The 54,770-nt window shown below is 61.7% G+C and carries 60 protein-coding genes (2 of these 60 only partly in view); 36 read left to right on the top strand and 24 right to left on the bottom strand.

What is annotated here, in order from left to right:
• The 4 genes in view from ccmD to ccmA are tightly spaced (at most 47 nt apart) and all read right to left on the bottom strand, a layout consistent with a single transcriptional unit that may run on beyond the window.
• Positions 1 to 94: the 5' portion of a heme exporter protein CcmD gene (ccmD, locus tag AMC88_RS20755; RefSeq protein ID WP_010013142.1), read on the bottom strand. It extends 74 nt beyond the left edge of the window; only the first 94 of its 168 coding nucleotides appear in the window; it begins with the start codon at positions 92 to 94; the stop codon falls past the left edge of the window.
• A gap of 3 nt (positions 95 to 97) precedes the next feature.
• A complete protein-coding gene (locus tag AMC88_RS20750; RefSeq protein WP_012485531.1) occupies positions 98 to 859 on the bottom strand; it encodes a heme ABC transporter permease in 762 nt (253 codons plus the stop codon).
• A 47-nt stretch (positions 860 to 906) separates the two neighbouring features.
• A complete protein-coding gene (gene ccmB / locus AMC88_RS20745; protein ID WP_012485530.1) occupies positions 907 to 1,566 on the bottom strand; it encodes a heme exporter protein CcmB in 660 nt (219 codons plus the stop codon).
• Positions 1,563 to 2,210 (bottom strand): heme ABC exporter ATP-binding protein CcmA, encoded by a 648-nt coding sequence (gene ccmA, locus AMC88_RS20740; protein ID WP_012485529.1) that lies wholly within the window; start codon positions 2,208 to 2,210, stop codon positions 1,563 to 1,565. The genes ccmB and ccmA overlap by 4 nt, the downstream gene beginning before the upstream one ends.
• 262 nt (positions 2,211 to 2,472) lie before the next feature.
• Between ccmA and acnA the strand changes: the two genes are divergently transcribed.
• The 3 genes from acnA to AMC88_RS20725 all read left to right on the top strand — a co-directional run bounded on the left by acnA (position 2,473) and on the right by AMC88_RS20725 (position 6,830).
• Positions 2,473 to 5,163 carry an aconitate hydratase AcnA gene (gene acnA / locus AMC88_RS20735; RefSeq protein ID WP_012485528.1) on the top strand — a complete coding sequence of 897 codons (2,691 nt, stop codon included), beginning with the start codon at positions 2,473 to 2,475 and terminating at the stop codon, positions 5,161 to 5,163.
• 234 nt (positions 5,164 to 5,397) lie between these two features.
• Positions 5,398 to 6,138, top strand: coding sequence for a DUF1223 domain-containing protein (locus AMC88_RS20730; RefSeq protein ID WP_012485527.1), 741 nt, complete (start codon positions 5,398 to 5,400; stop codon positions 6,136 to 6,138).
• Positions 6,139 to 6,428: 290 nt separating this feature from the next.
• A complete protein-coding gene (locus AMC88_RS20725; RefSeq protein ID WP_010011188.1) occupies positions 6,429 to 6,830 on the top strand; it encodes a DUF2794 domain-containing protein in 402 nt (133 codons plus the stop codon).
• A 6-nt stretch (positions 6,831 to 6,836) separates the two neighbouring features.
• Here the strand turns inward: AMC88_RS20725 and AMC88_RS20720 are convergent, their stop codons facing one another.
• From AMC88_RS20720 to AMC88_RS20705, 4 genes are all read right to left on the bottom strand, one after another.
• The gene (locus AMC88_RS20720; protein ID WP_012485526.1) at positions 6,837 to 7,394 is read right to left on the bottom strand and encodes a GNAT family N-acetyltransferase; all 558 of its coding nucleotides are present in this window, start codon (positions 7,392 to 7,394) and stop codon (positions 6,837 to 6,839) included.
• Between the two features lie 108 nt (positions 7,395 to 7,502).
• Complete coding sequence (locus AMC88_RS20715) at positions 7,503 to 8,231, bottom strand: Bax inhibitor-1/YccA family protein (protein ID WP_004676875.1); 729 nt, start codon at positions 8,229 to 8,231, stop codon at positions 7,503 to 7,505.
• Between the two features lie 179 nt (positions 8,232 to 8,410).
• On the bottom strand, positions 8,411 to 10,954 hold the full coding sequence (locus tag AMC88_RS20710) for an ABC transporter permease (RefSeq protein ID WP_064825731.1): 2,544 nt from the start codon (positions 10,952 to 10,954) through the stop codon (positions 8,411 to 8,413).
• Positions 10,951 to 11,658 (bottom strand): ABC transporter ATP-binding protein, encoded by a 708-nt coding sequence (locus tag AMC88_RS20705; protein WP_012485524.1) that lies wholly within the window; start codon positions 11,656 to 11,658, stop codon positions 10,951 to 10,953. Before AMC88_RS20705 ends, AMC88_RS20710 begins: the two co-directional genes overlap by 4 nt.
• 72 nt (positions 11,659 to 11,730) lie before the next feature.
• Between AMC88_RS20705 and AMC88_RS20700 the strand changes: the two genes are divergently transcribed.
• Both AMC88_RS20700 and thpR read left to right on the top strand, forming a co-directional pair.
• Positions 11,731 to 12,375 (top strand): arylesterase, encoded by a 645-nt coding sequence (locus tag AMC88_RS20700; protein WP_012485523.1) that lies wholly within the window; start codon positions 11,731 to 11,733, stop codon positions 12,373 to 12,375.
• Between the two features lie 68 nt (positions 12,376 to 12,443).
• Positions 12,444 to 13,037, top strand: a complete 594-nt coding sequence (gene thpR, locus AMC88_RS20695; protein ID WP_064825730.1) for an RNA 2',3'-cyclic phosphodiesterase — start codon at positions 12,444 to 12,446, stop codon at positions 13,035 to 13,037.
• Here the strand turns inward: thpR and AMC88_RS32215 are convergent.
• Positions 12,944 to 13,444 (bottom strand): low molecular weight protein-tyrosine-phosphatase, encoded by a 501-nt coding sequence (locus tag AMC88_RS32215; protein WP_012485522.1) that lies wholly within the window; start codon positions 13,442 to 13,444, stop codon positions 12,944 to 12,946. The genes thpR and AMC88_RS32215 overlap by 94 nt on opposite strands.
• Before the next feature lie 35 nt (positions 13,445 to 13,479).
• Between AMC88_RS32215 and AMC88_RS20685 the strand changes: the two genes are divergently transcribed.
• Both AMC88_RS20685 and AMC88_RS20680 read left to right on the top strand, forming a co-directional pair.
• Positions 13,480 to 13,785, top strand: coding sequence for a 4a-hydroxytetrahydrobiopterin dehydratase (locus AMC88_RS20685; protein ID WP_029531881.1), 306 nt, complete (start codon positions 13,480 to 13,482; stop codon positions 13,783 to 13,785).
• Positions 13,786 to 13,878: 93 nt separating this feature from the next.
• A complete protein-coding gene (locus AMC88_RS20680) occupies positions 13,879 to 14,271 on the top strand; it encodes a YkvA family protein (protein WP_010024490.1) in 393 nt (130 codons plus the stop codon).
• A gap of 16 nt (positions 14,272 to 14,287) precedes the next feature.
• Here the strand turns inward: AMC88_RS20680 and AMC88_RS20675 are convergent, their stop codons facing one another.
• Complete coding sequence (locus tag AMC88_RS20675) at positions 14,288 to 14,848, bottom strand: sigma-70 family RNA polymerase sigma factor (protein ID WP_012485520.1); 561 nt, start codon at positions 14,846 to 14,848, stop codon at positions 14,288 to 14,290.
• 336 nt (positions 14,849 to 15,184) lie between these two features.
• Here AMC88_RS20675 and AMC88_RS20670 point away from each other — a divergent pair, with 336 nt between their 5' ends.
• The 5 genes from AMC88_RS20670 (at position 15,185) to AMC88_RS20650 (ending at position 20,013) form a co-directional block, all read left to right on the top strand.
• Complete coding sequence (locus AMC88_RS20670; protein WP_012485519.1) at positions 15,185 to 15,697, top strand: invasion associated locus B family protein; 513 nt, start codon at positions 15,185 to 15,187, stop codon at positions 15,695 to 15,697.
• Between the two features lie 248 nt (positions 15,698 to 15,945).
• Positions 15,946 to 17,175 carry a dual-specificity RNA methyltransferase RlmN gene (gene rlmN, locus AMC88_RS20665; RefSeq protein WP_012485518.1) on the top strand — a complete coding sequence of 410 codons (1,230 nt, stop codon included), beginning with the start codon at positions 15,946 to 15,948 and terminating at the stop codon, positions 17,173 to 17,175.
• A gap of 93 nt (positions 17,176 to 17,268) precedes the next feature.
• Positions 17,269 to 18,222 carry an ABC transporter substrate-binding protein gene (locus tag AMC88_RS20660; protein WP_012485517.1) on the top strand — a complete coding sequence of 318 codons (954 nt, stop codon included), beginning with the start codon at positions 17,269 to 17,271 and terminating at the stop codon, positions 18,220 to 18,222.
• Positions 18,223 to 18,343: 121 nt separating this feature from the next.
• Positions 18,344 to 19,222: an ABC transporter permease gene (locus tag AMC88_RS20655; RefSeq protein ID WP_012485516.1), complete on the top strand. Its 879-nt coding sequence runs from the start codon at positions 18,344 to 18,346 to the stop codon at positions 19,220 to 19,222.
• The gene (locus tag AMC88_RS20650) at positions 19,219 to 20,013 is read left to right on the top strand and encodes an ABC transporter ATP-binding protein (protein ID WP_012485515.1); all 795 of its coding nucleotides are present in this window, start codon (positions 19,219 to 19,221) and stop codon (positions 20,011 to 20,013) included. Before AMC88_RS20655 ends, AMC88_RS20650 begins: the two co-directional genes overlap by 4 nt.
• A 78-nt stretch (positions 20,014 to 20,091) precedes the next feature.
• Here the strand turns inward: AMC88_RS20650 and AMC88_RS20645 are convergent, their stop codons facing one another.
• Positions 20,092 to 20,733 (bottom strand): LysE family translocator, encoded by a 642-nt coding sequence (locus AMC88_RS20645; RefSeq protein ID WP_012485514.1) that lies wholly within the window; start codon positions 20,731 to 20,733, stop codon positions 20,092 to 20,094.
• A 160-nt stretch (positions 20,734 to 20,893) separates the two neighbouring features.
• A complete protein-coding gene (locus tag AMC88_RS20640; RefSeq protein ID WP_041683951.1) occupies positions 20,894 to 21,745 on the bottom strand; it encodes an SDR family NAD(P)-dependent oxidoreductase in 852 nt (283 codons plus the stop codon).
• A 177-nt stretch (positions 21,746 to 21,922) separates the two neighbouring features.
• Here AMC88_RS20640 and AMC88_RS20635 point away from each other — a divergent pair, with 177 nt between their 5' ends.
• Together AMC88_RS20635 and AMC88_RS20630 are read left to right on the top strand one after the other, a co-directional pair.
• Positions 21,923 to 23,146 (top strand): argininosuccinate synthase, encoded by a 1,224-nt coding sequence (locus tag AMC88_RS20635; RefSeq protein ID WP_004679222.1) that lies wholly within the window; start codon positions 21,923 to 21,925, stop codon positions 23,144 to 23,146.
• 342 nt (positions 23,147 to 23,488) lie between these two features.
• Positions 23,489 to 24,787 (top strand): mechanosensitive ion channel family protein, encoded by a 1,299-nt coding sequence (locus AMC88_RS20630; RefSeq protein ID WP_012485512.1) that lies wholly within the window; start codon positions 23,489 to 23,491, stop codon positions 24,785 to 24,787.
• A gap of 55 nt (positions 24,788 to 24,842) precedes the next feature.
• On the opposite strand, the gene AMC88_RS20625 is transcribed toward AMC88_RS20630, so the two are convergent.
• A complete protein-coding gene (locus AMC88_RS20625) occupies positions 24,843 to 26,054 on the bottom strand; it encodes an adenylosuccinate synthetase (RefSeq protein ID WP_012485511.1) in 1,212 nt (403 codons plus the stop codon).
• A gap of 57 nt (positions 26,055 to 26,111) precedes the next feature.
• Positions 26,112 to 27,218 (bottom strand): hypothetical protein, encoded by a 1,107-nt coding sequence (locus tag AMC88_RS20620; RefSeq protein ID WP_225880728.1) that lies wholly within the window; start codon positions 27,216 to 27,218, stop codon positions 26,112 to 26,114.
• On the opposite strand from AMC88_RS20620, the gene AMC88_RS20615 reads away from it, so the two are divergent.
• Positions 27,175 to 27,843 carry an NUDIX hydrolase gene (locus AMC88_RS20615; protein WP_012485509.1) on the top strand — a complete coding sequence of 223 codons (669 nt, stop codon included), beginning with the start codon at positions 27,175 to 27,177 and terminating at the stop codon, positions 27,841 to 27,843. The two genes, AMC88_RS20620 and AMC88_RS20615, sit on opposite strands and share 44 nt — an antisense overlap.
• Before the next feature lie 133 nt (positions 27,844 to 27,976).
• On the top strand, positions 27,977 to 28,618 hold the full coding sequence (locus tag AMC88_RS20610) for a LysE family translocator (RefSeq protein WP_012485508.1): 642 nt from the start codon (positions 27,977 to 27,979) through the stop codon (positions 28,616 to 28,618).
• A 1-nt stretch (position 28,619) separates the two neighbouring features.
• Here AMC88_RS20610 and AMC88_RS20605 read toward each other — a convergent pair whose 3' ends face one another.
• Positions 28,620 to 29,051 (bottom strand): hypothetical protein, encoded by a 432-nt coding sequence (locus tag AMC88_RS20605; RefSeq protein ID WP_010025168.1) that lies wholly within the window; start codon positions 29,049 to 29,051, stop codon positions 28,620 to 28,622.
• Positions 29,052 to 29,279: 228 nt separating this feature from the next.
• Here AMC88_RS20605 and AMC88_RS20600 point away from each other — a divergent pair, with 228 nt between their 5' ends.
• From AMC88_RS20600 to ppa, 4 genes are all read left to right on the top strand, one after another.
• Positions 29,280 to 31,367 (top strand): M3 family metallopeptidase, encoded by a 2,088-nt coding sequence (locus AMC88_RS20600; RefSeq protein ID WP_064825728.1) that lies wholly within the window; start codon positions 29,280 to 29,282, stop codon positions 31,365 to 31,367.
• A 157-nt stretch (positions 31,368 to 31,524) separates the two neighbouring features.
• Positions 31,525 to 33,345 (top strand): translational GTPase TypA, encoded by a 1,821-nt coding sequence (gene typA, locus AMC88_RS20595; RefSeq protein ID WP_012485506.1) that lies wholly within the window; start codon positions 31,525 to 31,527, stop codon positions 33,343 to 33,345.
• 255 nt (positions 33,346 to 33,600) lie between these two features.
• Positions 33,601 to 34,107, top strand: a complete 507-nt coding sequence (locus AMC88_RS20590; RefSeq protein ID WP_010017154.1) for a GNAT family N-acetyltransferase — start codon at positions 33,601 to 33,603, stop codon at positions 34,105 to 34,107.
• Between the two features lie 149 nt (positions 34,108 to 34,256).
• Positions 34,257 to 34,793 (top strand): inorganic diphosphatase, encoded by a 537-nt coding sequence (gene ppa, locus AMC88_RS20585; protein ID WP_012485505.1) that lies wholly within the window; start codon positions 34,257 to 34,259, stop codon positions 34,791 to 34,793.
• Between the two features lie 4 nt (positions 34,794 to 34,797).
• On the opposite strand, the gene AMC88_RS20580 is transcribed toward ppa, so the two are convergent.
• Together AMC88_RS20580 and AMC88_RS20575 are read right to left on the bottom strand one after the other, a co-directional pair.
• Positions 34,798 to 35,109, bottom strand: a complete 312-nt coding sequence (locus AMC88_RS20580; RefSeq protein ID WP_012485504.1) for a DUF167 domain-containing protein — start codon at positions 35,107 to 35,109, stop codon at positions 34,798 to 34,800.
• A complete protein-coding gene (locus AMC88_RS20575) occupies positions 35,106 to 35,396 on the bottom strand; it encodes a YggT family protein (protein WP_029531883.1) in 291 nt (96 codons plus the stop codon). Before AMC88_RS20575 ends, AMC88_RS20580 begins: the two co-directional genes overlap by 4 nt.
• A gap of 139 nt (positions 35,397 to 35,535) precedes the next feature.
• On the opposite strand from AMC88_RS20575, the gene AMC88_RS20570 reads away from it, so the two are divergent.
• Positions 35,536 to 36,768 (top strand): MFS transporter, encoded by a 1,233-nt coding sequence (locus AMC88_RS20570; RefSeq protein WP_012485503.1) that lies wholly within the window; start codon positions 35,536 to 35,538, stop codon positions 36,766 to 36,768.
• Positions 36,769 to 36,906: 138 nt separating this feature from the next.
• Here AMC88_RS20570 and AMC88_RS20565 read toward each other — a convergent pair whose 3' ends face one another.
• The 6 genes from AMC88_RS20565 to hemC form a co-directional block, all read right to left on the bottom strand.
• Entirely contained in the window at positions 36,907 to 37,662 is a 756-nt protein-coding gene (locus tag AMC88_RS20565; RefSeq protein WP_012485502.1) for a glutamine amidotransferase, read from the bottom strand.
• A complete protein-coding gene (locus AMC88_RS20560) occupies positions 37,649 to 38,134 on the bottom strand; it encodes a tellurite resistance TerB family protein (protein WP_010022166.1) in 486 nt (161 codons plus the stop codon). Before AMC88_RS20560 ends, AMC88_RS20565 begins: the two co-directional genes overlap by 14 nt.
• Positions 38,135 to 38,151: 17 nt before the next feature.
• Positions 38,152 to 39,759: a heme biosynthesis protein HemY gene (locus AMC88_RS20555; RefSeq protein ID WP_012485500.1), complete on the bottom strand. Its 1,608-nt coding sequence runs from the start codon at positions 39,757 to 39,759 to the stop codon at positions 38,152 to 38,154.
• Positions 39,760 to 39,763: 4 nt separating this feature from the next.
• Positions 39,764 to 41,035, bottom strand: a complete 1,272-nt coding sequence (locus AMC88_RS20550; RefSeq protein ID WP_170960054.1) for a COG4223 family protein — start codon at positions 41,033 to 41,035, stop codon at positions 39,764 to 39,766.
• 68 nt (positions 41,036 to 41,103) lie between these two features.
• Positions 41,104 to 41,811, bottom strand: coding sequence for a uroporphyrinogen-III synthase (locus tag AMC88_RS20545; protein ID WP_012485498.1), 708 nt, complete (start codon positions 41,809 to 41,811; stop codon positions 41,104 to 41,106).
• 7 nt (positions 41,812 to 41,818) lie between these two features.
• Entirely contained in the window at positions 41,819 to 42,748 is a 930-nt protein-coding gene (gene hemC, locus AMC88_RS20540) for a hydroxymethylbilane synthase (RefSeq protein ID WP_012485497.1), read from the bottom strand.
• A gap of 72 nt (positions 42,749 to 42,820) precedes the next feature.
• Between hemC and tsaD the strand changes: the two genes are divergently transcribed.
• The 5 genes from tsaD to AMC88_RS20515 are packed head-to-tail and all read left to right on the top strand — an operon-like array spanning position 42,821 to position 46,286.
• Positions 42,821 to 43,918 carry a tRNA (adenosine(37)-N6)-threonylcarbamoyltransferase complex transferase subunit TsaD gene (gene tsaD / locus AMC88_RS20535; RefSeq protein WP_012485496.1) on the top strand — a complete coding sequence of 366 codons (1,098 nt, stop codon included), beginning with the start codon at positions 42,821 to 42,823 and terminating at the stop codon, positions 43,916 to 43,918.
• Positions 43,915 to 44,898, top strand: coding sequence for an NAD(P)H-dependent glycerol-3-phosphate dehydrogenase (locus AMC88_RS20530; protein WP_012485495.1), 984 nt, complete (start codon positions 43,915 to 43,917; stop codon positions 44,896 to 44,898). Before tsaD ends, AMC88_RS20530 begins: the two co-directional genes overlap by 4 nt.
• Before the next feature lie 10 nt (positions 44,899 to 44,908).
• The gene (locus AMC88_RS20525; protein WP_012485494.1) at positions 44,909 to 45,202 is read left to right on the top strand and encodes a YciI-like protein; all 294 of its coding nucleotides are present in this window, start codon (positions 44,909 to 44,911) and stop codon (positions 45,200 to 45,202) included.
• Positions 45,203 to 45,204: 2 nt separating this feature from the next.
• On the top strand, positions 45,205 to 45,636 hold the full coding sequence (locus tag AMC88_RS20520; RefSeq protein ID WP_012485493.1) for an EVE domain-containing protein: 432 nt from the start codon (positions 45,205 to 45,207) through the stop codon (positions 45,634 to 45,636).
• Positions 45,633 to 46,286 (top strand): class I SAM-dependent methyltransferase, encoded by a 654-nt coding sequence (locus tag AMC88_RS20515; protein WP_012485492.1) that lies wholly within the window; start codon positions 45,633 to 45,635, stop codon positions 46,284 to 46,286. Before AMC88_RS20520 ends, AMC88_RS20515 begins: the two co-directional genes overlap by 4 nt.
• On the opposite strand, the gene AMC88_RS20510 is transcribed toward AMC88_RS20515, so the two are convergent.
• Entirely contained in the window at positions 46,283 to 46,789 is a 507-nt protein-coding gene (locus AMC88_RS20510; RefSeq protein ID WP_012485491.1) for a hypothetical protein, read from the bottom strand. The two genes, AMC88_RS20515 and AMC88_RS20510, sit on opposite strands and share 4 nt — an antisense overlap.
• 415 nt (positions 46,790 to 47,204) lie before the next feature.
• On the opposite strand from AMC88_RS20510, the gene sdhC reads away from it, so the two are divergent.
• The 10 genes from sdhC to mdh form a co-directional block, all read left to right on the top strand.
• Positions 47,205 to 47,600, top strand: coding sequence for a succinate dehydrogenase, cytochrome b556 subunit (sdhC, locus tag AMC88_RS20505; protein WP_010020710.1), 396 nt, complete (start codon positions 47,205 to 47,207; stop codon positions 47,598 to 47,600).
• Positions 47,601 to 47,610: 10 nt separating this feature from the next.
• Entirely contained in the window at positions 47,611 to 47,991 is a 381-nt protein-coding gene (gene sdhD / locus AMC88_RS20500; protein ID WP_010020712.1) for a succinate dehydrogenase, hydrophobic membrane anchor protein, read from the top strand.
• A 7-nt stretch (positions 47,992 to 47,998) separates the two neighbouring features.
• Complete coding sequence (sdhA, locus tag AMC88_RS20495) at positions 47,999 to 49,840, top strand: succinate dehydrogenase flavoprotein subunit (RefSeq protein WP_012485490.1); 1,842 nt, start codon at positions 47,999 to 48,001, stop codon at positions 49,838 to 49,840.
• 1 nt (position 49,841) lies between these two features.
• The gene (locus tag AMC88_RS20490) at positions 49,842 to 50,183 is read left to right on the top strand and encodes a hypothetical protein (protein WP_041683798.1); all 342 of its coding nucleotides are present in this window, start codon (positions 49,842 to 49,844) and stop codon (positions 50,181 to 50,183) included.
• 9 nt (positions 50,184 to 50,192) lie between these two features.
• A complete protein-coding gene (locus AMC88_RS20485) occupies positions 50,193 to 50,972 on the top strand; it encodes a succinate dehydrogenase iron-sulfur subunit (protein ID WP_012485489.1) in 780 nt (259 codons plus the stop codon).
• Between the two features lie 179 nt (positions 50,973 to 51,151).
• On the top strand, positions 51,152 to 51,454 hold the full coding sequence (locus AMC88_RS34460) for a DNA polymerase beta superfamily protein (protein ID WP_250637507.1): 303 nt from the start codon (positions 51,152 to 51,154) through the stop codon (positions 51,452 to 51,454).
• Positions 51,409 to 51,795 (top strand): DNA polymerase beta superfamily protein, encoded by a 387-nt coding sequence (locus AMC88_RS34455; protein ID WP_250637506.1) that lies wholly within the window; start codon positions 51,409 to 51,411, stop codon positions 51,793 to 51,795. The genes AMC88_RS34460 and AMC88_RS34455 overlap by 46 nt, the downstream gene beginning before the upstream one ends.
• A gap of 136 nt (positions 51,796 to 51,931) precedes the next feature.
• The gene (locus AMC88_RS20470; RefSeq protein WP_012485487.1) at positions 51,932 to 52,447 is read left to right on the top strand and encodes a protease inhibitor Inh/omp19 family protein; all 516 of its coding nucleotides are present in this window, start codon (positions 51,932 to 51,934) and stop codon (positions 52,445 to 52,447) included.
• 65 nt (positions 52,448 to 52,512) lie between these two features.
• Entirely contained in the window at positions 52,513 to 53,676 is a 1,164-nt protein-coding gene (zapE, locus tag AMC88_RS20465) for a cell division protein ZapE (protein ID WP_010025150.1), read from the top strand.
• Positions 53,677 to 53,850: 174 nt separating this feature from the next.
• Positions 53,851 to 54,770: the 5' portion of a malate dehydrogenase gene (mdh, locus tag AMC88_RS20460; protein ID WP_004679265.1), read on the top strand. 43 nt of this gene lie beyond the right edge of the window; 920 of the gene's 963 nt are visible here — the first part of the coding sequence; the start codon lies at positions 53,851 to 53,853; the stop codon falls past the right edge of the window.

Raw genomic sequence — 54,770 nt, 5'->3', positions numbered from 1 at the left:
GCGCCCGGCCGTCGGCCCAGGTCCAGAGCGTGACCGCGATCGTCACGAGCGCCGCAAAGCCGTAGGAGGCGTAGACGTAGAAGGCATGCGTCATGATCTACTCCTCCCGGCTCGCCATCCGGGCGGCGAGACGGCGCTGCGCGGCGATCCGGCGGCGCCAGATCTCGTTCCTCATCGCCATGATGTGCAGGGTGAAGAAGAGGAGGGTGAAGGCGATCGCCATGATGAGCAGCGGGCGCAGGAATTCCGGATCGATCGCCGGACCGCCGATCCTGAGCACGCTCGCCGACTGGTGCAGCGTGTTCCACCATTCGACGGAGAACTTGATGATCGGAATGTTGACGAAGCCGACAAGGGTGAGCACGGCTGAGACCCGCGCCGCCCTCGACGGATCGTCGATGGCGCGGCTCAGCGCAATCAGGCCGAGATACATCAGAAAGAGCACGAAGACCGAGGTCAGGCGCGCATCCCACACCCACCAGGTACCCCACATCGGCTTGCCCCAGAGCGAGCCGGTGACCAGCGCGAGCAAGGTGAAGGCGGCGCCGAGCGGGGCTGCGGCCTTGGCGGAGACGTCGGCCAGCGGGTGGCGCCAGACGAGCGTGCCGATCGCCGAGACGCTCATGATGGTGTAGCACATCATCGAAAGCCAGGCGGCAGGCACGTGGATATACATGATCCGAACGGTCTCGCCCTGTTGGTAATCGCCTTCGGTCGAGAAGCTGAGATAGAGGCCGGCCGCGAAACACAGCGCGGTGATGCAAGCCAGCCAAGGAATGACGCGGGCCGCCAGCGCCAGAAATCGCGTCGGATTGGCGAGATCGCTGAATTTACGGATGGCAAGGCTTATGTCGTTCATGGCCGCTTCCTTATCCCTATCCGGCTGTTCCCGCAATCGAGTGACATTCAATCCGACGTGTTTCGAAGCGCGAGCGCAGCGGCGGCCGGGCCGATCACCGCAAAGAACAGCGTCAGCGCAGTCAGGATGAGGAAGGGCGGCAGGAAAGGGGCGGGATCCTCGACCGCGGCATAGGTGGCGCTGACGCCGAAGATCAGCACCGGGATGGTCAGCGGCAGGACCAGGATCGAAACCAGCAGGCCGCCGCGGGGCAGGGCGACGGCAACGGCAGCGCCGACGGCGCCAATGAAGGTAATGGCCGGCGAGCCGACAAGCAGCGTCAGCATGGTCGCGCCGATCGCTGCCTCGTCCATATTCATGAAGAGGCCGAGCAGCGGCGAGGCGATCACCAGCGGCAGGCTGGTGGCGGCCCAATGGGCGAAGCATTTGACCAGCACGGTCAGGACAAGCGGTGTTTCCTGCATCAGCATCAGGTCGAGCGATCCGTCGTCGCGCTCGGCCTGGAACAGGCGGTCGAGGCCGAGAAGGGCGGCAAGCAGCGCGCCGATCCAGACGATGGCTGGGCCGATGCGCGAAAGCAGCTTGAGATCCGGCCCGACGCCGAAGGGGATGACGGCGACGACGGTCAGGAAGAACAGCACGCCGATCAGCGCACCGCCGCCGGCGCGGATGGAAAGTTTCAGGTCGCGGAGGAAGAGGGCAGTCATCCCCACACTCCCTGATCCACGCCGGCAAAGCCCGTCATTTTCAATTCCTGCATATTCTTCAATCCCAGCGGCTGATGTGTCGCCGCCAGAAGAATGCCACCCTTTGCCAGATGCGCTTCGATCAATCCGGCGAACAGCCGGTCGGCGCTGGCATCGAGCGCCGCTGTGGGCTCGTCGAGGATCCAGACCGGGCGATGGGCGACGAGCAGCTTGGCGAAGGCGAATCGGCGCTGCTGGCCGGCGGAGAGATAGCCGAAGGGAAGGTGGGTTATTCCCGAGAGGCCGACGGCTTCGGCTGCCTCCTCAAGGGACAGGCCGGCAGAAGTTTCCGTTTCGTCGAGAAAGGTGCGCCAGAAATCGAGGTTCTCTGCAACCGTAAGTTCATTCTTCATTGCGTTTCGATGGCCGAGGTAGTGGCTGACCTCGCCGGGATGCCGGCCTTCCCGGCTGCCGTCGCCATGAAAGACGACAGTGCCTTTTTCCGGCCGCAGGAGGCCGGCAACAACACGCAGCAAAGTGGACTTTCCCGATCCATTTCTCCCCGTCAACACAAGCGCCTCGCCGGCCGCCAAGTGAAAGGAAAGATTAACGAAAATCAGATCGTCACCGCGCCTTGCGGCCAGATTTTCGGCGGTGAGATGCATGCATCGGTTCTTTCTTCGTTTTGGCTTCCGGATGGGTCAAAAAATGTCCGATTTTGCTCGTTTCCGGGTATGGCAAGTTTTTAGGAAATTATCTATAAGACCTGCAACCACGCCAGCGGTCGGCGTGAATTTCATCCTTGCGCCGAACTTGGAGCGTCTGCTCCACGTGCGGACAGCGGAAATGGCCGTACCCGCATCCTGATGTGCATTAAGTGCATAGGCGTTCGCACGACTGTGTTGGCTATCAGAAACGGGGTCTCTCGTGTCTAAATCTCTTGACAGTTTCAATTGTCGTTCCACGCTTTCCGTGAACGGGAAGGACTATGTCTATTACAGCCTGCCCAAGGCTGAGGCAAATGGTCTGCCCGGCGTTTCCAAGCTGCCCTATTCGATGAAGGTGCTGCTGGAAAATCTGCTGCGCTTCGAAGATGGCCAGTCGGTCACCAAGGAGCATATCCTGGCCGTTGCCGAGTGGCTGAACAACAAGGGTGCGGTCGAAAACGAAATCGCCTATCGCCCGGCGCGCGTGCTGATGCAGGACTTCACCGGCGTTCCCGCCGTCGTCGACCTTGCCGCGATGCGCGACGCGATGGTGTCGCTCGGCGGCGATCCCGAGAAGATCAACCCGCTCGTTCCCGTCGATCTCGTCATCGACCACTCCGTCATCGTCGATGAATTCGGCACGCCGCAGGCTTTCGCCAAGAACGTCGAGCTGGAATATCAGCGCAACGGCGAGCGTTACCGTTTCCTGAAGTGGGGCCAGCAGGCCTTCAAGAATTTCCGCGTCGTTCCTCCGGGCACCGGCATCTGTCACCAGGTCAATCTCGAATATCTCGGCCAGACCGTCTGGACGAAGGAAGAAGACGGCGAGACGATCGCCTATCCCGATACCTGCGTCGGCACCGACAGCCACACGACGATGATCAACGGTCTCGGCGTTCTCGGCTGGGGCGTGGGCGGTATCGAAGCGGAAGCGGCGATGCTCGGCCAGCCGGTCTCGATGCTGCTGCCCGAAGTCATCGGCTTCAAGCTGACCGGCAAGCTCAAGGAAGGCGTGACCGCGACCGACCTCGTTCTGACCGTCGTGCAGATGCTGCGCAAGAAGGGCGTCGTTTCCAAATTCGTCGAATTCTTCGGCCCCGGCATGGACAACATGCCGCTCGCCGACCGTGCGACGATCGGCAACATGGGTCCGGAATACGGCGCCACCTGCGGCTTCTTCCCGGTTGACGGCGAAACCATCAACTATCTCACCATGTCCGGCCGCACGCATGACCGGATCGCGCTGGTCGAAGCCTATTCGAAGGCCCAGGGCATGTGGCGTGAAGGCGACGGTTCCGATCTGGTCTTCACCGACACCCTGGAACTCGACCTCGGCGACGTCGTGCCGTCGATGGCCGGCCCTAAGCGTCCGGAAGGGCGCATCGCGCTCGAAAACATCGCTTCCGGTTTCGCCGGTTCGATGGATGCCGATTACAAGAAGCCCGGGCAGCTCAGCAACCGCTATGCGGTCGAAGGCACGGATTTCGATCTCGGCCATGGTGACGTCGCGATTGCCGCCATCACCTCGTGCACCAACACCTCCAACCCGTCGGTACTGATCGCTGCCGGCCTTCTCGCCCGCAACGCCGTTGCCAAGGGCCTGAAGACCAAGCCGTGGGTCAAGACCTCGCTGGCGCCGGGATCGCAGGTCGTCGGCGAATATCTCGCCAAGTCCGGCTTGCAGGCCGACCTCGACAAGCTCGGCTTCAACCTCGTCGGCTTCGGCTGCACCACCTGCATCGGCAATTCCGGCCCGCTGCCGGCGCCGATCTCGAAGACGATCAACGACAAGGGCCTGATCGTATCCGGCGTCCTGTCGGGGAACCGCAACTTCGAAGGCCGTATCTCGCCTGACGTCCAGGCGAATTACTTGGCTTCGCCGCCGCTCGTCGTCGCTTACGCGCTCGCCGGCACCGTGCAGAAGGATCTCACCAAGGAACCGATCGGCGAAGACCAGAACGGCAATCCTGTTTATCTCAAGGATATCTGGCCGACCTCGCATGAGGTGCAGGAATTCATCCAGAAATACGTCACCCGCGAGCTCTATGAATCCAAGTACGCCGACGTCTTCAAGGGCGACGTCAACTGGCAGGCCGTTCAGGTTCCGCCGGGCCAGACCTATGCCTGGGACGACAACTCGACCTATGTCCAGAACCCGCCCTACTTCGTCGGCATGGGCAAGAAGGGCACCGGCGTCGCTGATATCAAGGGCGCGCGCGTCCTCGGCTTGTTCGGCGATAAGATCACCACCGACCACATCTCGCCGGCCGGTTCGATCAAGGCGGCTTCGCCGGCAGGCGCCTACCTCATCGGCCACGACGTTGCAGTTGCCGACTTCAACCAGTACGGCACACGCCGCGGCAACCATGAAGTGATGATGCGCGGCACCTTCGCCAACATTCGCATCCGCAACCACATGCTTGGCCCGAACGGCAAGGAAGGTGGCTACACCATCCACTACCCGTCGAAGGAGGAGACCTCGATCTACGACGCCGCCATGCAGTACAAGTCCGAAGGGGTGCCGCTCGTCATCTTCGCCGGTGTCGAATACGGCAACGGCTCGTCGCGCGACTGGGCTGCCAAGGGTACCAACCTGCTCGGCGTCAAGGCGGTGATCGCCCAGTCCTTTGAGCGCATCCATCGCTCGAATCTGGTCGGCATGGGCGTCATCCCCTTTGTCTTCGAAGAGGGCACGACCTGGCAGAGCCTCGGCCTGAAGGGCGACGAACTCGTCACCATCGAGGGCCTGGACAAGATCAAGCCGCGCGAGCGGAAGATCGCCAAGATCACCTATAGCGACGGCACCGTGAAGGACGTTCCGCTGCTGTCGCGCGTCGATACGCTCGACGAGGTAATCTACCTCAACAATGGCGGCATCCTGCAGACGGTGCTGCGCGATCTCGCTGCCTGATCGTTAAGAGCCTGAGATGAGTGTGGCCGCCGGAGAGCGATTTCCGGCGGCTTTTCTTTTGCGGCGGCAGCATTTGAGCAGGCTCACGATGATTTGTTTTCTGCGGCTTCCGGTCGAGCTACGTCTCACCCGTTCGTGACTTTTCGTTTGGACCCGGAAGGATTATTCGTACGTTCATATCTCAGAGCCTCCGGTACCAATCCGCCGTCGGCGCTGAAAAAGAGGTGCAGGTGAATGTCCCCCCGTTTCTTGATCCCGCTGTTCGCCGGTGTTGTTCTCGCAAGCCCGTTGCATGCCGAAGACGGCACCCCGAAAGGCGTCGTCGAGCTGTTCACGGCGCAGGGCTGCTCCTCCTGTCCCCCTGCTGACGCGGCCTTTCGCAAGCTGGTGAACCAAGGCAATGTCATTGCGCTCGCCTATCACGTCGATTACTGGAATTATCTCGGCTGGGCCGATACGCTGAGCTCGAAGGAAAACACCGAGCGGCAGTACGGCTATGCCAGGACGATGGGCCGCAGCAACGTCTACACGCCGCAGGCCATCGTCAATGGGCGCAGTCATCTGGCCGGCTCCGATCTCACCGGCATCAACAGCAAGATCGACATTTACAGCAGCGAAGGCAACGGACTGACCGTTCCCATCAGCGCATCGATGCGCGGCGACGAACTGGAAATCAAGATCGGCGCCGGGCAGGGTAAAGCCAATGTCGTCATGGTCTATTTCGACAAGGAGAAGACGATCGACGTCGAGAAGGGTGAAAACAGCGGCAAGAAGATCTCCTATCTGCACAGCGTCACCAATGTCGAAACCGTTGGCATGTGGGATGGCAAGGCGACCAATCTGACGCTGCCGGCAAGCGTCCTGCAGCGGCCGCAGCTCGAGGGTTGCGCTATCCTGCTGCAGTCGGCGACCGCGGACGGCGATCCGGCCGCGATCCTTGGCGCGACCGTGGTGATGGCGGGCAAAAATATTTGAGATTCATCCGCTTGCGGATGTAGGGTCCGGACGGCCCGGCTGAGCGTATTCGGGGCTGGGGTTAAGGTCGATACGCTCCGCCGGGCCCTTTGGCGCGCTGGCGCCAAACCGGGATGCATAATTCCCCTGCAAATGAGGCGCTGTTTTGACTGAAATGCGGCGCTGCCGAGAAAGCGTCGCCTCTGTCCACAGTCCACTGCGGCCGAATGTGACGGGCCGCACTCTTGCAATTTGTGGCGGCTCGGGCAAACTGTCATTCTCCTGTCACAAGCGGAGGCCTCGGGAGACTGATGACAGATCAGCCGGATTTGCGACACGGCGAAAGCCGCTCCGTCGACAACACTTCCTCAGTCGTCGTCGATCTCAGGGAATACAAGCAAAGCAAAGATCCGCTTCCGGTGACTTTTCATAGGCGCGAACTCGACGCGATCCTCTGGATCTACGGCCGCATGGTCGGCGAGGGCGAATGGCGCGATTACGCCATCGATCACCTGAAAGACAGGGCGGTGTTTTCCGTCTTCAAGCGCTCCGGCGAAATGCCGTTCTTCCGAATCGAAAAGAACCCGAAGCTCGCGGCCAAGCAAGGCGCCTATTCCGTCATCAACGTCAACGGTATGATCCTGAAGCGCGGACACGAGCTCAATCAAGTGCTCAAGGTATTCGACAAGGCCTTGAAGCTGGTCGACAAGTAAGCCTGATCAGCCGGCAAACAACGTCCCGGGATAGGTGGATGGATCCGGATCGGTCGTCGTGCCCGCGCCGAGGCTGCGCTGCATGAGCATCGTATCAAGCCAGCGACCATGCTTGTAGCCTGTGCCCTGCATCAGGCCGACCTCCACGAAACCAGCCTTGAGATGAAGCGCGATCGAGGCAGGGCTCGCACCGCCGATGACGGCCACCATCTGACGAAAACCCAGGGCGGTGCAGCGGTCGATCAATTCGGACATCAGCGCCTTGCCGATGCCTTGACCGCGGGCTTCGGGCGCCAGGTAGATCGAATCCTCCACCATCCAGCGATAGGCCGGGCGGGTGCGGAAAGCCGAGGCGTAGGCGTAGCCGAGGAAGCTTCCGTCGTCATCAATGGCGGCGATATAGGGATATTGCTGGCCGACGATCGCGGTAAAACGCTGCGCCATCTCGGCCTCGGGGGGCGGTGTGATCTCGTAGCTTGCAACGCCGTTCAGGACGGAGTCACGATAGATCCCGGTAATGGCGGAGATATCGGCTTCAGAGGCGTCACGCAGAAGGAAGGACATCGAGCGGTTGGTCCAGCGGCGGGGCAGAACTCCTCTAAAACCATTCCTCCGAAAGCGGCGCAACAAAAAAGGCGGCCGAAGCCGCCTTTTCGATCTTGATGGACCTGCTTATTTACGGTTGCCCATGAACTGCAGCAGGAACATGAAGAGGTTGATGAAGTCGAGATAGAGCGTCAGTGCGCCCATGATCGCCTTGCGGCCGGCAACAGCGACGTCATCAGCTTCGTAGTAGAGCTCCTTGATCCGCTGCGTGTCGTAGGCGGTGAGGCCTGCGAAGATCAGCACGCCGATCACCGAGATGGCGAACTGCATTGCGGACGAAGCCAGGAAGACGTTGACGAGTGAGGCGATGATCAGGCCGAAGAGACCCATGATCAGGAACGAGCCGATTGCCGACAGGTCACGCTTCGTCGTGTAGCCGTACAGCGACAGCGCGCCGAACGAGGCGGCGGTGACGAAGAAGGTCTGAACGACGCTCTGACCGGTATAGATCAGGAAGATCGACGAGAGTGACAGACCGACGAGCGCGGCATAGATCGCGAAGGTCGTCTGGGCGGCGCTCACCGTCATGCTATGGATCCGGAAGCTCAGGAAGAACACCAGAGCCAGCGGCGCCAGAATGACCACCCATTTCAGCGGGCTCAGATAGATCGCCTGGCCGAAAGCGGTGATCTCGCCATTGGAGAACGCGAGTTGGAACGACAAATATGCGGCCACACCGGTGATCGCCAGACCCAGCGCCATCAGGTTGTAGACCTTGAGCATATAAGCGCGCAGGCCTTGATCAATCATCTCGCCGGTCTGAGCGCGGCTTTGATAGTTACGAAGGTCAGCCATAGTTTCCTCTTACAAGCTCCGATGGAGATACGGTGTCGGGGTTTTCGACCCGGGCGCCGCTGCGGAGCTCCAGCATGCCTGCAGACAATATGAGGCCTTCGCCCTTTGCAAACAAGAGGGTTGCAAAGGCCCGGCCGGTTAAATCGCCGTAAGGTGAAGGGTTTGGCGTGTCCCCTCGGTCAAAGTTCGCGCAGAACCGGGGCCGCCTTCTGGCCGAGGATGCGCCAAGTGCCGATCAGGCCGATGCCGACGGTCAGGACGAGCGCCGTCACCAGCGTCAGCCCCGCCACATCGGGCAGAAAGGCCGAGGGCAGGCGCATGATGCGGGCGACGATGAACCAGGCGGCGACGGCGCCGGCGAATAGCGCGAAAATCGCGGTTGCGAGCCCGAGGATCAGATATTCGTAACTGAAGGCGCGGATCAGCATGGCCCGGGTGGCGCCCAGCGTCTTCAGCACTACGGCATCGTGGGTGCGCGCCCGGTTGCCGGCGGCAAGCGCTCCGGCGAGGACGAGGATCGAGGCGATCAGGGCCACCGATGCCGCGGCGCGGATCGCGGTCGCAAGCTGCGCAACGAGCTGATTGACGATGTCGATCGCATCCTTGACGCGCACGCTGGTGATCGTGGGATAGGTGTTGGTGACGGATTTCAAGATCGCCGCATCTTCGGCCGGCGTCGAGGCGGGATCGGTCAGGGTTGCGAGCCAGACATGCGGAGCGCCGCGGAAGGTGTTCGGCGAGAAGACCATGACGAAATTGATCGACAGCGATTCCCACTGGACGCGGCGCAGATTGGCGATCTTGGCCGTGATGTTGCGTCCGAGCACATTGACGGTGATGGTGTCGCCGATCTTCAGGCCAAGTTCGTGCGCTTCTTCCGAGGAGAAGGAGACGAGCGGTTCGCCGCTGTAATCCTTGTCCCACCAGCTGCCTTCGGTCAGCGCCGCGTTTTCCGGCAAGGTGTCGTCGTAGGTGATGCCGCGATCGCCGTTCAGCACCCAGCGGCCAGCGGCCGGCACATTCATCTTGGTGACGTCTTCGCCGTTGAAGGCAACGATGCGGCCGCGCAGCATCGGCACTTCCATGAGCTTGCCATTCGGCGCCTGCGTCTGGACAAGATTGCGGAACGCGTCGACCTCGGCGCTCTGGATATCGACGAAGAAGAAGTTCGGCGCGCCCTCGTTCATGCGGCCGGTCAGCTGCTGGCGCAGGTTTCCGTCGATCAGGGTCAGCGTCACCAACAATGCCAGGCCGAGGCCGAGCGACAGCACCACCGAGGGCGTCAGGGCGCCGGGACGGTGGATGTTGCCGATCGCAAGCCTGAGCGCCGGCGAGTTGACGCGCGGGCTGCGGCGCGCGAGCCAGGCGATCAGGGCGGCGACGAGACGCAGCACGACAAAGGCGAAGACGATCGCACCGACGAAGACAATGGCGATGTAGCGATCATAGGAGGTGAGGACGGCGAGGCCGGCAAGGGTCGCCATGAACAGGGCGGCCAGCAGGATGTAGGGCCAGGACGGCAGGCGGCGGGCCTCGAAGCCCTGCTCGCGGAAGAGGGCCGTCGCCGGCACTTCGCGGGCATGGCCGAGCGGCAGGATGGCGAAGGCGAGCGTCGTCAGGATGCCAAAGAGCGCCGCAAGCAGCAGGGCGCCGGGATAGAGCGCCGGCGCGGTGGATACCGGCAGGAATTGCGCCAGGAACTGGGCGGCGAAGATCTGCGACAGGGCGCCGATGACGAGGCCGATCATGATGCCGCCAAGGGCGATGATGGCGATCTGGAAGAGATAGATCAGAACCACGACCTGGGCCGGTGCGCCGAGGCATTTGAAGCTGGCGATGGTGGTGCGCTTGGAATCGAGAAAGGCCCGCACGGCGTTGGCGACGCCGACGCCGCCAACGATCAGCGCCGTGAGGCCGACCAGCGTCAGGAACTGCGAGAATCGGGTGATGTTTTCGGTAAGCGAGGGAGCGGCGCGGTCGCTGGTGCGGACAGCCCAGCCAGCGGAGGGAAATTCCTTGGCGGCGCGCGCCTGGATGCCCGGCATTGCGCCCTTGTTCTCCAGCCGGATCTTATAGGCATGTTCGACCAGGCTTCCGGTCTGGATCAGGCCCGAGGCCTCGAGCGCCCGGCGGCTGACGAGCAGGCGCGGCGCAAAGCCAAAACCTTCCGAGAGGGCGTCCGGCTCGGTCTTGACGGTGCCGGTAATGCTGAGTTTGACGTTGCCGAGCAGCAATTCGTCACCGACCGCAAGGCCAAGCCGGTCGAGCAGCAGCGGCGCTGCGACCGCGCCGTAGGTGCCGCTTTGGGCCGACAGCAGGGCGGCAAGCGGATAATCCGGCTCGGCCGCGAAGCTGCCATAGAGCGGGTAGGCGTCGTCGACGGCCTTGACTTCGACCAGCGCCTGGTCGGAACCATCAGGCTTGCGGGCCATCGAACGCAGGCCGGTCGACACCGAGACGGTGCCGAGACTTTCGAGGAAGGCCATCTCCTCAGCTGTGGCCTCGCGGTTGTTGAGCTCGAAGCGGACGTCGCCGGCCAAGAGCTCCTGCCCCTGCGAGGCGATCGTGTCGGTGATCGACTGCGAAACCGAATTGACGGCGGCAATCGCGCCTGTACCGAGGGCGATGCAGGCGAGGAAGATGTAGAAGCCGCGAATGCCGCCGCGCAGCTCACGGAGCGCCAGGCGAAAAGCAAGTGCGGTGCGCGGCGCGATCATTCTCATGCGATTGCCGCCTCGCTGCGGCGGGCGGCGCTGTCGCCTTCGATCCGGCCGGAGCGGACGCGGATCTGGCGCGAGCAACGGTTCGCAAGCGAGACGTCGTGGGTGACGAGCAGCAGGGTCATGCCGCGTTCGGCCTGTTTGGAAAACAATAGGTCGGCGATCTGGCGGCCGGTCTCGGTATCGAGATTGCCGGTGGGCTCGTCGGCGATCAGCAGAGCGGGCGAGGGGGCGAGCGCCCTAGCGATCGCGACGCGCTGCTGTTCGCCGCCGGAAAGCTGGCCGGGATAGTGGTTCAACCGTTCGCCGAGGCCGACCGAATTCAGCTCGCGGCGGGCGATTTCGAAGGCGTTGCGGACATTGGCGAGCTCCAGCGGCACGGCGACGTTTTCCAGCGCCGTCATATTGGCAATCAGGTGGAAGGACTGGAAGACGATGCCGATGTTACGGCCGCGGAAGTCGGCGACCTCGTCCTCGCTGAGCGCATGGAGCGGCGTGTCGTTGATGTTGATTTCGCCGCTGTCGAGCTTCTCCAATCCGGCAAGCACCATCAGCAGCGTCGACTTGCCGGAACCGGAAGGGCCGACGATTCCGACGGATTCGCCGGCTGATATATCGAGGTCGATGCCCTTCAGCACATGGACGGAAGCGGCTGCACTGCCAAGGGTCAGATCGGCGCCCTTCAACTCGATGATGGTTTTTGCCAACAGAAATCGCCCTATATAAATCCCTAACCGAATGGCCGCATGACGGCACCTCGCCAATCTAGGGAAGCCAGAATGAGATTTAAAGTTGCCGCCCTTCAATTCACCGTCATTGCCGTCTCGCTGATTTTTACCGGTGCCGCCGCGGCCCGGACGATCAATCTGGTCGGGTTCGGGGACAGCCTGATGGCAGGCTATCAGCTGCCGCCCGGGAACGGCTTTCCGGAGAAGCTGCAGGCCGCTTTGAAGGCGAAGGGGCTCGACGTCGCCATTGCCAATGCTGGCGTCTCGGGCGACACGACGACCGGGGGGCTTGCCCGGATCGACTGGTCGGTGCCCGACGGCACCGACGGCGTCATCCTGGAGCTCGGCGCCAACGATGCGCTGCGCGGCATCCCGCCGGAAGAGAGCGAGAAGAACCTCGACCAGATGATTGGCCGGCTGAAGCAGCGCGGCATCGCCGTGCTGCTCGTCGGCATGATGGCGCCGCCCAATATGGGGGCGGACTATGCCGCACGCTTCAATCCGATTTATCGGAAACTTTCCGAGAAACATGGAGTTCGGCTGTATGATTTCTTCCTAGACGGGGTGGCGCTCGATGCCGGGCTGAAACTCGACGACGGGATGCATCCGAATGCAAGGGGTGTCGACGTCATGGTCGAAAAGATGGAAGCCGATGTCACAAATTTCGTCGGGACGATTTCTAGTGTGAAGAAATAGGGGCTTGCGCGGTCATTGATTGCGTGATTCCGTGTAAGCACCTGCAAAAGATTCGGGGAGTGCTCGTTATGCCGAGACTGTTTACCGCCCTCGAAATTCCGCGCAATGCGGCGATGAGCCTTTCATTGCTGCGCGGTGGCCTCCCCGGAGCACGATGGATCGATGTGGAGAATTACCACATCACCCTGCGCTTCATCGGTGATGTCGACGGCCGCACGGCCGATGAAATCGTCGAACGGCTCGACCGGATCGACCGGCCGGAATTCCAGTTCCGGCTCGAAGGCATTGGTTCCTTCGGCTCGAAGAAACCGCATTCGGTTTGGGCCGGCGTCTCGCAATCGCCGGAGATGTATGCCCTGCAGGGTGAGATCGAGCGCATCTGCCAGCGCATCGGCCTGCCGCCGGATCCGCGCAAATTCACGCCGCATGTGACGCTGGCGCGGCTCAAATCCTCGCGGCTCGACGATGTCGTGCAATATCTGGCCGGGCGCGGCAACTTCCACACATCAACCTTCACGGCGCCGCGTTTCGTGCTGCTGTCGTCGCGCGAATCGGTCGGCGGCGGACCCTACCTGACAGAGGAAGTGTTTCCGCTGCACGAGGCACGTTCGACGCCCAGCGCTTCGAGCAGGCTGCTGCAGCCGGTCAAGAGCCTGGTATAGACCAGCTCGAAACCATCAGGGCCGCCATAATAGGGATCGGGAATATCCTCTCCGGTTCCTAGAGCGGCATCACCGAACAGCCGGATATTCGCCTCAGGCGGCGCGATCTTGCCAAGCGTCGCCAGATTGTCGCGGTCCATGGCGAGAATCATATCGAAACCATTGAAATCAGTTGGCCGGATGCGGCGGGCGCGCTGCCCTGATATGTCGATGCCATGGCGTTGCGCGGTGGCAATCGAACGCCGGTCGGGCGGCTCGCCCTCATGCCAGCCGCCGGTGCCGGCGGAATCGATGATGAAACGGCCGGTGAGGCCAGCCTCCGTGACAAGATGCCGAAAAATTCCCTCGGCAAGCGGAGAACGGCATATATTGCCCATGCAAACGAAAAGGATACTGATAGGCGTCATCGGTGGACCTGTCGGAAGAGCCAGAGGAGCATGGCATGAAATGGGAAAGACTGGAACGGGCAGCGGTCGAGGCGGAACTGGCGGGGCTTGCCGGCTGGGCGCTCAATGACGCGGCCTCTTCGATCTCGAAGACATTCAAGTTTTCGAATTTCATCGAAGCCTTCGGCTTCATGACGGAGGCAGCGATCACGGCCGAGAAGCTCAACCATCATCCCGAATGGTTCAACGTCTATTCCCGGGTGGATGTGACGTTGAATACGCATGACTCCGGCGGACTGACGGAGCTGGATTTCAAGCTCGCCAAGGCGATGGAGAAGGCTGCGGCGCGACGTCTGCGCTGAAGGCGACCCAATTGAAAGGGGCTGATTGAAAGGGGTCGATTGAAAGCCTGGGCGCCATCACCATATGTGCGCAGGGACGAAAGGATGTCAGGGATGGACGAGGTCAAGTTCGGGGAAATCCTGCTGCCGGGCGACGAGGATACACAGAGCCGGCGGGAGAAGACGGTGCGGCAGAAGTTCTGGCCGACGTTTCGCCGGGCCGTGCGGCAGATCCCGTTCTCGCGCGACGTCGTCGCCGGCTTCTACTGCGCGCTCGATCCGCAAACGCCGACCAAGGTGCGCGGTGTGCTGCTCGCAGCACTCGCCTATTTCGTCATGCCGGTCGACATCATCCCGGATATTTTCGCCGTCATCGGCTTTTCTGACGACGTCGCCGTGCTTTCGGCCGCCTTCGCCATGGTGCGCGGCCATATCCGGCCAAGCCATTACGACGCGGCGGACCGCGTCCTCGCCGACCCGCCTGCGGATACGATGAAAACGATCTGAAGGGCCGGCGCGCAGTTCAGCCGCGTTCCTGCTCCAGCACCTTGCGGAGTTTGCCGAAGGCAAGCCGGATCCGTGATTTCACCGTGCCGAGCGGCAGCCCGGTCGCTTCAGCGATCTCGGCGTGCGATTGGCCGAGAAAAAAGGCGGCGCGCAGCATGTCACGCTGTTCCTTCGGCAGCTGGCCGACCGCGGCACGGATTATGGCGTCGCGATCGTCATTGACGATGATTTCTTCTGCGCCAATATCGGCCGGCGGCTGCAGGGCCGGGTCCGTCTCGTCGAAGATGCGGGCGTTAGCGCGGCGCTGCAGGTCGATACGGCGGTTGCGGGCAATGCGAAAGAGCCAGGTCGAGAGCGAGGACCGCGTGGCGTCGTAGAGATCCGCCTTGTGCCAGAGCACGATCATGATCTCCTGAACCAGCTCTTCGGCCTCGCCTGAGGTCATCTTCCGACGCATCAGCCAGCTCTTCAGGCGCGGGGCGAAATAGTCGAACAGGATGGAAAAGGCCTGCTGGTCGCGGTCGTCTGCGACAGCCTTTGCGAGGGCAGCGAAACGCCGTCTTTCCTCGGCATCCATGTCGTCTCACGAGCCCCCTGCGGCGAAAATTTCGTCCCGGATTTCCAAAGTCTTAATGAGGTACAACGGATTTTTGCAAGGTCAAACTCTTGCCTGAATCTTTGTGTCTTAGATTCACCCGAACGGCCGGCCGGTGCCATAGGCGCACCGGCATCGCAGCCGATTTCAGCAAGGGGCAAAAATCGTGGTCGAGCTGAAATGACACAGGCACATACAAATCGCAGCTATTGTTGACCATTTGGTAACCTGAATTAAGTCAAAATAAAGCAGATCGTGATTATGCGCCGCCCGCTATGATCGCTTCGGGCCTTGAATCGCAAGAACCGGCAGGAATCCATGTTTGTAAAAAGTATCGTATCCGCCCTCGCACTCACCCTTGGTATGGCCGGAGTTGCGACAGCGCAGCAGGCCGCGGCGCCAACCCGCATTCAGCAGTTTCAGGCATGGGGCGCTTATTCCTACAAGTCGGGCGCCAGCACCGTCTGCTACGTGCTGTCCGTGCCGACGGCAAAGCAGCCGGCCAGCGTCGACCACGGCGACAATTTCTTCATCGTCTCGCAGCGTCCCGGCCAGAATATCTCCTATGAGCCGCAGGCGATGATGGGCTATACGGTAAAGGAAAATTCGAAGATCAACGTCGTCATCGACAACAAGACCTTCGTGATGTTCACCAAGGACAAGGCCGGCTGGGTCGAGAACGCGGCGCAGGAGCCGGCCCTCGTCGCAGCGATGAAGACCGGTCATTCGATGACGGTCAATGCCGTCTCGCGCAAGGGCACGGGCACGTCCTACAGCTATTCGCTTTCGGGCATCTCGGCTGCGCTGAAGCAGATCGAAAGCTGCAAGTAAGCGGTCTCCCAACCGGAGAGTTTCGACGGGGCCGGCCTTGCGCCGGCCCTTGCCGTTTCTATCTCTAGTGACGCGCGGGTAAAATGATGCTAAAGCCCGCGCTAACAGCGGACAGAGCGCGGTATCCGTCGCCGTTCCGCATTCAATTTCTGTCCATGTGCCGTCATGCGCCTCACCTCTTCCGGCTTGCTCCTGAAGTCTGCGAGGGTTGCGGGGCGGTTACGTGTTCGAATTCGGGATCAGAGACTATGTCCGTCATGGATGCGATTGATGTCACCAAGCCGCAGGCGCCGAAGACCTCTTCCGGCGCCGAAAAGCCGTCCCTGATCGGGCTGTCGCGCCAGGAGATGGCGGCGGCCCTCAGGGAAAAAGGCGTGGCCGAGAAGCAGATCAAGATGCGCGTCGCGCAGCTTTGGAACTGGATCTATGTGCGCGGCGTCTCCGATTTCGATCATATGACGAATGTCGCCAAGGACATGCGTGAAATGCTGAAGCAGCATTTCACCATCGCCCGTCCTGAGATCGTCGAGGAGCAGGTCTCGAACGATGGCACCCGCAAGTGGCTGCTGCGCTTTCCCGCGCGGGGCGCCGGCCGCCCGGTCGAGATCGAAGCCGTCTACATTCCCGAAGAGGGCCGCGGCACGCTCTGCATTTCCAGCCAGGTCGGCTGCACGCTGACCTGTTCCTTCTGTCACACCGGCACGCAGCGGCTGGTGCGCAACCTGACGGCGGAGGAAATCCTGTCGCAGTTGCTGCTCGCCCGCGATCGGCTCGGCGACTTCCCCGATCGCGAAGCGCCGCAAGGCACGATCATGCCGGCCGAAGGCCGCAAGGTCAGCAATATCGTCATGATGGGCATGGGCGAGCCGCTCTATAATTTCGATGCCGTCAAGCAGGCGCTGCTGATCGCCACGGATGGCGACGGCCTGTCGCTGTCCAAACGTCGCGTGACGCTGTCGACCTCAGGCGTCGTACCCGAGATCTTCCGCACCGGCGAGGAGATCGGCGTCATGCTGGCGATCTCGTTGCATGCCGTGCGCGACGACCTGCGCGATATTCTGGTCCCGATCAACAAGAAGTATCCGCTGAAGGAACTGATCGACGCCTGCAAGGCCTATCCCGGCCTTTCCAATGCGCGGCGCATCACCTTCGAATATGTGATGCTGAAGGACGTCAATGACAGCCTGGAAGATGCCAAGGGGCTGATCAAGCTCCTGAAAGGCGTGCCGGCGAAGATCAACCTCATTCCGTTCAATCCCTGGCCCGGCACCAACTACCAGTGTTCGGACTGGGAGCAGATCGAAAAATTCGCCGATTTCATCAATTCGGCCGGTTACGCTTCGCCGATCCGCACGCCGCGCGGCCGCGACATTCTCGCCGCCTGCGGCCAGCTGAAATCGGAATCCGAACGCATGCGCAAGACCGAGCGGCTGGCCTTCGAGGCGATGATGATCGCCAATCACGGTGCCGACGACTGATCAGCAAGTTTGATCTTCGCTACAATTCTCCTGCATTGATTTAAGCATGCGCTTTTCCTAATAGTGCCGCCAAAATCATTCAGGAGGACACTCATGCGCCCGATTTTGCTCGCTCTTGCCGCCACTTTGGCCCTTTCCCTGCCTGCAAAGGCTGAAAACGTGACGGTTGCCGTTACGGCGATCGTCGAGCACCCGGCGCTGGATGCGGCCCGCAAAGGGGTTCTCGATGTGCTGACGGCCGCCGGCTACAAGGAGGGCGAGAACCTGAAATTCGTGTTCGAATCGGCGCAGGGCAATCCGGCGACGGCAGCCCAGATCGCCCGCCAGTTCGCCGGCGACGAACCGAATGTCATCGTCCCGATCTCCACGCCGTCCGCCCAGGCCGTCGTCTCTGCGACGCGCGACATTCCTGTCGTCTTCACCGCCGTGTCGGATCCGCTCGGCGCCCAGCTCGTCAAGAACATGGACAAACCCGGCGGCAATGTGACCGGCCTTTCCGACATGTCGCCGGTCGGCGAGCACCTGGCGCTGATCAAGGAAATCCTCCCGAAGGTGAAGACGATCGGCTATCTCTACAACTCAGGTGAGGCGAATTCGGTTTCGCTGCTCGCCGTGCTGAAGGCCGAAGCCGAAAAGGCCGGCCTGACGGTGGTCGAATCGGCCGCCACCAAATCGGCCGAGGTTCAGGGTGCCGCCCGCGCCCTGGTCGGCCGCGCCGATGCGATCTACATCCCGACCGACAATACGATCATCTCGGCGCTCGAAGGCGCCGTCGCGGTCGCCGAGGAAAGCAAGCTGCCGCTCTTCACCGCCGATACGGATTCGGTGTCGCGCGGCTCGATCGCCGCGCTCGGCTTCAACTATTACGATGTCGGCAAGCAGACGGGCGAAATCGTCGTGCGCGTTCTGAAGGGCGAAAACCCAGGCGATATCGCGGTCAAGACCGCCGCCGGCAGCGACCTCGTCGTCAACAAGGCGGCGGCTGCCAAGATGGGCGCCACTCTGCCCGAGAGCGTGCTCTCGCGCGCCAACAAAGTCATCGAATAATCGGCCCTCGGTCCATCGACCGTTCACATTCAGCCGCTCCCGTTTGCGCGGGGGCGGCTGTAGTATTACAAGGCTCCGGTTTCGCGACGGGCGGAACGGAAACAAAAAGGGGCTGAAAGCCTTGAGCCAAATCGCATTCTGGGGGGCCGTCGAGCTCGGCCTGGTCTATTCCTTCGTCGCTCTCGGCGTCTATCTCGCCTTCCGCGTCCTCGATTTTCCCGACCTGACGGTCGACGGTTCCTTTCCGCTCGGAGCAGCGGTAACCGCTGTGCTGATCATCGCTGGCGTCAATGCCTGGCTTGCGGCGCTGATTGCCATGGCGGCCGGTGCCGCCGCCGGCATGGTGACGGCGCTGCTCAATGTACGCTTCAAGATCCTCAACCTTCTTGCCTCGATCCTGACGATGATCGCGCTGTTTTCCGTCAACCTCAGAGTGATGGGCAAACCCAATGTCGCGCTCATCAATGCCGATACGATGATCAGCCCGTTCTTCGGCCATGGCCTACGCGATTTCTACGTGCGGCCGCTCTTCGTCGGCGTTCTCGTCATCGTCGCGCTCGTCCTGGTCTGGCGGTTCCTCGAAAGCGACGCCGGACTTGCCATGCGCGCAACCGGCGCGAATGCACGCATGGCTCGCGCCCAGGGCGTCGACACCAGCCGGCAGATCTATCTCGGCATGGCGATCTCGAATGCGCTGGTGGCTCTCGGCGGCGCGCTGTTTGCCCAGACCAACGGTTTTGCCGACGTCACCTCGGGTGTCGGCACGATCGTCGTCGGGCTTGCCGCCGTCATCATCGGCGAGACGCTGCTCGGACGCCGCGGCCTGCTGATTGCGCTCATCGGCTGCGTGCTCGGCTCGATCCTCTATCGCATCGCCATCCAGCTGGCCCTGTCGAGCGACGTCATCGGCCTGCAGGCCTCCGACCTCAATTTCGTGACGGCGGTGCTGGTGACCTTCGCGCTCATTCTTCCCCGCCTTCGCAGAGGTGCCGCATCGTGATCAGCGTCAAGGACATCAAGGTCGTCTTCGGACGCGGCACGCCGCTGCAGAAGCAGGCGCTGAATGGCGTCAGCCTGACCATCGAGCAGGGCTCCTTCGTTACCGTCATCGGCTCCAACGGCGCCGGCAAATCGACGCTGCTCGGCGTGCTCGCCGGCGATGTCATTCCGAGCGAGGGACAGGTACTGATCGGCAAGACTGAAGTGACGCGCAAGTCGACGGCGGCGCGTGCCGGCCTGGTGGCGCGCGTCTTCCAGGATCCGCTGACGGGAAGCTGCGGCTCATTGTCGATCGAGGAAAATCTCGCTCTCGCCGCCCGCCGCGGCGAAAGGCGCGGGCTTGCGCCGGCGCTCGCCGGCAAGAGGCGCGATTATTTCAAGGAGCGGATCGCCGAACTCAATCTCGGGCTGGAAGACCGGCTGAAGGACCGCATGGATCTGCTCTCCGGCGGGCAGCGGCAGGCCGTTTCGCTCGTCATGGCCACACTTGCCGGTTCCGAGGTGCTGCTGCTCGACGAACATACCGCAGCGCTCGATCCCGGGATGGCCGAGTTCGTGATGAACCTGACGCAGAAGATCGTCGCCGAGCGCAAGCTGACGACGATGATGGTGACGCATTCCATGCGCCAGGCGCTGGATTACGGCCACCGCACGATCATGCTGCACGGCGGCGAGATCGTTCTCGACGTGGCGGGCGACAACCGAAAGAACCTGCAGGTCGAGGATCTGATCGCCATGTTCCGCAAGATGCGCGGCCAGACGCTCGACGACGATGCTTTGCTGATTGGCTAAGCAACAGCGTGCTGATCGGCTAAACCAACAGCGTGCTGATTGGCTAAGCCAACAGCGAGCTGATCGGCTGAATTCGGCCTATCGAGCCTGCGTGAGCAGGATCTTGGCGGCGAAGATCGAGAACACGCCGGCGAACGTATAGTCCATGCCGCGCAGCACCTTCCTGTTGTTCTGCAGCCAGGAGGCAAGCCAGTCGGCGGCAAGGACCACCGCGACATTGACCGGCATGCCGATCAGGATGAAGCAAAGCCCGAGGAACAGCAGCTTCTGGGTGACGGCGGGATCGCCGGCGCTGACGAATTGCGGCAGGAAGGTCATGAAGAAGATGATGACCTTCGGGTTCAGAAGGTTGACCCAGAAGCCCGATGAGATGTTCGAAAGGGCGGTGCCCTTTTGCTCCTCGACCTTGGCAACGGTCAGCTTCGAACCAAAGCGGATCGCCTGCACGGCGAGCCAGAGCAGATAGCCGGCGCCACCGGTCTTCAGGATCAGGAAGGCGGTCGGCGAGGCGGTGATCAGCGCCGAGATGCCGAAAGCGATCAGCATGGTGTGGACGACGATGCCGAGGCTGGTGCCGACGACAACGAAGAGAGCCGCCTTCTTGCCTTGCGCCAACGAACGGCTGATCGACAGCGTCATGTCGGGACCCGGCGTCGCCGCGAGCAGCAGCGTTGCGGCGGCAAAGGCGAGAAGGGTCGAAAGGCTGGGCAGGAAATCCATGGCACGCTCGGAAAGCCGGACGGAAAGGATAATTTCCTACCCGGCTTTCCAAAAATTACCAATCAAACCTTCTCATGCGCGTCGCATTAAACTTGATTGATGCGAGGCGCATTCGCTGTTGGTTTTATGCATATGGCCTGATGATATGCAGTGCTGCCAATCACTTCTGTTCGAGGAAGGTTTTGAACTTGTCGGCATAGTCCTTGTGCCAGCGCGACAGCGGCGGGCGGTTTTCGATGATATCGCCGGCGGCCCAGGCCATGCGGCGCTCATCGACCGGCCGGGCAACATCATTGTCGGGGCAGAGGATATAGAAATCGCCGCGCTCGAGGCTTTCGACCATGAAGTCGACGGTCTGCTCCGGTGTCCAGGCGGCGGCCGGTTTTTCCGCGCGGTCGCCCTTGGTCAGGCCGGTGAAGACGAAGCCCGGGATGAGCAGATGGGCGGAGATTTTTCCACCTTCGATATTGCGCAGTTCGTGCTCGAGTGCTTCGGTGAAGACTTTCACGCCGGCCTTCGAGATATTGTAGGCGGGATTGCCGGGCGGCGTGGTGATGCCCTGCTTCGAGCCGGTGTTGATGATCAGGCCAGGCTCGCCGTGCGACAGCATCTTCGGGCCGAAGGTGCGCGTGCCGTTGATGACGCCCATCAGGTTGACGGCGAAGATATGATCCCAGTTTGCCTGCGAGCTGAAGATCGAGGTCTCGGGGCCGATACCGGCATTGTTCATCAGCACGTGCACCCGGCCGAAACGCTGGAGCACGGCGCGTTCGAGCGCCTCAAGAGAGTCTCTACTGGCGACATCGGTCTCGACCGCCATCACATCTTCTTCGCCGGCAATGGCCTTGAGTTCGTCGGCGGCAGCGGCCAGCCGATCGCCGCCGAGATCGCCGATGACGACACTCATGCCGCGTCCGGCGAAATATTTCGCTGCCGCCAGGCCGATGCCGGACGCGCCGCCGGTGACGACGGCAACATTGGATTTTCTGAAAATGTCTTGAATATTCGTCACCGGGAGCCCCTCCTCGATCATTGCTAGGACGTTGGCGAATATGGGCTCCGCTTTGCCGCTGTCAAACGCTATCGCCGCCGGTGGCGTTGCACTTGCCCTTGCGTCACGCGCCAATCTCGCTAAAAGTGCCGCGACACCGGGTTTTCGCCGGCCTTTTATGCAACGGACCTCATCATCATGGCATCATACAAAGACGTGAAGAAAGTCGTTCTCGCCTATTCCGGCGGCCTCGACACCTCGATCATCCTGAAGTGGCTGCAGACGGAACTCGGCGCCGAAGTCGTCACCTTCACCGCCGATCTCGGCCAGGGCGAAGAGCTGGAGCCGGCGCGCAAGAAGGCCGAGATGCTCGGCATCAAGGAGATCTACATCGAGGATGTGCGCGAGGAATTCGTGCGCGACTTCGTCTTCCCGATGTTCCGCGCCAATGCCGTCTACGAAGGCGTCTATCTGCTAGGCACCTCGATCGCCCGTCCGCTGATTTCCAAGCACCTGATCGATATCGCGCGCAAGACGGGTGCGGATGCGATCGCCCATGGCGCGACCGGCAAGGGCAATGACCAGGTTCGTTTCGAGCTGTCCGCCTATGCTTTGAACCCCGACATCAAGATCATCGCGCCGTGGCGCGACTGGGCGTTCAAGAGCCGCACCGACCTGCTCGCCTTCGCCGAACAGCATCAGATCCCCGTTGCCAAGGACAAGAAGGGCGAGGCACCCTTCTCCGTCGACGCCAATCTGCTGCATTCCTCCTCCGAGGGCAAGGTTCTCGAGGACCCCGCCCAGGAGGCGCCGGAATATGTGCATATGCGCACCATCTCCCCGGAGGCCGCGCCCGACAAGGCGACGGTGATCAAGGTCGGGTTCCGCAAGGGCGACGCCGTCTCGATCAACGGCGTCGAGATGTCGCCGGCGACGCTGCTGGCCACCCTCAACACCTATGGCCGCGACAACGGCATCGGCCGTCTCGACCTCGTCGAGAACCGCTTTGTCGGCATGAAGTCGCGCGGCGTCTACGAAACGCCCGGCGGCACGATCCTGCTCTCGGCGCATCGCGCCATCGAATCGATCACCCTCGACCGCGGTGCCGCCCATCTCAAGGATGAGATCATGCCGCGCTACGCCGAGCTGATCTATTACGGTTTCTGGTTCTCGCCGGAGCGCGAGATGCTGCAGGCGCTGATCGACAAGAGCCAGGAGCATGTCGAAGGCGAAGTGACGCTGAAGCTCTACAAGGGCAACGTCATGGTCATCGGCCGCGAAAGCGAAAAGTCGCTCTACTCCGACAAGCTCGTCACTTTCGAGGATGACCAGGGCGCCTACGATCAGAAGGACGCAGCCGGCTTCATCAAGCTCAACGCGCTGCGCCTGCGCACGCTCGGCAAGCGCAACCTCGCGAAGTAATCACGCTTCGTTTTCGAACTGGATATGCGCCCGCCGGCTTTGCCGCGCGGGCGTTTTCGTGGGAGCGTAGCAAGCCTCAGTAAACTGTAGCCGCCGGAATGGCGGGTTCCCCATCACGCCACACGCCCCGCTGAATACTGACGAAAGGTCGGTGCTGCACGTCTTGTCGTCGTCCCGCTCTCGTCCTCGAAATCCGCGGCAACGATCTCAAAAATAGTAAATGGCAGCTATCGCCCTTGGCTCCCCCTGCGGTGGAACTTCATCACTGGCTATCGTCGGATAATTGAACAAAAATCGTGTCGACGCCTTTATCTGCCTTGAAGGGCTACAAAGGCCGGGACCATGGACGTCAGGCAGACAATCGACGCGTTCGAACTGTGGTTCCGAACGTTTGTCTTCAGTGAATGGACGCTCTACCAATTCGGGATTATCGCCGTCGGTTACGTCGCAGCGTCGTTCCTGGCATCACGCACGGAACCTGCGTTGGAAGCGAGAGCCAGGCGCATCAAAGGGAATCCGGACCTCCTGCGCGTCATAATTGCCTTCATGCGGCGCTTGAAGTGGCTCTTTCTTGCGGTCTGGCTGTGGCTTGCAAATGTCGCTCTCACGCAAAACACCTGGCCGTCGCAACGGTGGCTCGTCTCGACTGCCCTGACGCTGACGGCGGCGTGGTTCATCATCTCCGTGCTGACCAAAATTATTCATAATCCCACTTTGTCGCGCACGGTCGCAATCGCCAGCTGGAGCTATGTCGCGCTGTACGCGCTCCGGCTTGACGGTCCGGTGCTCTCCGCGCTCGATGGCCTGGCTGTCAATCTGGGGGCTGTGCGCCTGTCACTCTTTCTTGTGCTGAAAGCGGCCGTCTTGGCTGTCGCGCTCATCTGGGTAGCGGTTCTCGTCGGCAATGTCCTGTCTCGTTGGGTGCAGAGGTCGGGCGATCTTTCGCCGTCGATCAAGGTCCTGATCAGCAAGTTCATCAAAATTGGATTGATCATGATCGCCGGCGCGATTGCCTTGTCGGCGACCGGCATCGACCTTACCGCATTGACCATTTTTTCCGGCGCAGTCGGCGTCGGAATAGGCTTCGGCCTTCAGAAAGTCGTATCGAACTTCATCTCGGGCATCATCATCCTGCTCGACAAATCCATCAAGCCGGGCGACACGATCACGCTCGGAGATACCTTTGGTTCGATCCGCGATTTGCGCTCGCGGTTCGTCTCGGTCATCACGCGTGACGGCAAAGAATACCTGATCCCCAACGAGGACTTCATCTCCCAACAGGTCGTCAACTGGTCGTTCTCCAGTGATTACGTCAGGATCGATGTCGACTTCGGCACGGCTTATGACAGCGATCCACATGAAGTCGCCAGAATCGCAATCGCGACTGCCTCGACGGTGGATCGCGTTGCAAATAACTACAGGGCGCCGGTATGCTGGCTTACCTGCTTTGGCGCCTCGTCGCTTGATTTCCGGCTCCGCTTCTGGATCTCCGATCCCGCAAATGGCTTGACGAATGTCCGGGGCCAGGTGCTGATGGCGCTTTGGGATGCGTTCAAGGAAGCCGGCGTGTCGATCCCGTTCCCGCATCGGGAAATCATCATGAGGACGCCTGTCGAGATCAAGCAGTCGCGCCAAGACTGAGCGACAATATCGAGCCCACCGGCAAACCCCAAAGGGGCTTCTATTGGTGCGCGAATTACGCCGCGGCTGCTTCGACATGGAGCCTGACGTCACGGCGACGCGGTCCCCAGCTCTCGGCCCAGAGCGGCAGACCGACGAAATCGGCTATATCAGGCGCGGCCTTGGCAGGATCAAGCCGCAATACTTGCTCCTGATCGGTGACGGCGAAGCCGTCTTCCGTCTGATCGAGACAGGTTACCGCCAGCCCGGCTTTGACGGCAATACCGCCGTGATCCGACGTCAGATCATCTGCGATGGCCTTGCGGAGCATAAAGAGATCGAGTGGGGCGAGCCTGAGGCTACCCTGCCATTCGTTCGGCGCATTGGTCGGGTCGACGACATTGACGCCGGAGAGCGTGGGAACCTCCCTCTTGAGGGGTCCTGCGCCGTGGCGGGTGGTGTAGCAGCGCGTCACATAAAGCGCGTCCAGCTCTGTGACACCGGCCTCGGCGGCAATCGCGCGTATATTTGCCAGCCCGGTATTCGAACGGGTGACGTGCGGAAATGCGCCTCGGTGCTGATCGAGGCAGAGGCCTTGTGCCGCCTCGAAGATGACAGCGCCGCGTTCGCACAGTCGTCGGTCGGGCCAGAGCGTGACGTGGTCGAGATAAGCGGCACAATCTGCTTCGAATCCGGTGATGGTGATGTCGTCGGCCAGTACGGCAGCCAGTTCTTCGGGTAAAGCGCTGATCCCGAGCGCGGCGAGCCGTCCAGGCACCCAGCTGTCGCGGATCGCAACAAGGCGAGCGTGCAGATCGGAGCGGAACAGGTCCTTTGTCGAAAGGACGAATTCCGGGTGCAGGTTACGCTCGATGGTCTCGCCGAAGCCGAGGCCGCAGCTTCCGTGGCGGCCAGCGCCCCGCCTCAGTTCTATGGCCTGGTTGATCAGGACGTCGAAAGGCGTGGTGATCAGGGCGCGCGGGTCGCTGCTGATCTCAGGCTTCGCACCCCGCTCATTGAGAGCAGACAACTCGCCGAGAAACAGCATCGGGTGAGCGACGAAGAAGCGACTGAAGTGGGTGGCAGCTCCGGCAAAGCTGCCGGAGCCGATATGGTGGAAAACGTGGCGGATGCCGGCGGGATCGACCACGGTATGGCCGGCTTGAGCACCGCCATTGCTGCGAACCACCACGGCTCTCGGCGTGGCCGCGGCAAGGCGATCGACCATCAGTCCCTTGCCTTCGTCGCCGTAAAGCGCGCCGATTACGGTCTGTGCTTGAATACTCATCATTCTGCTCCTCGACGGTGCCCGGAACGATCGCGCCGGGGCTTTTAAATATCTCGCTTAGAAGAGGGGCAGAAGGCGTCGATTTTGGCGTTCGCCAATGGCCTTGGCCACCACTGCCGCCGCCGAATCCGGCCAGCTGGCGGCCACCTCGCTGGCATCCCGGCCCTCTGTGATCTCGATGATCGAAACCACCAACTCGGCGATGCGCCTGTGGTCATCGAGCACGAAGGCGCGGCCGGGCAGCAGCGGCTGCCAGCTCCGCAGCACCCGGTCAAGTCCCGTGGCTGCATAGCCCTCGCGGATGACGATGTGGAAGACCTCGTAAGATCTCTGGGCCATCGCGAGGCATTCCCGGGCGCTCAGACCGCGCGGTGGTTCGATGCCGAAGATGCGGGCGATCTGGTCGGCGGACAGGCCGTTGTGAACCGGCTCGTCACCGATGGTGAAGAGATAGCCCTTGCGGCCGCGTCTTTCGAAGGCATCGGTCGAGGTTTTGAGGGCAGCCAGAAGGTGGGCGGCGCTGTAGCTCTCGCCGTTATTGCCACCGCCGTTCCCTTCCAGCCACAAGGCGCGGATCTGGCTCGCAAGCGAAATGTCGGCCTCGAATTGGGTGGCCTGCAGGGGTGCGGCATCGGTGAACGCATCTCCGACCGCTGCCACCATGATGTGCGGATCGGACACCGGCCGACGATCGTAGATCTCCGATGTCAGGGTAATGAGCCCGCCGCGCATCAGTTCGTGGGCGATCATGCCCATCGATCCGGTGACATCCGCGGCCAGAATAATCGGGGTCGATTGCGGGTTGTGAGCGCTGTCGCGGCTCTCTCGAGTGGAAAAGCGCGCCGGGTCGAACCGCGGATCGATGCCGGTAGCGCCGAATATTTCCGACCGGCTGCGGCCGTCCACATGGCGTGCATTGTAGGCCGCCCAGTCGGCGGTGCTGAAACGTCCCATACCCATGGCATCACTCCTTTGCTGCTTGGCAATACGGCTCAGGCGCTCCGCCCGCCGCCGTTGCCAAATATATAGACTTGCAATTTGCATTTTGCAAGTTGCTATTTGCGAATTGTCTTTTTTTCGGTTGGCGGCTATGAGGGCTGAGAGGACGGCAGGGATTGTCATGGCAGAGGCTGAATTCGCACGACCGATCGTGACGGTCGACATCGTCTTGTTGACCCTGCACGAAGGAAAGCTATGCGTGGCGTTGCTTCAGCGTCCTGCCGAGCCGTTTGCCGGCGTTCCGGCGTTGATCGGCGGCTATGTGCACACGGACGAGGATCCAGACGCCGAGGCGGTGGCCCGGCGCATCCTTCGTTCCAAGGCGGGGCTCGAGGGCATATTCTTCGAGCAGCTCCGAACCTTCGCGTCGGCGCGACGAGATCCTCGCGATTGGTCGGTATCGATCGCCTATTTTGCGCTGGTCCCGCGGGGCGCTTTAGAAGGCAGCGCCAGTCTGCTGGAGCTGCGGCCAGTCGAGGCCGCCGGTAAGTTGCCCTTCGACCACAATGAAATTGTGGACGCCGCATTGGAGCGGCTGCGCGGCAAAGGCGCCTATTCGACCATTCCGGCGAGGCTGCTTCCTGCCGTCTTTACGATGTCAGAACTGCAGGCGGTTTATGAAACGGTGATGGGCGAACGGCTGGACCCAAGTGCCTTTCGCCGCAAGATCAACGATCTGGATCTGCTCGAAGTGGTCGAGGGCGAAAAGCGACAGACCGAGCGGGCCCGGCGGCCAACGACGCTCTACCGGCTGAAAACGCCGATTGCCGTATTCGACCGAAGACTTTGAACGGATCGGTCGCCTCCATTTGATCGTGGGAACGAGAATGGTGAAAAATATCGGCTCCTGGCGGGGACGCTGCAGTCCCTTGACCGGCGTCGCGGATGGCTTACTCTGCGATCAATATCCTCCGGAGCATTCCATGACGCAGTCCCTGCTGTTCGGCGCCTTCCTGGCGGCGCTTTTCTACGTGCTCATCCCCGGACCCGCCTTCCTGCAACTGCTCGGTATCGGCGCCGGGCAGGGGCGCAAGGCCGGGGCCTTCTTCATGATGGGGCATCTGGTCGGGGATCTGATCTGGTCGTCGCTGGCGCTGATCGCGATCGTCGGCGCGAAGACGATCGGGACTTTCGTCTTCGACCTGCTCGGCCTCGCCTGCGGTTTCTATCTTGCCTGGATCGGCTGGGGCGCCGTCAATGCCAAGCCGAAAGCGGATGGGCAGGCGCTTGTCATGGTCGAGCGGCCGTTTCGGCGCGGCCTGATCTTCGGCGTCACCAATCCGAAAGGTTATCCGGTAGCGCTCGCCACCTTCACTGCCCTGGTTGCGGGCTCCGCCGGTGCGCTCGATTTCGAGGCGCTGCCGGTGCTTCTCGGCGTGTCCTTCGTCGGTTTCGTGACTGCCGACATCATCCTGATCGGCATTATCGGCGCCGGCGCGGTGCGGCGCTTCTATCGCGCCCATGAACGACTGATCGTGCGCTGCTCCGGCGTTCTCTTCATGGGGTTTGCCGCCCAGGCGCTGTGGCACGCAACCCCCGGCCTCATCGGCTGGCGCAAGGCGTGATTCAGCCGTCCAGGAAGTTGACCACCGATTTCAGCGTTTGAACGTCACTAGGATTGCCGATCGACATGGCGACCTGCAGCTGGTTCTTGTAATAATCGAGGAAATTGAAGCTCGTGCCGTCGGTCACGTTGGAGAGGTCGACCACGTTGCCGAGCGGATCGATCGCATGCATCGGCAACGGCTCGGAGATCGCGGCGTAGGTGTTCTGATCGATCACGCCGCTGTCAAAGCTTTGGCGCGCATAAGAGCGCAGCTCTCCGGGGCTGACCGCGGTAAAATCAGGCCCCTCATCGAGGCTGTCTTCGATCTGGAACGAGACGGAGGCCGGAGCTTTGGTCTCGATGTGAATATCGGCTGTCTTCGAATTTTTTGCGTTATTAGGGTTGTTTTTAAATAGCAAACTCTGAGAAGACCGCAGGGAAAAAATTTCCATGGCGCATGTCCCCTGGCAAGAAGATCACCCGGAAGCTAGCGCTTGCGCCTGATTCGCGTCAATCGTTAATAAATGGTTAATTTTCACGCGTCAGATTTTGTCCGCCAGATTTTACGGATGTCCACCGGATTTGGCAGGCGAGGCAAAAGGCCCTGCCAGCGACATACCAATTCTCCGGTCGCTCTCCTATATTGACGATCCATTCGCATGCCAAAAAGGAATTCTCCGATGTCTTCTCCCCATGATTTCAATCCGGCGCTCACCAACTGGGACGGCCTCCACGGCCTGCCGCGTTTCGACGCCATCGATGACGGCGATTTTGCTGCCGCCTTCGACGCGGCGCTAGCCGCGCATGAACAGGAGATCGACGAGATTGCCGGAAACAGCGATGCGCCGACCTTCGACAATACGGTCACGGCGCTGGAGATCGCCGGCGATGCGCTGTCGCGGGTTTCCGCGCTGTTCTGGAACAAGGCAGGTGCGCATACCAATGACGCGATCCAGCTGCTGGAGCGGGAGATCTCGCCGAAGATGTCGCGCCACTATTCGAAGATCGGCATGAATGCCGCGCTTTTTGCCCGCATCGACACGCTCTGGGAGAAGCGCGAGAGCCTTGGTCTGACGCTGGAACAGACGCGGGTGCTGAAACGCCATTGGAAGGGCTTCGTCAAATCGGGCGCCAAGCTTGACAAGGCCGAGCAGGAGAAGCTCGCCGAAATCAATGAAAGGCTTGCCGGCCTCGGCACGCAATTCGGCCAGAACGTGCTCGCCGACGAAAAGGCCTGGGCCTTGGTGCTTTCCGAGGGATCCGAGCTCGATGGGTTGCCGGAATTCCTGCGCGACGCAATGGCTGCGGCAGCACGCGAGCGCGGCGAGGAGGGCAAATTTGCGGTGACGCTGTCACGTTCGATCATCGAGCCGTTCCTCACCTTCTCAGAGCGCCGGGATTTGCGCGAGCAGGCCTTCAAGGCGTGGGTGGCGCGCGGCGAAAACGGCGGAGAGACGGACAATCGCGCCGTCATTCGGGAAACGCTGGCGCTGCGCCATCAGGTGGCGAGCTTGCTGGGCTACGGCAATTTTGCCGAGCTGAAGCTCGACAACACCATGGCGAAGACGGCGGAAGCGGTGAATGGCCTGCTGAAAGCGGTCTGGGCGCGGGCGGTGAAGCGTGCCGACGAGGAGGAGATCGACATCGCGGCGCTGATCGCCGAGGAGGGTCGGAACCACGAGGTCATGCCCTGGGACTGGCGCCATTACGCCGAAAAGATCCGGGCGCGGAAGTTCGATTTCTCCGAGGCTGAACTGAAGCCCTATCTGCAGCTGGAGAAGATCATCGACGCCTGCTTCGACGTGGCGGAAAGGCTGTTCGGCATCCGCGCGGTGGAAAAGAAAGGCGTGGCGGCCTATCACCCCGATGTCAGGGTTTTCGAAATCAGGGACCGCGACGACAGGCTGGTCGCCCTTTTCCTCGGCGATTATTTCGCCCGCGGTTCGAAACGATCCGGCGCCTGGATGAGCTCGCTGCAGTCGCAGCATAAGCTCAAACTGAAGAACGGCCGTCACGGTGAATTGCCGATCATCTACAACGTCTGCAACTTCGCCAAACCGGCCGAGGGCAAGCCGGCGCTGCTGTCGCTCGACGATGCCCGCACGCTGTTCCACGAATTCGGCCATGCGCTGCATGGCATGCTTTCGAATGTCACCTATCCCTCGGTTTCCGGCACCGGCGTCTCGCGCGATTTCGTCGAACTGCCGTCGCAGCTCTACGAGCACTGGCTGACCGTGCCCGATATCCTGAAGCGCTATGCCGTGCATTTCGAAACCGGCGAACCGATGCCGCAGGCGCTGCTCGACAAGGTGCTGGCGGCCCGCACCTTCAATGCCGGCTTCAACACCGTCGAGTTCACCTCGTCGGCGCTGGTCGACATGGCCTTTCACACGCGCGAGGCGGTAGCCGACCCGATGGCGGTGCAGGCGGAGGTGCTGGCTGAGATCGGCATGCCGAAATCGATCGTCATGCGCCACGCCACACCGCACTTCCAGCACATCTTTTCCGGCGGTTATTCAGCTGGTTATTACTCCTACATGTGGTCGGAGGTGCTCGATGCCGACGCCTTTGCCGCCTTCGAGGAAACGGGTGACGCCTTCAACGGCGAGATGGCGAAAAAGCTCAAGGAAAACATCTATTCCGTCGGCGGCTCGGTCGATCCGGAAGATGCCTATAAGGCCTTCCGCGGCAAGCTGCCGAGCCCGGATGCGATGCTGGTCAAAAAGGGACTTTCGACCTTCGAGGAATTGACAGGCAGCGACGCCTAAGACAATTTGATGACAATCTGTGATGCGGCGGGGCGACGGCCTTGCCGCAGCTTTTGCGCGTTCCCCTCTTTCGCAAACGCAAAAAAAACTGTATGGACGCCCCAAACCAATAGGCGCGTCCTCAAGAGCGTGCGCCGCAGCCTCAGAGATTTCACATATGGCACTTCGCAATATCGCGATCATCGCGCACGTTGACCATGGCAAGACGACCCTGGTGGATGAGCTTCTCAAGCAGTCCGGCTCGTTCCGCGAAAATCAGCGCGTAGCCGAACGCGTTATGGACTCGAACGATCTCGAAAAAGAACGCGGCATCACCATTCTCGCCAAGGCGACCTCGGTCGAGTGGAAGGGTGTCCGCATCAACATCGTCGATACCCCCGGCCACGCCGACTTCGGCGGTGAAGTCGAGCGCATCCTGTCGATGGTGGATGGCGCGATCGTTCTCGTCGATGCGTCCGAAGGCCCGATGCCGCAGACCAAGTTCGTCGTCGGCAAGGCGCTGAAGGTCGGTCTTCGCCCGATCGTCGCGATCAACAAGATCGACCGCCCGGACGGTCGCCATGAAGAAGTCATCAACGAAGTCTTCGACCTCTTTGCCAATCTCGACGCGACCGACGAACAGCTCGACTTCCCGATCCTCTACGGTTCGGGCCGCGACGGCTGGATGAACGTCAATCCTGAGGGACCGAAGGATCAGGGTCTTGCGCCGCTTCTCGACCTGGTGCTCAAGCATGTTCCGGAGCCGACCGTCGAGGAAGGTCCGTTCCGCATGATCGGCACGATCCTCGAAGCTAACCCCTTCCTCGGCCGTATCATCACCGGCCGCATCGCATCGGGCTCGATCAAGCCGAACCAGGCCGTCAAGGTTCTCGGCCAGGACGGCAAGCTGATCGAAACCGGCCGAATCTCCAAGATCCTCGCCTTCCGCGGTATCGAGCGCACGGCAATCGATGAAGCTCATGCGGGCGATATCGTCGCGATCGCCGGCCTCTCCAAGGGTACCGTTGCCGACACCTTCTGCGATCCGGCCGTTTCGGAAGCCATGAAGGCGCAGCCGATTGACCCGCCGACGGTGACCATGTCCTTCATCGTCAACGACAGCCCGCTGGCAGGCACCGAGGGCGACAAGGTGACTTCACGCGTCATCCGCGACCGACTCTTCAAGGAAGCGGAAGGCAACGTCGCCCTGAAGATCGAAGAAGCCGAAGGCAAGGATTCGTTCTACGTCTCCGGCCGCGGCGAACTTCAGCTCGCCGTTCTCATCGAAACCATGCGTCGCGAAGGCTTCGAACTTGCCGTGTCGCGTCCGCGCGTCGTGATGCACAAGGATGAAAGCGGCCAGCTGCTGGAGCCGATCGAGGAAGTCGTCGTCGACGTCGACGAAGAACATTCCGGTGTCGTCGTGCAGAAAATGTCGGAGCGCAAGGCCGAAATGGTCGAGCTGCGTCCGTCGGGCGGCAATCGTCTTCGCCTGCGTTTCTATGCACCGACCCGCGGCCTGATCGGCTACCAGTCGGAGCTGCTGACGGATACCCGCGGCACGGCGATCATGAACCGGCTGTTCCACGACTACCAGCCCTATAAGGGTGCGATCGGCGGCCGCGTCAATGGCGTGCTGCTTGCCAACGCAGCCGGCGAAGCCGTCGCGTATGCGATGTTCAACCTGGAAGATCGCGGCCCAATGATCATCGAACCGGGCGAAAAGGTCTATGCCGGCATGATCATCGGCATCCATTCGCGCGACAACGACCTTGAGGTCAACGTCCTGAAGGGCAAGCAGCTCACCAACATCCGCGCCGCCGGCAAGGATGAAGCGGTGAAGCTGACGCCGCCGATCCGCATGACGCTTGATCGCGCGCTGTCCTGGATCCAGGACGACGAGCTGATGGAAGTGACGCCGAAGAATATTCGTCTGCGCAAGATGTATCTCGACGCAAACGATCGCAAGCGTTTCGAAAAGTCGAAAGCGGCTCTCTGAGAACGCAACGCATGTCGCCCGGAAGTGTGCAGCGGTTCCGGGACGACGACATGTATAATAAAGAGAGACACTCTCTGAAAACCCCGGCCTTCGAGCCGGGGTTTTTTATTGTGCGCTGCGCTGATTCCGACTTGTGACAATCGTTAAAAAAGCGTTAAAATTTATTCGTCGTCCACATATCAAGTCTGTGGGCAATCGAGCCGAATACGTCATCGCGTATGGTTAATTGCTCCCGGCAGGACCAGAGTAAACGTTATGAAGACGTTGTCGATCGATGTCCGGCGGGCTGAACCGCATGATGCCCGAGCCATATCGGAAACCCATAGGCTCGCCTGGCAGCACACTTACGCAGGAATCATTCCGCATCGCGCCTTGACGCAGATGATCGAGCGACGCGGCGAAAACTGGTGGCGCAAGGCAACGCGCGGACCTGCGACATTGCTGGTTCTCGACGTTGCCGGCACGGTCGCCGGTTATGCGACGCTCGGGCTCAACCGCGCCCGCGCTTTGCCGCAGGAAGGCGAGATCTACGAGCTCTACCTTCGTCCCGAATATCAGGGCATCGGTCTCGGCCGTATGCTGTTCGGCGAGGCGCGCCGGCTGTTGAAGTCGCTCGGCTGCAACGGTCTGGTCGTCTGGTGCCTCGAGGAAAACGAGACCGCCAGCCGCTTTTACCGCCATTACGGCGGGATCGATTTCTGCGAAGGCATGGAAAATTTTGACCACAAGCAGTTGAAGAAGATCGGCTTCATCTGGAACTGAGCCGTCCAGCCTGCGGTTCGCTCATCTTCTGCTAGAATTTTGATGTGGTTGGGTGCCGACGCCATCACGCATTGGTGATCTCCAATGTTGCGTTGCCGCATGAAACTGATTATCTGGCTGCGAGCAATTCAACCTCGCAGGAGTTTCGTATGCGCATCGACGCCGTTTCAATCGGTAAGAATCCCCCTGAAGACGTCAACGTAATTGTCGAGGTTCCGGTCGGCGGTCATCCGATCAAGTATGAAATGGACAAGGACGCCGGCACCCTGGTCGTCGATCGTTTCCTCTATACGCCGATGACCTATCCGGGCAATTACGGCTTCGTGCCGCACACGCTGTCCGAAGACGGCGACCCGATCGACGTCCTGATCGCCAGCACCCGCCCGCTGGTTCCGGGCTGCGTCATCAACGTGCGCCCGATCGGCGTCCTGAAGATGGAAGACAATTCGGGCAAGGACGAGAAGATCATCGCCGTGCCGTCGCCGAAGCTGACGCTGCGCTATGAGAAGGTGAAGGACTATACGGACCTTCCCGAGATCACGCTGAAGCAGATCGAGCACTTCTTCGAGCACTACAAGGATCTGGAGCCCGGCAAGTGGGTGAAGATCTTCGGCTGGGGCGATTCCGGCGAAGCCGGCGCCCTTATCCTCGAGGCCATCGAGCGTGCCAAGAAGGCGAAAGGCTGATCGTTCAGCCTGAAAGTGTTTCGAGCTTTTTTGCCAAATCCTCCGGGTCGCCCTCGATCCGGAGGATTTTTTTGCGCGCGGTTTCTCCGGAAACGAGAGTGATGCTGGATTTGGCAACGCCGAGGGATTTGGAAACGAGCGCGATCAGGGCCTTATTGGCCTTTCCCTTTTCCGGAATGGCGGTGACGCGAGCCTTCAGATAAGTCTCGCCTTCGCTGCCCGTCTCAATGCCGTCGAACGCGTCTCGCCCGCCATTCGGCGTCAGCCGAACAGTCAGGCGCAGATGATCAGCGAAGAGCTTCCAGGGAGGGCTCAAGCGACCAGCGGGTAAAGGGTGGTCCAGAGGAAGGTGCGCAGGAAGAAGATGATCACCAGCAGGATGATCGGCGAAATGTCGATGCCGCCGAGGTTCGGCAGCCGACGACGGATCGGCTTCAGCACCGGCTCGGTGACATTATAGAGGAACGTGCCGACCGAATTGACGAACTGGTTGCTGGAATTGATGACGTTGAACGCATAGAGCCAGGAGAAAACGGCACTGGCAATCAGGATCCACGTATAAATATTCAAAACCAAATCAATGGTTTGAAACAAGGCAAACATCGTCGTCTCCAATTGGTTGTTGACAGACATGTAGACATTGGCAACTAAACGAGCAAGTGCCGTGTGGGAACGCAGGGCAAATCATGTTTAACGGGCGGCCTCGCAACCATTCCGGCGCCCGCTTCCTCGGACAAGGCTCATGTCGTTTTCGCCCACCGGAGACCGTTTTGCCGCGTTCCGGCATTCGTCTTACACCCGCTTCTTCTTTGCTCGCTTTCTGCTCTCCTTCTCGCAGCAGATCGTCAGCGTCGCCGTCGGCTGGCAGATGTACGACCAGACGGGCAAGGCGATCTATCTCGGCTTGATCGGCCTAGTGCAGTTCCTGCCGTCGCTGCTGCTCATCCTCGTCACCGGCTCGGTGGCCGACCGGCACAATCGCCGGGTCATCGCAGCGCTGTGTTCGCTGGTGAGCGCGCTCTGCACGCTGGCGCTGCTCATCATGACGGCGACGGATACTTTCGCGCCCTGGCCAGTGTTTGCGGTGCTTCTGATCTTCGGTATCGAACGCGCCTTCATGTCGCCGGCGGTGCAGTCTCTCGCGCCCAACCTCGTGCCGGAGCATGCGCTTTCGAACGCGATCGCCTGGAATTCGTCGTCCTGGCAACTCGCGGCGATCACCGGGCCGGTGATCGGCGGCCTGCTTTATGGTGTCAGCGCGACGACCGCCTATTCGGTGGCGGTGATCTTTTCCATTCTCGGTGCGGGCCTTCTCTTCATGATCCCGAAGCCGGAGCAGAAGACGGTGGGTGAGGCCAAGAGCTGGGCGATGATCCTCGGCGGCTTCAGCTTCATCCGCGCCGAAAAGGTGGTGCTCGGCGCGATTTCGCTCGATCTCTTTGCCGTGCTGCTCGGCGGCGCCACCGCGCTGATGCCGATCTTCGCCCGTGATATTCTGACGCTCGGCCCTTGGGGCCTCGGACTATTGCGCGCGGCACCGGGGCTCGGCGCCATTGTCATGGCGATTTTTCTGGCCGCCTATCCGCTGAAGCACCGTGCCGGCATCTACATGTTCATCGGGGTCGCCCTGTTCGGTCTGGGAACCATCATCTTCGGGATGTCGACCAACACCGAAGTCTCGATCGCAGCACTGGCGCTGATGGGGGCGGCGGACATGGTGTCGGTCTATGTGCGCGAAAGCCTGATCGCGCTGTGGACGCCGGATCAGCTGCGCGGCCGTGTCAATGCGGTCAACATGGTCTTCGTCGGCGCCTCGAACGAGCTCGGGGAATTCAGGGCCGGCACGATGGCCTCGATCTTCGGCGCGGTGCCGGCGGTTGTCATCGGGGGCATCGGCACCCTTGTTGTCGCCGCGATCTGGGCTTCGAGCTTCCCGAAACTGCGCAGGATCGATACGCTCGACGCGCCGGCTTAATGCATGTCGCCCGGAAGTGTACAGCGGTTCCGGGACAAGGATGTGCATCAAAACAAAGGGCTGAAGCGCGTCGCATAAATCAAAATTTGATGCGACGCGCTTTAGCGTGACAAGGTCGCTTCCTGTCGGGTGGCGCTCCTATGCAGGAAGCGTGATCGCGTGCGCCGCTTTTGCGGCCTTTCCCTCGAAGACGAGATCGAGGAATTCCGTCAGCCAGGCTCGTAGTGGCGCGTCGAACAGCATGCGGCCTTCGAGATGTTCGCGGCCCTGCTGGGCGTTCGGCAGGATGAAGCGATGGGCGCCATGCACGACCCAGCGATGCATCATCACCCGGGTGAGCTCGGCGTGGAATTGCAGGCCCCAGGCGTTGCCGTCGTAGCGGAAAGCCTGGTTCGGATAGGCATCGCCTTCGGCCAGAAGGTCGGCGCCGCGCGGCAGCTCGAAACCCTCGCGATGGAAATGATAGACCATCTTCGGCCAGTGCATCAGCAGCCGGCCCTTCTCGGTCGGGTGCAGTGGATACCAGCCGATCTCGGTCGAGCCGTCGGTATTCGCCTGCACCTTGCCGCCAAGATGATGCACCAGCATCTGGGCACCGAGGCAGATACCGAGATAGGGGCGTTTCTCCCGCAGCGGAACCTCGATCCAGTCGATCTCCTTCTTGATGAAGTCATCCGGATCATTGGCGCTCATCGGCCCGCCGAAGACGACGGCGCCGGCATGATCTTCGAGCGTTGCCGGAAGCGGATCGCCGAGCACCGGTCGGCGGATGTCGAGGCGGTAGCCCTTTTCGACGAGCAACTGACCGACGCGGCCGGGGCTCGATCGCTCCTGATGCAGGACGATGAGGATCGGACGCTCGTCGCGGTGCTGAATTCGCTCAGTCGGAATCATCTTGCAAAACCTGGACATCCGTCACCCTGGCGGCGGCCTCCTGCCGTTTCTGGATGCGCTCGCGCGCCGAAACGCCGAGCAGATCGGCGATACGCCAGATCACATGATCTTCCATCTCGCTGCGTTCGCCATCGGCATAGACGATGTCCCAGAGGATGCCGATCAGCTCGAGCCGTTGCTCGGTGTTCAGGTGGCGCTTCAGGTCGGCGGTGAAACGATAATAGTCGACGGCGGTGCTTTCGGCCTCGAGGCCGGCGGCCATCAAAGCATCGAGCTGCTTGCTGTCTAGCGAATATTGCTCCTTCAAGAGCTTGCGCAGCCGCTTCTTTTCGCTGGCCTTGATCTGGCCATCGGCCTCCATGACCTGCATGCAGAGCGCCGCCACTGCGATGCGCGGATCATCCGGAGCAAAACCTTTCTTCGGATGGTCGGCGGTGAGCTTCTGGAAGAATGCCTGAAAGCGTTCGAACATGCGGTTTTCGGTCCATTTCAGAAAAGGCGAAGCCGGGTCTTGGGTTCCGGTTCCGCCCTGGAATCGCGAACGCCGGGATCATCCGGCAGTCCACCAAAGAAGGGCTTTGCTTCGTTCGTTACCGGCGCCTTATTGCCGGCGACCGGTTCGGCGGGCTTCGGCTTTGCCGGCGCCGGCGCGGGGCGCACAGCCTCGGCGATCGTCGCGGCGCGTTCCAACTCGATGATGCGGTGATCGTTTACCGGGCTTTCCGGCCTGACGTCACGCAGCGGCGGCAGGGTCTTCAGGGCCGTTTCGATCGCGGCGGGCGCCGAGCCGTCTTCGAGCGGACCTTCGATCTGGCCGAAGGGCGCCTTCCATTCGAAGGCGTCAATGCGGCCCGTCACCGGCGACACCGGCAGCCATTTGTCGGAGACGAAGCCATCCGCCACCCAGGCGGGATCGCGCGGAGCCTTCAGCGCCTGGGCCAGCCAGTGGCGCACGCGGCCCTGATCGCCGGTCTCGGCCTCCTCGATATCGGCGAGCAGCAGGAAGGCGGCTTCACGCGGCTCGATACGCGCCGCCGCTTCCGCCTTGGCCCGAGCCTTGGCGAATTCCTGCGCGTCGAGCGCGGCCTGGGCGACGACAAGAAGGGATTCGACATTGTTCGGGCGCAGCGCCTCCAGCCGCTCGGCGCGCTTCAGCCGGTCGAGCGTGGAATCGCCGCTGCGGGCTCTGACATAGGTCTGGCCGACTTCGGGATGCGGCGCCGATTTCCATGCCTGTTCGAGGATCGAAGCGGCCTTGCGCAGGCCGCCTTCGCGGAACAAGGCCTTGGCGGCGATGAGGGCGGCCGGGACGAAGTCAGCGGCGAGCTTCAGCGCCTGCAGCGCGTCGTCGCGGGCGCCGGCCGGGTTACCTTCCAGCTTCTCGGCGGCGCGCGCCGTCAGCAGCACGGCGTGCAGGCGGTTGGCTTCGGCCTTCTCGACGACGCGGGCGGCCTTCTGCTGTTCGAGCAGCCGGATCGCATCGTCCCAGTGGCCGGCCTGGCTGCGATATTCGAGCGTCGCCTGGGCGGCCCAGGGCAGGTAAGGCGCGTTGTCGGCGGCCTTTTCGGCATATTGGCGGGCGGCCTCGTTGGCGCCGAGACGGCGGGCTTCAAGATAGAGGCCACGCAGGCCAAGCTCGCGGGTTTCCGGATCGTTGGCCATGGCCTCGAATTTGGCGCGAGCCTCATCATGGCGGCCTTCGATCAGGGCGGCCTGAGCCTCGAGCAGGTTGATCAGCGGCTCCTGGTCGGCGCGGATGAGGCCACGCGAGCGCGCCGCCATCTTGCGGGCAAGGAGCGCATTGCCGGCGCCGGCGGCGATCAGGCCGGTCGACAGCGCCTGATAGCCGCGGTCGCGCTTGCGGGCGCGGAAATAACGCGTCACCGAATGCGGCGAGGTCCAGATCAGGCGAACGAACCACCAGCCGATCATCACGGCGGCGATCAGAGCGATGATCGCGCTCACCGCGACGATCAGCTTCGTCTGGTAAATCTGACCCTCCCAGATCAGCGAGAGATCGCCGGGACGATCGGCGAACCAGGAGAAGCCATAGGCGAGAAGCAATACGAGCAGGGCGAAGACGACGAGTCTGATCATGGTCTTACCCCTCCTTGCCGGCGCCGCTGACCGCTTTCGACAGCGCCCCGCCGACCAGCTCTTCGACGCGGATGCGCGCCTCCAGCGACTGCTTGAAGGCGGCGGATGCCTGCTTTCCGAGAGCCGGCAGAGCATTCCATTCGGCGGAAGCGCCGGGCAGGTCGCCGTTCTTCACCTTGTCCTCCATGCGGGCGGCGATGGCCTCGACGCTTTCGCCCTCGATATTGCCGACGGGACGGATGGTCACCAGCGATTTGGCGCTCGCCATCAGCCGATCCGACCAACTCTGGTTCGGATCCGGCTGGTTGACAGCCTCGACGATGGCGGTCGCAACGTCCGGAATCTGACGCACGAGCTCGGCGCGCGAGGGAATGCCGGTCTCGGCAAAGCTGCGCAGGTCGGCGACGGCTGGATCGTCGGGTGCGACGCCGGCGAAGGTGTCGAGTTCCGCGACGAACGGGCCGCCGCGATCGATTGCCGCCTTGAGGGCGGCTGCCGCGATCGCCCGTGCGACGGCGACATCCTGGCGCGGTTCGTTCAGCTTCTTTTCGGCCTCGTCGAGGCGCTTGGCGATATCGGCTCCGTTACTCGTCTGCTGCTCGGAGGACTGGGCAAGCGTCGAACGCAGCTGCTCGACCTGGCCGCTCAGCTCGGCAATCTTCTGGTTGAGCGCTTCGACATTTGCCGGCTCGCCCGATGGTGCCGCTGCAGGGTTCTTCGCAGCCGTTTCCAGCGCCGTAACGCGCGTCTCAAGCGCGCTGTCACCGGTGCTGGCGGGATTGGCGGCGAGGTTGGCGACGGTCTGTTTCAAACCGTCGATCTCGCTGGAGAGATCGGCGATCTCAGGCGAGGCCGTCTGCGGTGCAGAGGCGCCCGGGAGGTATCCGGCATATTGGATGGCGCCTGCGCCAAGCAGCGCCACAAGACCGCCGAAGATGCCGGCGGCGATCAGACCGGAGGTGCCGGCGCCTTTTGACGCGGGCTGGTCGGTACGAGGGGTGAAAGAAGGCTCGGCGGCTGCCGGCGCCTCCTCGGCTGCCGCCGCTTCGGGCTCGCTTTCCTGCTCGGGCTGCGACACCGCTTCGGTTTCGGGCGGCAGATCCACATCGGCGGTGGTCGTGCTGTCGGTCTCACCGGCATCAGTGTCCACCGGCTTTTCGGTATCGGCTACGGAGGCGAAATCCTGAGAATCGAGGTCGATCGTGACTGGCTCGTCGGCGCTCTTGGAATGGCGTGGCGGGGTTCCCGATACCATGAGGTCCTCTTTATCCTGCATTGCAACGAAACTAGACAGTGATGCCAGTTAAGGGAAGAGGTTAGATCAAATTTGGGCGGCTGGAGCATTCAAAGCAGCGACAAAAGGCTTATCTCATCCGGCATCGACGAAATCGTCACGGTCTCTCTCAGTAGGGTCGGAATGGCCTGCGCTACCGCCTCGCTGAGGCAGAGAAGGCGGATTCTGCCCTGTTCCGACAGGGCCGATCGCAGCTCCGCCACCTGAAAGAAGTCCTCGGCCGTCTGCCGGGAATAGAAAAGAACGGCGTCCGGGTGACGGCCGGAAAAAATCGCCGCGATCTCGGCTGGGCCGGGAGCAACGGGCAGCATGCGATAACATTCGGCGACGGAAAAGCGGATCCCGAGTTCGCGCAATCTGCCTTCGAAGGTTTCGGCGCGCGGCCTGCCGGCGAGGTAAAGCAAGTCCTCCACGCTTTGCGCGCTGACGAGATCAGCGAGATCGCGGCCATTGCCCGAGGATGCGGTGACGGAGCGGAAGCCAAGACGCCGCGCCGCCTGCGCCGTCATCTCGCCGACCGCAAAAATCGGACGGTCAAGGTGTGGATGAAGTGTCTCGCCGAGAGCCGACAGCACCCTGACGGCTTCGCCGCTGGTGACCGCGATCGCGCCGCAGGTGGCTGCAAGCGCACCTGCGGCTGCGGCACCGTCATGTTCTGGCCGACGCAGCGGCAGCAGCAGCGGCTCGTGGCCCATCTCGCGCAGACGTTGAGCGGTTTTCTCGGCCGAATGCGCGGGGCGGGTGACGAGCACGCGCATGGTCGTTTCAGTGCCAGTCGTCGAAGAAGGCGCTGCCGGCCCTTGCGCGCACGTCCTGGCCGGCGCGGGTGCCGAGGGCGGCCGCATCGCGGCGGTGTCCGTCGGTCGTCACCGCATGCTGGCTACGGCCATCGGGCGTGATGATCAGGCCGGAGAAGCGGATGAGGTCGCCCTCGCAGACGGCATAGCCGCCGATCGGCGTGCGGCAGGAACCGTCGAGGGCGGCGAGGAAAGCGCGTTCGCAGGAGACGGTGTCGAAGGTCGCGGCATCGTTGACCGCCGCCAGCAGATCGTCGATCCTCGAATCGCCGATCCGGCTTTCGATGCAGATCGCTCCTTGCGCCGGCGCCGGCGGGAAGGTGTCGGGATCGAGGATATCGGTCAGCACTTCGACCTTGCCGAGGCGCTTGAGGCCGGCGAGCGCCAGCAGCGTCGCATCCACCTGGCCTTCTTCGAGCTTGCGCAGCCGGGTTTCGACCGAACCGCGGAAGATTATGACGTTGATGTCGGGTCGCATACGGCGGATCAACGCCTGGCGTCGCAGCGACGAGGAGCCGACGGTGGCGCCATGCGGCAGGTCGATCAGTTTGGGCGCGGTGCGGCCGATGACGGCGTCGCGGATATCCTCGCGCGGCAAATAAGCAGAGAGATGCAGGCCGTCCGGCAGGTGCGTCGGCATGTCCTTGGCGGAGTGCACGGCGAAATCCAGCTCGCCCGAGACAAGTTTCTGTTCGAGCTCCTCGGTGAAGAGACCTTTGCCGCCGATCTCGGCCAGCGACCGATCGGTGATGCGATCGCCCTTGGTCGACAGCACGACGATCTCGAACATCTCTTCAGGCAGGTGATGCGCCGCCATCAGCCTGTCGCGGGCCTCATGCGCCTGGGCGAGCGCCAGCGGGCTGCCCCGCGTGCCGATCCGGAAAGGTTTTGTTTGCATCCGCTCTGTTCCGTTGTTACCGGAGTTCTCGTAAACGGGTTTCGGCCCCATCGCAATGAACGAACAGGCCTTATGGTTCCCTTTCCGCGCATCCTTGGCATCGAGACGAGCTGCGACGAGACCGCCGCGGCTGTCGTCGAGCGCGATGCGGAGGGCCATTCCAGAATACTCTCCGACGTCGTGCTTTCCCAGCTCGACGAGCACAGCGCCTATGGCGGGGTGGTGCCGGAGATCGCCGCGCGCGCTCATGTCGAGGCGCTGGACGAGCTGATCGAGGAAGCGCTGATGCGCGCCAATGTGTCGCTGGCCGATGTCGACGCTATCGCCGCGACGTCAGGCCCGGGGTTGATCGGCGGGCTGCTGGTGGGATTGATGACCGGCAAGGCTATCGCCAAGGCCGCCGGCAAGCCGCTTTATGCGGTCAACCATCTCGAGGGTCATGCGCTGACGGCGCGGCTGACCGACGGGCTCTCCTTTCCCTATCTGATGCTGCTCGTCTCCGGCGGTCATACGCAGCTAATCCTGGTGCGCGGCGTCGGCGATTACGAGCGCTGGGGCACGACAATCGACGATGCGCTCGGCGAAGCTTTCGACAAGACGGCGAAACTGCTCGGTCTGCCCTATCCTGGCGGCCCGGCGGTGGAACGGATGGCGCGGGATGGCAATGCCGGTCGCTTTGATTTCCCGCGGCCGCTGGTCGGCGAGGCAAGGCTGGATTTCTCCTTCTCCGGCTTGAAGACGGCGGTGCGGCTGGCGGCGCAGGAGATCGCGCCGCTCAGCGACCAGGACGTGGCGGATATCTGCGCTTCGTTCCAGCGGGCGATTTCGCGCACGCTGAAGGACCGCATCGGCCGCGGTCTGCAGCGGTTTAAGAGGGAGTTCCCTTCGATCGGAGAGACGCCGGCGCTTGTTGTTGCCGGCGGTGTCGCCGCCAATCTCGAACTGCGGGCGACGCTGCAGGGGCTTTGCGACAAGAATGGCTTCCGCTTCATTGCGCCGCCGCTCAGCCTCTGCACCGACAATGCGGTGATGATAGCCTGGGCGGGGCTGGAGCGGATGGCCATAGGTGTTGCGCCGGATGCGCTCGACGTGCAGCCGCGCTCGCGCTGGCCGCTCGATGCCAATGCGGAAAGGCTGATCGGCTTTGGAAAGAGAGGAGCCAAGGCATGAGCGAAAGGATTGCCGTTATCGGATCGGGCGCTTTCGGCACTGCGCTTGCCGCCGTCATCGCCCTTGCCGGCCGCAGCCCGGTGATACTCGTCGGACGCAATCCGTCGCTGGTGGCCGATCTGAAGGCCGAGCGTCTGCATGATGCCGTGCTGCCCGGCATTGCCCTGCCGGAATCGCTCGAATTTTCCGCCGAGGCGGAGGCGATCGCCGGCGCCTCCATCGTGCTTTTTGCGATGCCATCGCAGGCGCAGGCCGATGCGGCGCGGCAATATGGCCCTTATCTATCTAAGGATGCCGTTGTCGTCACCTGTGCCAAGGGCATCGAGCGGACAACGGGCAATCTGTTGACCGACATGCTGGAGCGGGAACTGCCGGACCATCCGGTGGCGGTGCTCTCCGGTCCGGGCTTTGCGGCCGATATCGCCAAAGGCTTGCCAACGGCGATGGCGATCGCGGCGGCAGATATGGAGACTGCCGAGCGGCTCGCCCAGGCGATATCAGGCCGGACCTTCCGGCTTTACGCCTCCGATGACCGTATCGGCGTCCAGCTTGGCGGCGCGCTGAAGAATGTGCTGGCAATCGCCTGCGGCATCGTCGAGGGTCGCGGCATCGGCGAATCCGCCCGCGCTGCGCTGATTGCCCGCGGCCTTGCGGAAATGTCGCGTTTCGTCGTCGCCAAAGGCGGCCAGGCGGATACCGTGCGGGGGCTTTCCGGTCTGGGTGATCTGGTGCTGACGGGAACAAGCCATCAATCGCGAAATCTGCGCTTCGGCATTGCGCTCGGGCGCGGCGAGAAGGCTGATCCGCTGCAGGGCGCGCTGGTGGAAGGCGCGCTTGCTGCCTCGGTCGCCTCGCGTCTTGCCGCGGCGCTTTCGATCAGCATGCCAATCACCGACGCCGTTTCCGCCATCATCGATGGCAGGCTCGAAATAGCGGATGCCATCGAGCAGTTGATGACGCGTCCCATCACCACCGAATAGGAGAACAGACATGCTTTTCGCCCTGCTCTGCAAGGACAAGCCGGGACATTTGGACGTGCGCATGGATACGCGGCCGACGCATCTCGAATATCTAAACAGGCTGAATGCCAAGGGCACGCTGAAGATCGCCGGTCCGTTTCTCGATGACGAGGGTAAGGCCTGCGGCAGCCTGATCATCGTGGAAGCGGAATCGAAAGAGGCGGCACGTGCGCTCGCCGATGCCGACCCTTACGCCCAGGCCGGGTTGTTCGAAAGCGTCGAGGTCAGGGCCTACAACTGGGTCTTCAATAAACCGGAAGCGTAATCATGGCGCATTGGCTCTATAAATCCGAACCCGCCTCCTGGTCCTGGGAACAGCAGAAGGCCGCCGGCGACAAGGGCACGGAGTGGACCGGAGTGCGCAACTATCTGGCGCGCAACAATATGCGGGCGATGCAGGTGGGCGACAAAGGCTTCTTCTACCACTCAAATGACGGGCTGGAGATCGTCGGCATTGTCGAAGTTTGCGCCTTGTCACATCCCGATTCCACCGCCAAGGGTGATCCGAAGTGGGATTGCGTCGATATCCGCGCCGTCATGGACATGCCGAAGCCGGTGACCCTGAAGGACATCAAGGCAAACGAGAAGCTGTCCAAGATGTCGCTCGTTACCTCCATGCGCCTTTCCGTGCAGCCGGTGACCGATGACGAATGGGCCGAAGTCTGCCGCATGGGCGGGCTCGACAATCCCCCGCGTTGAAAACCGATCCGGAAACCTTCATCCGCGCCAACACCAGTTTGATGGCGCCGCCGCATGTGCCGGAGATTTCGCTTCATCTCGCCAGCGAGGCGCATGAGCTCTGGCTGAAGACGGAGGAGGAGCTGGAAGCGATCGGCCTGCCGCCGCCCTTCTGGGCTTTCGCCTGGGCGGGCGGACAGGGATTGGCACGCTACATCCTCGATCACCCGGAGATGGTGCGCGGCAAGCGCGTGCTGGATTTTGCCAGCGGCTCCGGCCTCGTCGGCATTGCCGCGATGATGGCCGGTGCGCGTGAGGTGACGGCCGCCGATATCGATCCCTGGGCGGAGACCGCGATCCGGCTGAACGCCAAAGCCAACGGCGTTTTTCTCGGATTTACCGGCGCAGATCTGATCGGACAGGATATTGACGCCGATATCGTGCTTGCCGGCGACGTCTTTTACGACCGTGCCTTCGCCGAAGCGCTCGTTCCCTGGCTGACGAGGCTGACGGGGCAAGGCATACCGGTTCTGGTCGGCGATCCCGGGAGAAGCTATCTGCCACGCGAGCAGCTGGAATTCTGTGCTGCCTATCAGGTGCCGGTGACGCGGGCGCTGGAGGACAGCGAAATCAAGAAGACGACGGTCTGGCGCTTCGGCTTAAGGTCTTAGGGCCGGATCACGCAGACATTGGCCTCGTAGCTGCAGGGATCGTCCTGGACGGCGACGTCGATGACCTTCGCTTTCGGCGCCTGGGGGGCGAGCCGCGCGGCCGGATAATACCCGTAGCCATTGCCGCCGACATAAGTCCCGCCATCGATTTGATAGGCATAGGAGCCGGCATAGGTGTCGCCGCTGTCGCCACCTGGCGGCTGGGGCGCGAAGATGACCAGGCTGCTGCGGCCGACACGATTTGTCGCGGGGGACGAAAACTGTTTCAGGAACGGCATCCGCCCCCTGTCGTGTCGGCGAATAGAGGCATTGTCGAAACGGATGCCGCGATCGCGCCAGCCAAGGCGTTGTCCGAGAAGCAAGCCGTTGTGCAAGGCGTGGCGGTGGCCAAGGAAACGATGATCGCCGAAGCGATGATCGAAACGGCGCTCGCCGGCGGCGGCAGGCAAGGCGACAAGCGCGGCGAGCGCAAGCAGGGCGACTGCAGACAGACTGCGAAACATGGATGCCGGCCTCCGGGATTCCCGATCGTTAATAAATCGTTAATGCCAGATTGCGCCAAAAGCCTTCGCTTGTCCATGCGCCTGGAAAGAACGGCATGAATATTGAGCCGAAAAGACCAGTTTCGATGGCGGGGTCCGCTTTTCGCCGAAGCGCAGAAGCGCTCTAACCTTTTGTTCTTACGCAATTCCGGGCAAAAAACCACTTCGCAGGTTCTCTGGAGCTTCTCCCGTCCGCAAACTTCGCGGTAACCCGAATCGATTAAATTAAAGGCTCACAGCGATTGTGCTTGTCGTCGGGCTTTCCGGTGAGTAAACGTCGCAATTGATGCAACGCACACAGAGAATTTTGCATTCGTGTGGTTGACTGAGCATGCTCCGAAAACCGGGAGCGCAGAGAAGCCGCCGCGAGGTTCTGATGGCGAACGTGACAAATAACCGGCCCCTGTCGCCGCATTTGCAAGTCTACAAACTCATTCCCACCATGGTCATGTCCATCGTCCACCGCATTACCGGCGGTGCGCTCTATGTCGGAACGCTGCTCGTCGCCTGGTGGCTGATCGCGGCGGCAAGCGGCCAAGCGTCGTATGATTGGGCGAATTGGGTACTCGGCAGCCTTCTCGGCAAGCTCGTGCTGCTCGGTTATACCTGGGCATTGCTGCACCACATGCTCGGCGGTTTCCGCCATCTCATGTGGGATCTCGGCTACGGCTTCGAGAAGGAAGTCTCGACCAAGCTCGCCATCGCCAACATCATCGGGTCGCTCTGTCTGACCGTACTGGTCTGGGTGATCGGCTTCCTCATTCGGTTCTGAAGGTCCTCTCATGGATATGCGCACCCCCCTCGGCAAGGTTCGCGGGCTCGGCTCCGCCAAGGAAGGCACCAGCCATTTCTGGCGTCAGCGGCTGACCGCCGTCTCCAACATTCCGTTGATCCTGTTCTTCGTCATCTTCATGATCGCCTATGCCGGCGCGCCCTATGCAGATGTGGTCCGCGCGCTGTCGAACCCGTTCGTCGCCGTGGTCATGGGTCTGATGGTGATCTCGGGCGTCATCCATATGAAGCTCGGCATGCAGGTCATCATCGAGGATTACGTGCATGGCGAGTTCGGCAAGATCGCGCTGCTGATGCTGAACACCTTCTTCGCGATCGTCATCGCCGGCCTCTGTCTCTTCGCCATTCTGAAAATCGCATTCGTAGGATAAGCTCGCTATGGCACCGACTTCACCCGCCCAGAATGGCAAGGCCTACAACTATGTCGATCACTCGTACGACGTGATCGTCGTCGGCGCCGGCGGCGCCGGGCTGCGCGCGACACTCGGCATGGCCGAACAGGGTTTCCGCACCGCCTGCATCACCAAGGTTTTCCCGACCCGTTCGCACACGGTCGCGGCGCAGGGCGGCATCGCCGCCTCGCTGCGCAACATGACGCCCGACAGCTGGCAGTGGCACCTTTACGACACGGTCAAGGGATCCGACTGGCTCGGCGACGTCGACGCCATGCAGTATCTGACCATGGAAGCGCCGAAGGCGGTCTATGAGCTCGAACATTACGGCGTGCCGTTCTCACGCAATGAGGAAGGCAAGATCTACCAGCGTCCGTTCGGCGGCCACATGCAGAATTACGGCGAAGGCCCGCCGGTGCAGCGCACCTGCGCCGTTGCGGACCGCACCGGCCACGCCATCCTGCACACGCTCTACGGCCAGTCGCTGCGCCACAACGCCGAATTCTTCATCGAATATTTCGCGCTCGACCTGATCATGTCGGAAGATGGCAGCCGCTGCACCGGCGTCATCGCCTGGTGCCTCGATGACGGCACGATCCATCGCTTCGCCGCCAAGATGGTGGTGCTGGCAACCGGCGGCTACGGCCGCGCCTATTTCTCGGCAACCTCGGCCCATACCTGCACCGGCGACGGTGGCGGCATGGTGGCGCGCGCGGGCCTGCCGCTGCAGGACATGGAATTCGTGCAGTTCCACCCGACCGGCATTTACGGATCGGGCTGTCTGATCACCGAGGGCGCGCGCGGCGAAGGCGGTTACCTCGTCAACTCCGAGGGCGAACGCTTCATGGAGCGCTACGCGCCTTCGGCCAAGGACCTTGCCTCGCGCGACGTCGTTTCGCGCTGCATGACGCTTGAGATCCGCGAAGGCCGCGGCGTCGGCAAGAACAAGGATCACATCTTCCTGCATCTCGACCATCTCGATCCGGCGGTTCTGCACGAACGGCTGCCGGGGATTTCCGAGAGCGCCAAGATCTTCGCCGGCGTCGACGTCACGCGCGAGCCGATCCCGGTTCTGCCGACCGTCCATTACAATATGGGCGGGATTCCCACCAATTATTGGGGCGAAGTGCTGAACGCCGACGGCGCCAATCCGGAGCGGATCATTCCCGGCCTGATGGCTGTGGGCGAAGCAGGCTGCGCCTCGGTGCACGGCGCCAACCGCCTCGGCTCCAACTCGCTGATCGACCTCGTGGTCTTCGGCCGTGCTGCCGCGATCCGCGCCGGCGAGGTGATCGACCGCGCAGCGCCGGTCCCGCATCTCAACGTTGCGGCCTGCGACAAGATCATGGACCGCTTCGATGGTCTGCGCCACGCCAGCGGCGGCACGCCGACGGCTGAACTGCGCGAGAAGATGCAGCGCGCCATGCAGGAAGACGCCGCCGTCTTCCGCACGCAGGAATCGCTGGAATCCGGTTGCCGGCGCATTTCGGCGATCTGGCAGGAAATGCGCGACATCAAGGTCACAGACCGGTCGATGGTCTGGAACTCGGATCTGGTGGAAACGCTGGAGCTGCAGAACCTGATGGCCAACGCCATCACGACGATCTACGGCGCCGAGGCCCGCAAGGAGAGCCGCGGTTCGCATGCCCGCGAGGATTATACCGAGGGCGCATTCGCCGGCCGCGACGACGTCAACTGGCGCAAGCATACGCTTGCCTGGGTCGACGACGCAGGCGACGTCAAGCTCGATTACCGGCCGGTGCACACCGACCTGATCGCCGAAGGTATTGATCCGCACAAGATCGAGCCGAAGGCGCGTGTCTATTAAGATGAGAAACGCTGTCTTTCTTTCAATTGTCGCGGTTACATTGACGGTGTCGTCCTCTGCCTCGGCGGCTGATCGCTACAAGCTGCGGGCTCCGGGCGGTGTCGGTGCCGCCGTCAGTAACGAAGTCGGAGTGTGGAATTCGGCCAACGCGGCCAAAGCTGCCCATACTTCCCTGGTTGTCGGCAACCAGTTCATGTCCAAGGACCTCGCTTGCATAGTCAAACCCGGGACTAAAGCAGAGGTTTTAGAACGTTCTGGTGCAGTGGCCTTCGTTCGTGCCAGCAACGCTGTGTTCGGCGGTTGCAAGGGTTATGTGAAGACAGAATTCCTGTCGGCAAACTAGGATCTTACTATGGTTGAACTCGCTCTCCCCAAAAACTCGCAGATGCGCGAAGGCAAGGTCTGGCCGAAGCCGGCGGGTGCGACGAACACCCGCGAGTTCCGCGTCTACCGCTGGAGCCCGGATGACGGCCAGAACCCGTCGATCGATACCTTTTACATCGATGTCGACGACTGTGGCCCGATGGTGCTCGATGGCCTGCTCTACATCAAGAACAAGATCGACCCGACGCTGACGCTGCGCCGGTCCTGTCGCGAAGGCATCTGCGGCTCATGCGCGATGAATATCGACGGCACCAACACGCTCGCCTGCACCAAGGGTCTCGACGATATCAAGGGCGCGGTGAAGGTCTATCCGCTGCCGCATATGCCCGTCGTCAAGGATCTTGTGCCCGATCTCAGCAACTTCTACGCCCAGCATCGTTCGATCGAGCCCTGGCTGAAGACGGTGTCGCCGACGCCGGCCCAGGAATGGAAGCAGAGCCATGAGGACAGGCAGAAGCTTGACGGCCTCTATGAATGCATCCTGTGTGCCTGCTGCTCGACATCCTGTCCGAGCTACTGGTGGAACGGCGACCGTTATCTCGGCCCGGCCGTGCTGCTGCAGGCCTATCGCTGGCTCATCGATTCCAGAGACGAGGCGACCGGCGAGCGTCTCGACAACCTCGAGGATCCGTTCCGCCTCTATCGCTGCCACACGATCATGAACTGTGCGCAGACCTGCCCCAAGGGCCTCAACCCGGCCAAGGCAATCGCCGAAATCAAGAAGATGATGGTTGAGCGCCGGGTCTGATCGCGGTGCATGCCGATGGCGCAATAAACGGTTTCGATCCGGAAGCCGTCAGAGAAATCAGGTCGCGGCTTACCGCGGTGCGCGAGCAGGGCATTCGAATCGGTTTTGCGATCGAAAGCGGCAGCCGCGCCTGAGGATTTCCCTCTCCCGACAGCGATTATGACTGCCGCTCCGTCTATATCCGTCCCGTCGAGCATCATCTCGCCCTTACTGCGGCGCGCGATGTCATAGAGTTTCCAATCGTTGGCGATATCGATACGGGCGGTTGGGATCTGCGAAAGGCGTTGCGGCTTGCGCTCAAGGGAAACGTGGTCGTGGTCGAATGGCTGAAATCGCCGATCGCTTATGAAGAGGAAGTCGGCTTTCGTTCGCGTCTCGGCGGGCTGCTTGATCCCATCATGGTGCTGGAAAAGTCGCCGCCCATTATGTCGGGCTCCTGCGGCAGCATTTCCAGAGTGAGGGAGAGGGATCGATCAAGCTGAAGAAGCTCCTTTATGCCGTGCGCCCGGCCATCGCCCTCGAATGGATGCGGCAGCGTTCGTTTCAGGCCCTGCCGCCGATGAATATGCTGGAATGCCTCGAGGCGATCTCGATCGCCTCAGACCTTCGCACGGCGATACTCGATCTCGTACAGGTCAAAAAGCAGATGCGGGAAATGGGAGAGGGGCTGCCGCCGATGCTGGTGCAATCTTTTCTCAGCAACGCGTTCCAGCGTTATTCGGAGATGTCGTGGGAGTTCAGCCGGGACCCCGACGGAGATCGGCGCGCGCAACACCTTGCTGACAAATTCTACGTGCAGGAAGTTTTGTACCGGAGCAGTTGAACTGTATCGTTTTTCGATTAGGTGTTGTCACGGGCAATTTATGCAGTCCGACTTGATTAACCAAAGCGAATTACGGTAATCGAAATTGTCTCACGCCCTTTTCTCTGCGGCGACAGCCGAATTCAGGAGTATGATGATGCAGTTGCGATATGCGATGACAGGTTTGGTAGTGACTCTCGCGCTAGCCGGTTGTCAGCGTACGGCTTATGATTACAGCTCCAACTCTCCCAGTGCCGCGCCGGCGCCACTGACGGCGCAGCCAGTTCCTTCCGTGCAAGGCGGGCAGCTTCCGCCCCCGACCGGCAGCTCGCAGTTCCCGGCCGCGCCGGCGTCGGCTTCGTCGATGCCGGGTGCGCAGCCGGCTGTCGCGGCGAATGCGCTCGACGTCACGAAGGAATCGATGGTCGGAAGCTGGCGCGTCAACGGCAGCTGCGACATGTTCCTGACGCTCACCAATCTCGGCAGCGGTTCGCGCGGCGGCACACGCGGCTGCGTCGGCGAGCTGACGGCGATGGGTTCCTGGGAGGTTGCCGGCAAGCAGGTTCTGCTCAAGGATCGCTCGGGCAACGCGATCGGCAGCGTCTACAAGACGGCCGACAATCGCTTCCAGGGCCAGACGAATACAGGTCAGCCGATCAGCCTCAGCCGGTAAAGGAACCGGAGCGGTAAACGATCCGGCGGCGCCCCGCCGATGACTGACAGGCGGACATGCCCCTCATGCAGCCAATGCCAGATTATGCGCTCAGCGTCTGCGAACAGCTTAAAACGCTGACGCTTTCCGGTGCGTTGCAAGTCGATTCCGCCCAGATGGATGTGGCCAAAAGCCTTGATCGGGTGCTCGCTGGGTTGAAACAGCAACGACCAGCGGCGAAATCGAGCGCGCTCGGTTGGCTGTTTGCCTCAAAGAAGAAAGCCGCAGGCAGGATCAAGGGGCTCTATATCCACGGCAGTGTCGGACGCGGCAAGACCATGCTGATGGACATGTTCTTCTCGATGGCGCCGTGCAAGAAGAAGCGCCGGGCGCATTTCCACGAATTCATGGCGGATGTGCACAACCGCATCGCCGCCCACCGGCTGAAGCTCAAGAACGGTGAGACGAAGCAGGCCGATCCGATGCCGCCGGTGGCCGCAGCGCTTTACGAGGAAGCGGAATTGCTCTGCTTCGATGAATTCACCGTCACCGACATTGCCGATGCAATGATCCTGTCGCGGCTGTTTTCCGAGCTCTTCGCGCGAGGATGCGTGCTTGTCGCAACGTCGAATGTTGAGCCCGACAATCTCTACAGCGACGGCCTCAATCGCGGCCTGTTTCTGCCCTTCGTCGCACTGCTGAAACAGCATGTCGATGTCGTCACACTGGATTCGCCGACCGACTACCGGATGGAGAAGCTGAACAGCCAGCCCGTCTATCTTGTTCCGATCAACGATCATAACGACATGGCGATGGAGGCGTCCTGGACGCAGGCGCTGCATGGGCGCAAGGCGCAGCCGCTCGACATTCCGATGAAGGGGCGATCCATCCATGTGCCGCTTGCCGCCGACCGCATGGCCCGGTTCTCCTTCGCCGATCTTTGCGAGAAGCCGCTTGGAGCGGCCGATTTCCTCGCCATCGCCGAACGCTTCGATACAATCTTTCTCGATCACGTTCCCTTGCTCGGGCCGGAGAAGCGGAACCAGATCAAGCGTTTCATCATTCTGGTCGATACGCTCTACGATCACGCCGTGCGAGTTTATATCTCGGCCGCGGCGATGCCGGAGGAACTGCTCGTCCACCGCCGGGGCACGGAAGGCTTCGAATTTGACCGCACGGCATCGCGCCTGTTCGAAATGCGGAGCACGGAATATCTTGCGCTGCACCATGAGAAACGGGCCGCCGAGTAACAATCCGGTGACAGATTACCTTACGTTTACGTAAGAATTTTAGTATCTAAACGATTGAAAATGCTGCATCAAAATTAATGGATTGCCATTTTTAGGCTTTGGGTCTATGCGATTGCGTCATTGAGCGGTGCCTGAGCGTCGTTCGACGAATTTGATCGCAAAGGAAACAGCGAAATGGCGCGTAACAAGATCGCACTCATTGGTTCTGGCATGATTGGTGGCACGCTGGCGCATCTCGCCGGCCTGAAGGAATTGGGCGACATCGTCCTCTTCGACATTGCCGACGGCATTCCCCAGGGCAAGGGCCTCGATATCGCACAGTCCTCCCCGGTCGAAGGCTTCGATGCCAACCTGACCGGCGCCAGCGACTATTCGGCGATCGAAGGCGCCGATGTCTGCATCGTCACCGCCGGCGTTCCGCGCAAGCCCGGCATGAGCCGCGACGATCTTCTCGGCATCAACCTGAAGGTCATGGAGCAGGTGGGGGCCGGCATCAAGAAGTATGCGCCGAATGCTTTCGTCATCTGCATCACCAATCCGCTCGACGCCATGGTCTGGGCCTTGCAGAAGTTTTCCGGCCTGCCGGCCAACAAGGTCGTCGGCATGGCCGGCGTTCTCGACTCCTCGCGCTTCCGTCTCTTCCTTGCCAAGGAATTCAACGTCTCCGTCCAGGACGTGACGGCCTTCGTTCTCGGCGGTCACGGCGACACGATGGTGCCGCTCGCCCGCTATTCGACGGTCGGCGGCATCCCGCTCACCGATCTCGTCACCATGGGCTGGGTCACCAAGGAGCGCCTGGAAGAGATCATCCAGCGCACCCGTGACGGCGGCGCCGAAATCGTCGGCCTGCTGAAGACCGGCTCGGCCTATTACGCGCCGGCCGCCTCGGCCATCGAGATGGCCGAATCCTACCTGAAGGACAAGAAGCGCGTTCTGCCCTGCGCTGCCCATCTCACCGGTCAGTACGGCGTCAAGGACATGTATGTCGGCGTTCCCACGGTTATCGGCGCCGGCGGCGTTGAGCGCGTCATCGAGATCGACCTCAACAAGACCGAGAAGGAGGCCTTCGATAAGTCGGTGGCTGCCGTCGCCGG

Source organism: Rhizobium phaseoli, from assembly GCF_001664385.1.
Lineage (GTDB): Bacteria > Pseudomonadota > Alphaproteobacteria > Rhizobiales > Rhizobiaceae > Rhizobium > Rhizobium phaseoli.
The sequence above is the reverse complement of the archived record's forward strand: the minus strand, read 5'-3'. Positions and strand labels throughout refer to the sequence as shown.

Coding starts and splice junctions, on each gene's coding strand:
- AMC88_RS20750 (WP_012485531.1), bottom strand. CDS start 859: ATGAACGACATAAGCCTTGCCATCCGTAAATTCAGCGATCTCGCCAAT.
- ccmB (WP_012485530.1), bottom strand. CDS start 1,566: ATGACTGCCCTCTTCCTCCGCGACCTGAAACTTTCCATCCGCGCCGGC.
- ccmA (WP_012485529.1), bottom strand. CDS start 2,210: ATGCATCTCACCGCCGAAAATCTGGCCGCAAGGCGCGGTGACGATCTG.
- AMC88_RS20730 (WP_012485527.1), top strand. CDS start 5,398: ATGTCCCCCCGTTTCTTGATCCCGCTGTTCGCCGGTGTTGTTCTCGCA.
- AMC88_RS20725 (WP_010011188.1), top strand. CDS start 6,429: ATGACAGATCAGCCGGATTTGCGACACGGCGAAAGCCGCTCCGTCGAC.
- AMC88_RS20720 (WP_012485526.1), bottom strand. CDS start 7,394: ATGTCCTTCCTTCTGCGTGACGCCTCTGAAGCCGATATCTCCGCCATT.
- AMC88_RS20715 (WP_004676875.1), bottom strand. CDS start 8,231: ATGGCTGACCTTCGTAACTATCAAAGCCGCGCTCAGACCGGCGAGATG.
- AMC88_RS20710 (WP_064825731.1), bottom strand. CDS start 10,954: ATGAGAATGATCGCGCCGCGCACCGCACTTGCTTTTCGCCTGGCGCTC.
- AMC88_RS20700 (WP_012485523.1), top strand. CDS start 11,731: ATGAGATTTAAAGTTGCCGCCCTTCAATTCACCGTCATTGCCGTCTCG.
- thpR (WP_064825730.1), top strand. CDS start 12,444: ATGCCGAGACTGTTTACCGCCCTCGAAATTCCGCGCAATGCGGCGATG.
- AMC88_RS32215 (WP_012485522.1), bottom strand. CDS start 13,444: ATGACGCCTATCAGTATCCTTTTCGTTTGCATGGGCAATATATGCCGT.
- AMC88_RS20685 (WP_029531881.1), top strand. CDS start 13,480: ATGAAATGGGAAAGACTGGAACGGGCAGCGGTCGAGGCGGAACTGGCG.
- AMC88_RS20680 (WP_010024490.1), top strand. CDS start 13,879: ATGGACGAGGTCAAGTTCGGGGAAATCCTGCTGCCGGGCGACGAGGAT.
- AMC88_RS20675 (WP_012485520.1), bottom strand. CDS start 14,848: ATGGATGCCGAGGAAAGACGGCGTTTCGCTGCCCTCGCAAAGGCTGTC.
- AMC88_RS20670 (WP_012485519.1), top strand. CDS start 15,185: ATGTTTGTAAAAAGTATCGTATCCGCCCTCGCACTCACCCTTGGTATG.
- rlmN (WP_012485518.1), top strand. CDS start 15,946: ATGTCCGTCATGGATGCGATTGATGTCACCAAGCCGCAGGCGCCGAAG.
- AMC88_RS20660 (WP_012485517.1), top strand. CDS start 17,269: ATGCGCCCGATTTTGCTCGCTCTTGCCGCCACTTTGGCCCTTTCCCTG.
- AMC88_RS20645 (WP_012485514.1), bottom strand. CDS start 20,733: ATGGATTTCCTGCCCAGCCTTTCGACCCTTCTCGCCTTTGCCGCCGCA.
- AMC88_RS20635 (WP_004679222.1), top strand. CDS start 21,923: ATGGCATCATACAAAGACGTGAAGAAAGTCGTTCTCGCCTATTCCGGC.
- AMC88_RS20630 (WP_012485512.1), top strand. CDS start 23,489: ATGGACGTCAGGCAGACAATCGACGCGTTCGAACTGTGGTTCCGAACG.
- AMC88_RS20625 (WP_012485511.1), bottom strand. CDS start 26,054: ATGAGTATTCAAGCACAGACCGTAATCGGCGCGCTTTACGGCGACGAA.
- AMC88_RS20615 (WP_012485509.1), top strand. CDS start 27,175: ATGGCAGAGGCTGAATTCGCACGACCGATCGTGACGGTCGACATCGTC.
- AMC88_RS20620 (WP_225880728.1), bottom strand. CDS start 27,218: ATGTCGACCGTCACGATCGGTCGTGCGAATTCAGCCTCTGCCATGACA.
- AMC88_RS20610 (WP_012485508.1), top strand. CDS start 27,977: ATGACGCAGTCCCTGCTGTTCGGCGCCTTCCTGGCGGCGCTTTTCTAC.
- AMC88_RS20605 (WP_010025168.1), bottom strand. CDS start 29,051: ATGGAAATTTTTTCCCTGCGGTCTTCTCAGAGTTTGCTATTTAAAAAC.
- AMC88_RS20600 (WP_064825728.1), top strand. CDS start 29,280: ATGTCTTCTCCCCATGATTTCAATCCGGCGCTCACCAACTGGGACGGC.
- typA (WP_012485506.1), top strand. CDS start 31,525: ATGGCACTTCGCAATATCGCGATCATCGCGCACGTTGACCATGGCAAG.
- AMC88_RS20590 (WP_010017154.1), top strand. CDS start 33,601: ATGAAGACGTTGTCGATCGATGTCCGGCGGGCTGAACCGCATGATGCC.
- ppa (WP_012485505.1), top strand. CDS start 34,257: ATGCGCATCGACGCCGTTTCAATCGGTAAGAATCCCCCTGAAGACGTC.
- AMC88_RS20575 (WP_029531883.1), bottom strand. CDS start 35,396: ATGTTTGCCTTGTTTCAAACCATTGATTTGGTTTTGAATATTTATACG.
- AMC88_RS20570 (WP_012485503.1), top strand. CDS start 35,536: ATGTCGTTTTCGCCCACCGGAGACCGTTTTGCCGCGTTCCGGCATTCG.
- AMC88_RS20565 (WP_012485502.1), bottom strand. CDS start 37,662: ATGATTCCGACTGAGCGAATTCAGCACCGCGACGAGCGTCCGATCCTC.
- AMC88_RS20560 (WP_010022166.1), bottom strand. CDS start 38,134: ATGTTCGAACGCTTTCAGGCATTCTTCCAGAAGCTCACCGCCGACCAT.
- AMC88_RS20555 (WP_012485500.1), bottom strand. CDS start 39,759: ATGATCAGACTCGTCGTCTTCGCCCTGCTCGTATTGCTTCTCGCCTAT.
- AMC88_RS20550 (WP_170960054.1), bottom strand. CDS start 41,035: ATGCAGGATAAAGAGGACCTCATGGTATCGGGAACCCCGCCACGCCAT.
- AMC88_RS20545 (WP_012485498.1), bottom strand. CDS start 41,811: ATGCGCGTGCTCGTCACCCGCCCCGCGCATTCGGCCGAGAAAACCGCT.
- hemC (WP_012485497.1), bottom strand. CDS start 42,748: ATGCAAACAAAACCTTTCCGGATCGGCACGCGGGGCAGCCCGCTGGCG.
- tsaD (WP_012485496.1), top strand. CDS start 42,821: ATGGTTCCCTTTCCGCGCATCCTTGGCATCGAGACGAGCTGCGACGAG.
- AMC88_RS20530 (WP_012485495.1), top strand. CDS start 43,915: ATGAGCGAAAGGATTGCCGTTATCGGATCGGGCGCTTTCGGCACTGCG.
- AMC88_RS20525 (WP_012485494.1), top strand. CDS start 44,909: ATGCTTTTCGCCCTGCTCTGCAAGGACAAGCCGGGACATTTGGACGTG.
- AMC88_RS20520 (WP_012485493.1), top strand. CDS start 45,205: ATGGCGCATTGGCTCTATAAATCCGAACCCGCCTCCTGGTCCTGGGAA.
- AMC88_RS20510 (WP_012485491.1), bottom strand. CDS start 46,789: ATGTTTCGCAGTCTGTCTGCAGTCGCCCTGCTTGCGCTCGCCGCGCTT.
- sdhC (WP_010020710.1), top strand. CDS start 47,205: ATGGCGAACGTGACAAATAACCGGCCCCTGTCGCCGCATTTGCAAGTC.
- sdhD (WP_010020712.1), top strand. CDS start 47,611: ATGGATATGCGCACCCCCCTCGGCAAGGTTCGCGGGCTCGGCTCCGCC.
- sdhA (WP_012485490.1), top strand. CDS start 47,999: ATGGCACCGACTTCACCCGCCCAGAATGGCAAGGCCTACAACTATGTC.
- AMC88_RS20490 (WP_041683798.1), top strand. CDS start 49,842: ATGAGAAACGCTGTCTTTCTTTCAATTGTCGCGGTTACATTGACGGTG.
- AMC88_RS20485 (WP_012485489.1), top strand. CDS start 50,193: ATGGTTGAACTCGCTCTCCCCAAAAACTCGCAGATGCGCGAAGGCAAG.
- AMC88_RS20470 (WP_012485487.1), top strand. CDS start 51,932: ATGCAGTTGCGATATGCGATGACAGGTTTGGTAGTGACTCTCGCGCTA.
- zapE (WP_010025150.1), top strand. CDS start 52,513: ATGCAGCCAATGCCAGATTATGCGCTCAGCGTCTGCGAACAGCTTAAA.